Here is a 57,671-nt window from a genome sequence, read left to right on the forward strand (position 1 = left end):
CAAAATGATGACATGTTTTACATCTTTAATCGTGCCTGTTTCGACTTTGGCGTCAATGGCTAAAGCTTTTTGGATGCTGGCTGGAAAGCTGGCTAAAGCGGCTGTACCAAATATTGTTTTTGTTGAATTGGCTAAAAAATCACGACGGTTCATCTCTATTTCCTTATTTTTTATTATGGTGCGCAATGTACTTTACACGCAGCGGGTGGCTGTGGATTCGTCGTTGAGCTTTCATTATCATCATTACAAGCACTGAGTAAGACACTCAGACTGGTCACTAAAATCAGCAAAAAATTTCGCATTGTCCTATCCATGAAATAAAGGTAGGGATAGTCAATACAACTGGTATGACGCTAGAGTGAAGTTTTTATGGCAGTTTGATGAATATTTCTTAAAATATTATAAATATCAAATATTTGTTTTAATTTATAAATAAGCAACTTAGGTTACAACAATTTTATGCAATAAAAAACGCATCCGAAGATGCGTTTTGTTTATAAAAATATATCAATATTTTCGAATTACCAACCAAGCGCTTCTTGTTGTTTTTTTACCAATTCCTGAATACCTTTTTCAGCCATTTCAAGCATTGCATTGGATTGAGCGCGGGTAAATGGTTTTTCTTCCGCAGTCCCTTGAATTTCAATAAACTCACCTGCTTGAGTCATCACCACATTCAAGTCAGTTTGACAGTTAGAATCTTCTTCATAACAAAGATCAAGCAATACTTCATCTTGATACATGCCGACAGAAATTGCAGCAACAAGGCCTTTTAATGGATCGTGCTTAATTTTCTTTTTCTCAAGAAGTACATTCATGGCATCAATTAATGCAACCGCAGCACCCGTAATTGCAGCAGTACGTGTACCACCATCTGCCTGAATCACATCACAATCGATGGTAATGGTGTTTTCACCCAATTTTTTCAAATCCACCATTGCACGTAAGCTACGACCAATCAAACGTTGAATTTCTTGAGTACGACCAGATTGCTTACCGCGAGCAGCTTCACGGTCGCTACGTGTATGAGTAGAACGTGGCAACATACCGTATTCCGCAGTCACCCAACCTTGGCCCTGACCTTTTAGGAAACGTGGCACTGAATTGTCAATACTTGCAGTACACAGCACTTTTGTATGACCAAATTCAACCAATACTGAACCTTCCGCATAACGGGTGTAGTTACGGGTAATTTTAACTTCACGTAATTGATCTAATGCACGTTGGTCGATACGCATAGCTTGTCCTTATGGGATTCAAAAAATATTGCGACTTATTATAACAGATCACAGAGCGATGGTTTTGTTACAAGATGGTGGTTTTTGAAATTGCTCGCTAAATCTATATGTGGCGACTTAAATAAACGCCTATACAAACAGATATACAAACTACGTTTTAAAATTTTCTAAATTTAGCTAAACATTTAAAAATCACTGAATCTAAAAGATAATTTTAAAGACAATAAAAGAACCTTATTTAACTCAATAAGGTTCTTCTAACAACAATTGAGGATCTATTTTAACCAGCTATTGCGCAATTTTATGAAGTAAGATAAATACCTTAGCAACCCCAATGCTTACACATCGCAAAAACTTTGTTTAAGCAAAAATACCCTTCAACTTTTGTAAAGACTGAGTAATGGTGGTTGTTAAACTATTTGGCAAAGAGCATTTGGCTAAACGTACCCATACACTGCCAAACTGTTTCAGGAAATCTGCTTCATTATAGTGGATGCCATATTCTGCACATAAAGCTCTAATTTTTGGAGCAGCTTCTGAATAACGATTAGCTGGCATATCAGGGAACAAATGATGTTCAATCTGATGACTTAAATTCCCACTCAAAATATGCAAACAGTCTGTTCCAGTAAAGTTACTTGAACCACGAATCTGACGTAAATACCATTCAGCACGAGTTTCATTTTCCACATTATCGGCTTCAAAAGTCTCTGCATCTTCAGTGAAATGACCATTAAAAATCACCGCTGAAGACCACACACTGCGGATCACATTGGCAATGGCATTCCCAGCTAAAACAGGTAAAGCATTTGGTCCTGCAATCACAGGAAAAAACACATAATCTTTTAGAATTTGACGACGGGCTTTTTTACGAAATTTTGCCGCATCTGCCCAGACCTGCTTCCAGGTTTTTGTTTTATAGATCAGTGCATCTTCCAAATGTAGATTTTGTAAGCCAACATACCATTCAAAAAACACCATCAATTGAATCGCTAAAGGGATATTAAACAAAAAGCGCGGTTCCCATTTTTGTGATTCACTAACACGGAGTAAACCATAACCCACATCATGATCTTTACCGACAATATTGGTATAGGTGTGATGCACATAATTATGTGTGTATTTCCAATCATCACCTGTTGCCATGGTATCCCAGTCGTAATTTGCACCATTCAAACTTGGATCATTTAACCAATCGAATTGACCATGCATAACATTATGACCCAGCTCCATATTTTCTACGATTTTGGAAATTCCCAGCAATCCCGTACCCACCACCCAAACAGGTGGAATCCATCCGCCAAACATCAACATAGCACGTGAAGCAATTTCACTATAACGGACAAAATTACGGATTTTATAAATATACTTGGCATCTTGTTCACCTAAACTGTCCATGATTTCACGACGGATTTCATCAACACGGCGACCAAACTCTGCGGTTTGTTCTGGGTTTAAATGTTTCGATTTACTGTTTGGAAAAGTAACTGACATATTCATTGTCTTGCTCCTCAGCACTTCATTTTTAGAAGCCTTAGCTGAATTTTGGGTACAACTTCCTACGCCTAGGTTCAACAGACCGAGAAGTTGTTTAAATTTATTGAAATGATTGTTTTAATTTACAGATTAATGACCACTGGGCTTATCGCTTGGCTGATACACAATTTGATCTGTGTATTTGAAGCATGGTCAATTTCACCTGTCAGCATATTTTTGGTCGAACCACTCACTTTGGTACAAGTACAGGTATTACAAATCCCCATACGACAACCATGAGTTGGCTTTAATCCCGCTTGTTCAGCACTTTCAAGTAGGTTTGATTTCGCAGCAAACTCTTGTTGTGAGCGTAAAAAAACAATCGGTTGTGCTTCTAGGCTTTCATCTACCGCAATCTGGAAATACTCTTGTTTCAAACGATCTGTGATATTCAAATCTTGAAAAATTTGATTGATGCTTTGCATCATTGCACGTGCACCACACGCATAGCTTTGACGCTGCTTGAAATCAGGAACCAAACTTTCCAATAACTCGACAGTTAAATGCTGCTTTTGCTGAGCTGTGTGAATATAGTGATAATTCAACAATGCATATTGCTGATAAAGCTGTTCTAGATCTGTATGAAAAGCCTCATCACGACTAAAATAAATTAAATCAATTGGACGATTTGAATCTTTAAGTGCTTCAAGCAATAAAGAATGGATTGCGGTAATTCCACTGCCTGACGCAATCAATAACAATGGCGATGCATCTTGAGCTAAAACAAAATCACCTTGAGCTTGTGACAACTCAACAATGCTACCAAAAGCCATTTGGCTCAGTGCATTGGAGACTTTACCCTGCTGTTTTACAGCAATGATCAGATCGCCATTATTCAAAAATTTAACCACAGAGTAACTACGTTGTTGACGCACACCCGCAATTTCAACAGTGACAAGAACAGATTGTCCTGCTTTAAACTGTTGATGCTTAAAATTACGATTTGGACGTAATTGAATTTGATAAAAATCAGGGCTTAATGCACGAGTTTTAATAATCGTGGCTTTTACCTTTTTCCAAGCCCAAACAGGATTGATTTTTTCAGCGATAAAATCGACAAAATCCTCACGAACCCATTCTGGCTGATAATGCATATAGCTACTCATGTGACGTTCCTCTTTGTGCTTGCTATTTATTGAGTGAACAAACGTTCTTTTAGTGAACATATGTACACTATAATCATTTTTTAAATTCAGTCAACACCTGTACACTGACATTCGTCGTTTAATTTGTTTTTATTTTTGATAGACTCATCACAACAAAAATCTTTGGATACCAGAATGTCGATACGCGATGAACGAAAACAACAAAGCCGTCAGGCTTTACTTGATGCTGCTTTAACTTTAAGCACATCGGGTCGTTCATTTTCGAGTATCAGTTTGCGAGAAGTTGCCCGTGAAGTCGGTTTGGTTCCGACAGCGTTTTATCGCCATTTCCAAGATATGGATGAATTGGGTAAAGAGCTGGTGGATCAAGTTGCGCTGTATTTAAAGAATGTCTTGCATCAATTAGGCAAAGGCCTAGCGCATCCTGAAGCGAAAACCAAAACCAGCATGGCGCTGTTTTTTGAGGCTGTAGACAGCAGTCCGCAACAATGGATTTTTATGATCGCAGAACGTTGGGGTGGTTCAGAGGTAGTACGTAAAGCCATCGCCCGCGAAATTGACTTCCTAAATGATGATCTTGCCAACGCGTTAAAAAAGTTTGAAGTTATCGCAAATTTTCATGATGAAAATGATTTAAAAGTGATCACCAATATTTTGATTAATTTATCTTTTACTTGGGCAATGTCATGGATCAACTTATCTCGACAATACTCAGGCATCGAACTTGAGTTACAAAAAATGGTGCTTAAAAAACAATCGGTGACGCAAATCCGCTTAATTTTTAAAGGCATCGAAAATTGGGATCGAGATAAAGCTTAATTTATCTCCCAAACTCGCCTCTATATCATCAGCAATAAAAAACCCGCAATTCAATTGCGGGTTTTAAAAACAGCAAAGCTTATTTGGCTTTACGTTCTTTATTGATCAGATAGTCAACAACTTGCGTCACTTTACCATCTTCACCTTGAACCACATATTTACCATTTACCACAACAGCAGGCACCCCTGAAAGCTGGTACTGTTGTGCCAATTGATTTGATTCAGCAATTTTTGCAGTGATCGCAAAAGAACTATACATACTGTTAAATTTCGCCTCAGGCACACCGTACTGAGTAAAGAATTTAGCAAAAGCATCTTTTTGTAGAACTTGCTGATTACCTGCATGATTGGTATGGAATAAAGGCAAATGCGTACGTTTACGTACACCCAATGCTTCACTCACATAATATGCACGAGCACCTTGTTCCCATAATGGATTCATTGCTGCAGGTGTACGGATAAAGTTAACATCTTTAGGGATCTTCTTTAACCACGCTTGCATATGCGGTTCTAATGTAAAGCAGTGAGGGCATCCATACCAAAAAAACTCACGTACTTCAATTTTACCCGGAACTGAAACTTTTCCTGGGTTTTGCACCACGGTATAATCTTTACCTGCAACAAAATCGGCAGCCATGGCATTTACAGAAAACGCCATCACCATGGCAGTCATGCCACCTAAAATAAATTTTTTCATTGACTTTATTGTCCTCGTAGTCATCTCGTATAGCTTATGCATTCACTATAAAACAAATATGGGAAAATCGTTTTCCTTCTGTGAAGTTTTTTACACGATTCATCGCTTTTTCTGGATTTATGGTTACACTAGAGTCTGTTGATATTTCATAAATAGACGAAGTGTTAACAAACACTAGCATAACTGAACTTAATTTTTGATTAAAACAATTTACTTAGAGGTGCCCGGCATGTCGCAACTTAATGTTGATCCACAGGAAATTGCTAAATTTGAAGCACTTGCTGCCTTATGGTGGGATCAACACTCTGAGTTCAGACCTTTACATCAAATCAATCCACTGCGTTTAAACTGGGTTGATGAACATGCCAACGGTCTTACAGGCAAAAAAATTCTTGATGTGGGCTGTGGTGGCGGCATTTTGGCTGAAAGTATGGCACGTCGTGGTGCCAATGTTTTAGGTATCGACATGGGTGCAGCGCCATTGAATGTGGCTCGCTTACACGCTGAACAGGAAAATGTTCAAAATATCGAATATCGCCAAGTTCCTGTGGAACAACTCGCAGAAGAACAAGCAGGACAATACGATATTGTTACATGCATGGAAATGTTGGAACACGTTCCTGACCCAGCGTCTATCATCCAAGCGTGTCAAAAGTTAGTTAAACCAAATGGTCATGTGTTTTTCTCAACAATTAACCGTAATCCTAAGTCTTATTTATTCGCAATTATTGGTGCGGAATATGTATTACGTTTATTGAAAAAAGGTACCCATGATTATCATAAATTTATTAAACCGTCTGAACTTGCAGATGACATTCGGAACTCAGGCTTAAAACTTAAAGATATGACAGGCTTACACTATAACCCACTCACAAAGCATTACTGGCTTGCGCCCAATGTTGATGTGAATTACATGGTTTATACTGTGAATGAAGGTGTTTGATGCAAGCTGTTCTTTTTGATTTAGATGGGACACTGATTGATACGGCTGCAGACTTTATCCGTATTATTCAAAATATGTGTCGAGAAGAAGGGCGCGCTGTGGTTGATGCGGATTTGATCCGCACTCAGGTGTCTGAAGGCGCTCGTGCAATGGTAAAACTGGTTTATCCAGAACTTGAAGTGGATGATCCAGTCTTTTTAGCGCATCGCCAACGCTTTTTAGATCAGTATGGTGATGACATTGCTGTAGACACAGATCTGTTTGCTGGTATGTATCCACTTTTGGCAGAGTTAGAAAGCCAACAGATCCCTTGGGGTATTGTGACCAATAAACCACGTTGGTTAAGTGAATCACTATTGAACGCATTGAACCTCACACAACGTTGCGCTGTTCTGGTCTGCCCTGAAGATGTCGCTCAGACAAAACCTGATCCTGAGCCGATGTATTTGGCAGCAAAGCAAATTGATATTGCACCTGAACAATGTATCTATGTGGGTGATCATCCGCGAGATATTGATGCAGGACGTAATGCGCAAATGTATACAATCCTCGCAGCATATGGTTATTTACCATTACAGTACAAAGATGATTTAAATGCTTGGCAAGCTGACTGTATCGTAGAGAATGTCGATGAATTACATCAAGTTATTCGAAAACTTGTGAATAGTTAAAGTCCAAGAAAATCATTCAATTTACCCAACAACATGATAAATAACACTGAAACATCTTGAATATGATGTTTCAATGTTTTTATATAGAAGATAGCGCTGTTGGCACTTCGACTTGTTTTACGAGAAGCAGTTCTTTTCCAACAGTGCAAAGTAAGACATATAAAATTTAATCATTCTAAATGATGAGAAACATTGTTTAATCGGGTAACGACATTGCGTTCAAAGCCTAAATGACATCATAACAACTATAGGAGGTCTCCCATGAAGTATTCAGAATATCAACCTCGCCCAGATTTATTGAAGGATAAAATTATCCTCATTACGGGTGCGGGAGACGGTATTGGACGTGCAGCTGCGCTCAGCTACGCCTTACACGGCGCAACAGTCGTGTTACATGGTCGCACGCTCAATAAACTTGAAGTCATTTATGATGAAATTGAATCACTTGGTGCCCCGCAACCTGCCATTCTTCCTTTGCAGCTTTCTACTGCCTCTTCACGTGACTATGAACTGCTCGTCGATACTCTAGAGCAACAATTTGGCCGCTTAGATGGTATTTTGCATAATGCCGGAATCTTAGGCGAGCGTGTTGAGTTAGCACATTATCCAGAAGAAGTCTGGGATGATGTCATGGCGGTGAATTTACGTGCACCCTTTGTGCTCACCCAAGAATTACTGCCTTTACTGGAAAAATCTGAAAATGCATCAGTCGTTTTTGCCAGCTCTGGTGTAGGACGCGAAGCACGTGCGCAATGGGGCGCTTACTCGGTTTCAAAAATTGCGATTGAAGCGGTTAGTAAAATATTTGCCAAAGAAAATACTTATCCAAATATCCGTTATAACTGTATCAACCCAGGTGGGACCCGTACCGCTATGCGTGCCAAAGCTTATCCTGATGAGGATCCAAAGGTTTTACCATCACCTGAAGCCATCATGCCTGCTTATCTCTACCTCATGGGAGATGATAGCCTTGCATTGAATGGTGAGAGTATCGACGCACAAGATTAGGGTCTGTTGACATCTCTCTTTCTCCACGCTTTTCGAAGTGTGGAGAAAATCATAAGAGATCCTCTCATTTACAATATTGATCATAGAGTCAAAATAAAAATTTAATAAAAGCCCATATCAAAATCGTTTTATCCAATAAAAATTATAATTTTATTCAGTTTCTTAAATAAAAACGATTCCTCTATAGTGTTACTCAAGTTAAGCAGATCAATCTGAGGCGTTTTTAATGAAAGATTTAAAACATAAAGTAGAGATGATTCGTTCTATCGAACAATTACAACTTCCAAATCAGTTTATTGAGGCCTTAGATGATGCCCATCAAGCTAAAGAGATGATTAAAGCAATCAATTGTTTAAAGCAGATGAATCAGCAGTGGTATTAATCATTCAGGCTCAATTTATAGCGGGGTCATCTCTCTAAGCCTGCATGCAAGTTTATTTTCATAAATATTTACATTTTTTAGTCACCTATTCCGCTTAAAAAAATTTGCTGCGATGCATTACAGCTCAAAGCTTTGCAATAACCCTTTTCACTTTTACATAAATATGTTTTTATTATGTCTGTCATTTTAAATGAAAAACTGAACTTTCTTCACAGTTTCTCTGCAATTTAGCAGTACAGTAGTAAGGTCAAAATAAACATATCGAATAAGCGAGGACGATTATGAAAAAGATTTTAGCGATCATCGCCATCTCTTTATCAACGCTGTTGACGGCTCAGATCAGCAGTGCAGGTCCTCATTTTGACAATGACAATGGTTTTGATCGTGGCAAAAGTGATCGTGGAGATCGTGGACGCAATCATCGTGATCGTGGTAATGACGATGACAACATTCAAGAACAACGTCGTGAACGTGAAGAACGTGGTGTAAAACGTTTGCAACAGCACAAATGGCAAATGGGTTATGTAATGCCACAGCATTATCGTGGTAATAGTTATAAAGTTGATTATAAAGACGAAAATCTTCCAAAACCTTCACGTAATCAACAGTGGTATAAGATTAACAATGACTATATCTTGGTCGACTCAGACAATAATAATATTGTGAATATCCGAGGAATGTAGTTTTTTTAATATTTTGGTTTCATAGGCTCAAACACCTTTTTGTTTGAGCTTTTTTTTGTCTAAATTTCAGCTTTCACAATCTGTTTTTAAAAAACGCTAGAAACCTCCATAAAATTGACAATTAGATGATATTTCTCCATTTTTTATCTTAACTTAAATTGTAATTTGAATGATCGGATAAAGCATCCGTCTGAAAAGGTCGATTCAAATGAGAAAAGTTCTAAGCGCAATCACACTATCACTCAGTGCCTTAGTTGCTACTTCAGCAATGGCTGACTGGGATCATGGTCAAAATCATCGCCCTGTTGCATCACATGAAAAATTTGAATGGCGAGAAGGTGTCATTTTACCTGATCGTTATCATGACAATCGCTATTACGTAAATGATTATCGTGCATACAAAAACCTGCATCAACCAGCTAAATTTGAACGCTGGTATAAAGTAGATGGTCGTTATGTACTGGTTAATGAGCGCAATCACCATATTATCCGTGTGATTCGATAATATCCAAACTACAATATTTACAGCCCAAATTCTTTTTTGGGCTTTTTTATTTATGAAAAGAAAAAAACCAATGGGCCTCTTCATCAAGTCTTCATACATTTCACAATTCACCTAAATCTTGCTCACCGTTTATCTCAAATTATTGAGTAATTTGATTAGATCAAAGGACAAAAGTTCAATTCAGGTGAATCAAATGAAAAATATCTTAACGACACTGGCTTTATCAATGAGTGCGCTGATTGCAACGTCTGCGATGGCTGCACCGCATGATTATCATCGAAATGATCACAATCGTTATCAACAAAGCCATTGGGATCATAAATATGACAATCGTTGGAATAACAACAACCGTTATGACAACCGAGTAAATTCGAGTCAGCGCTGGCGCTCAGGGCAATACTTCCCGGCTCAATTCAATTCATCGCGTTATCATGTCAATTATAAAAACTACCGTCAGTTACCTAAACCTGGAAGATATCAGCAATGGTATAAAGTAAATGGTGATTATGTGCTGGTAAATGAGCGAAATAATCGTATTATTCGTGTGATTGGTTAATGTCTATATTTTAACTTTTAAACCCAACTCAGCTTGGGTTTTTTCACATTTTGAGAATATGATTAAAATCTAATTGATTGGGCAAATAAATAAACTACATACTTTCATTTATATCTCCATAGTTTCTCTATATTTTACGATTAGATTTAATCTGAACTGGTTAATTATTGAATTAGCTAAAAAGGCAAATATCTTCTGTAAATTGTTCAAAATGAAAAGACTAGATTATGTCATTTCAATAAACAGTAATCCTTAAAATATTTGGTTTTTAACTCAATAATCCAATCTGAATCGCAACACTCATATGACCCTTTTGCACTCGTCCTCCCACGTTCGAGTGCTTTTTTTATTGATTAGGGTCTGTTGACATTTCATAAATGGCTTGCGTTGTAGAATAAAATTGAGCATGAGACGTATACGTCGTAAAGCATGAATGAGAATAGCGAGACTATTTTCGAGTTTCATAACGCAGACTGAGATAATTTTAGCTACAACCTTTCAGGACTAGCGTGTTTTTTGCCGCTACTTCGTTACCTTGCGAAACGATGTTTCTCATCATTTAGAATGACTAAATTTCGTATTTCGTGCCTCGTATCACCTAAAAAACCGCGTAGTCGCAAACATAGACGAATTGTCAGCAGACCCTATTATTCTTACACTATTTTTGTTTAGAATCGCTGTATCGCAATCATCAATACTGAGATAGGCATGCAAACCGACAGTTTAGAAACAATACAAAGCACAACGCAAGAATACGTGCATTGGTTTCGTCACTCTGCACCCTATATCAATGCCCATCGTGGTAAAACTTTTGTATTGATGTTTGGTGGTGAAGCCGTTGAACATGAAAATTTTCAGCATATTATTCATGATATTGCGCTACTGCATTCATTAGGCATACGACTCATTTTAGTCCACGGCGCTCGCCCGCAAATTACTGCCAACTTACTTCACAATAAAATTCAAAGCCCGATCCATATCAACCGTCGTGTCACCACACGTGAATCGCTGCCTTGTGTTATGAGTGCCGTTGGTTCGATTCGTCTACAAATCGAAGCTTTATTGTCTATGGGGCTAGCCAATTCACCTATGTTTGGCGCACGCATTGATGTGGTCTCAGGTAATTTTGTCACAGCAAAGCCCTATGGCATTCGTGATGGTGTCGATTTCCAACTCACTGGCGAAGTTCGCACGATTGATACTGAAGCCATTCAAGGCCATTTAGGCAATCAAAATATTGTGTTACTTGGCTCTACAGGGTATTCCACCACGGGTGAAGTATTTAACTTACTTGCAGAAGAAGTTGCGACAAAAACGGCCATTCATATCAAAGCCGATAAATTGATTTTTTTAGGCAATCAACAAGGCTTAATGGATGAATATGGGCAATTGAGACGTGAAATTACCCCGCAGCAACTCGATAAGCATATTGAAAAATACCAAGATTCAAATTTTGAAATCGCTTTGCATTTGCACAATGCAAAAGAAGCCTCACTAAAAGGCGTAAATCGCGTTCATCTGCTTTCCTATAGCGATGATGGTGCATTGATTAAAGAGCTCTTCACCCGTGATGGACATGGCACCATGATCACCGATGCCCATTATGAAGAAGTTCGTATGGCAAATATTGGTGATGTTGGCGGTTTGATTAATCTATTACGCCCTTTGGAAGATGAAGGTATTTTAGTCTATCGCTCACGCGAACGTTTAGAAAATGAAATCGAAAAGTTTGCCGTCATTGAACGAGATGGAACAATTCTCGCCTGTGCTGCACTCTACCCGATTCTATCAACAGACAATGAAGTGCAATCGGCCGAAATTGCTTGTGTAGCCGTACACCCAAGCTATCGCAAATCTAATCGTGGTAGCCAAATTTTGCATTTCCTAGAAGAAAATGCACGTCAATTGGGTATTCAACAACTGTTTGTATTAACCACGCGAACCGCACACTGGTTCTTAGAGCATGGATTTGAACTGGCCAATGTTGATGATTTACCCGAAGCGCGACAAGCGCTGTATAACTATCAACGTAATTCGATGGTGTTTAAAAAATCAATTGCTTAAAATTGATGAATTTTTTTATTCTCAATCAATTATCACATTTGCTGCTAAGCTTATCGCTACAGATTCCATCAAGCAGAATATTTTCTTATTCTTGAGGGTGGAATCTATATATGGCGATTGAATAATACAAATAACATCATAATTTTCAAATTCTTATAACATTATATTTTTATAGAATATCCACTTTATATTTCTCATTTATAGCTAAGCTTAGCAATTAATTATTTATCTGTTTTTTTCATTAGCAATCACTAAAAACTTATTTTTTTGAAAATACAAAGCCTTTTAAGCTGATGCTCATGCCTTTTTCTGACTTTATAGGAGCATCGTGACTCATGGCGAGCTTATTTCAACCTTCGTGGAAAAAAATCACCCTTATGAGTGCTAGCCTTGCCACCATCATGATGCTTACTGGATGCTCAAAACCGCAAGAAACCACAACCTTAAATATCGGTTTTCAAAAATATGGGGTCTTGCCCATTATCAAAGCACGTGGCGACTTAGATAAAGCCTTAAAGGAAAAAGGGGTAAATGTGAAATGGGTTGAATTCCCTGCTGGTCCTCAACTGCTAGAAGGTTTAAATGTCGGTAGTGTCGCCTTTGGTGAATCTGGGGAAGCACCGCCTATTTTCGCCCAAGCTGCAAACTCAAATCTGGTCTATGTTGCCAATCAACCTGCTGCACCTTTAGCTGAAGCCTTAATTGTGCCAAAAGATTCAGCCATTCAATCAGTCCAAGATTTAAAAGGTAAGCGTGTAGTTTTGAATAAAGGTTCAAATGTACATTATCTTTTACTCAAAGTTTTAGAAGCAAATCATTTAAAACTTGATGATATTCAAGTGGTCTACCTACCACCAGCTGATGCACGTGCTGCCTTTGAAAAAGGTGCTGTAGATGCTTGGGTCATTTGGGATCCGTTCTTTGCTGCTGCTGAAAAACAACTCAATGCCAAAGTCATTGCGACAGGTCAAAACTTGGTCAATAACCACCAATTCTATTTGGCTGATCGTAAGTTTGCTGAACAACATCCCGATGTTTTAAAAATTGTGGTCAATGAACTGAATACGACAACGCAGTGGGTGTCTCAACATCAAACCGATGCGGCAAAACTCTTAGAAAAACCGACAGGCTTACCGCTTGATATTTTGAATACCTCAATTTCTCGTATGGGTTTTGGTGTGACTCCAATTTCTAACGATGTGGTAAAGAAACAGCAAGCTGTCGCAGATGCTTTTTATCAACAAAAACTCATTCCCAATAAAATCAACATTCAAGCAGCTGTTTTAGCGAATTAATTTCGCCAACAACGCCGTTAAAGAGGACATCAATATGACCCAGCAAATCGCACAACAAAACACAGCCTCATGGTTCAATGCAACGACTCATGCCATGACCACGATGTTGATCTGTAGCGCAATGCTGGGTTCAGCCTCTGTGTGGGCAATCGATCCAACGGTAAAAGAATTACGTATTGGCTTTCAAAAAAGTTCTATTAATTTTGCAATCGCCAAACAACAGAAATTGTATGAGAAAGAATTCCCAAATGCCAAAATCACTTGGAATGAATTCCCTGCAGGCCCTCAAATTTTAGAAGCCCTTGCTGTAGGTTCGTTGGATGTTGGTGTCACTGGCGATACTCCACCAGTATATGCTCAAGCCGCGAATAAACCGCTGTACTACATTGCCTATGAAGCAGCCAAGCCGTTGGCTTCGGCAATTTTAGTGCCTAAAGATTCAAAAATCACCAAACTGAATGAGTTGAAAGGTAAACGTATTGCGTTGCAAAAAGGCTCAAGTGCGCATTATTTATTGGTACAAGCTGTCCGTAAAGCTGGTTTGCAATGGTCAGACATTCAACCAATTTGGTTAACCCCTGCGGATGCTCGCGCTGCATTTCAAAAAGGTGCTGTCGACGCTTGGGCGATTTGGGACCCATTCTTTGCTTCTGCTCAAGTCGAAGATCAAGCGCGTATCCTCGCCTCTGGGCAGGGTTTAAGTCCAAATTATACCTTCTATTTGGCATCGCCAGATTTTGTAAAAAAATATCCTCAAGCAGTTAAAGGCATTATCCAGCAAATTAATACTGCTGATAAATGGGTACAAGCCAATCGTGTTGCAACAGCGCAAGCCATCGGGCAAAGCACTGGTTTAAAACCGAAAGTTAGTCAAACTTTTATTGAACGACGCCCAAGACCTTCGGGTGCAGCACCGCTTTCAGCAAAAGTGATTGCAGATCAACAACAGCTGGCCAATCGTTTTAGCGAACTCAAAATTATTCCAAACAGCATTGATATCAAACAAGCCGTTTGGACGGCGAAATAATATTTTTCTAAGGATGAATGAAATGAAAATCTTCTGGTTTATTCCTACTCACGGTGACAGTCGTTATTTAGGTACAAGCAAAGGTGCTCGCCAAGTGGACCATGCTTATATGAAACAAATTGCTGTAGCTGTGGATAATTTGGGCTATGAAGGTGTACTCATTCCCACGGGACGTTCATGTGAAGATCCATGGATTACTGCTGCGAGCCTGATTGATGCGACTAAAAATTTAAAATTCTTGGTTGCGTTACGTCCAGGCGTAACAACACCAGCGCTTGCAGCACGTATGGCTGCAACTTTTGATCGTCTATCCAATGGGCGGGTTTTACTCAACCTCGTTACAGGTGGTGATGAGCAAGAATTGAAAGGTGATGGCGTATACGAAGACCACGCTTCACGTTATAAAACAGCAGCTGAATACACCACGATTTGGCGTGAAATTTTAAAACGTTCACATACCGGTGAATCATTTACCTTCCATGGCGAACGTTTAAGTGTAGATGATGCCAAGTTGCTTTATCCACCGATTCAAGCACCTTACCCACCACTCTGGTTTGGGGGCTCTTCTGAAGATGCGATTGAATTGGCTGCTGAGCAAGTTGATACTTATTTGACTTGGGGCGAGCCACCTGCTGCGGTCAAAGAAAAAATTGCAGTAGTAAAAGCAAAAGCCGATGCCAAAGGTCGTCAACTTAATTATGGTATTCGTTTACATGTCATTGTTCGTGAGACCAATGAACAAGCATGGCAAGCTGCCAATGAACTGATCCAATATGTAGATGATGCGACGATCGCAGCTGCACAGAAAAAATTTAAACAAATGGATTCCGTTGGTCAGCGCCGTATGGCTGAACTACATAATGGTGATCGTAGTAAGCTTGAAGTATCGCCAAATCTTTGGGCAGGAGTTGGACTCGTTCGTGGTGGTGCAGGTACGGCTTTGGTCGGTGATCCACAAACTGTTGCAGATCGTATCCAAGAATATGCTGATTTAGGTATCAATACCTTTATTTTCTCAGGTTACCCGCATTTAGAAGAATCCATTCGCTTTGCTGAACTGGTATTCCCATTACTGCCGTTGGAAACACGCAAGAAACTCACGCAACCTAATTTGACGGGACCATTTGGCGAAATCGTTGCCAATAACTATACCCCTGAAGAAAATAAAAAACCATTACAGGAGCCTGCATGAATGCCTTAATTAACAATGCTACTCCAGCCAAAAGCACTGCCGTTTCACGTGGAACGAAACAAATTGGGCAGCGTTTGCTGCCTTGGATTGTGCCGATTTTACTGATTGTCATTTGGCAAATTGCGTCTAAAACAGGATTGCTTGAAAGCCGTGTTTTACCTGCACCGACAGCGGTAGTCTCTGCGTTTTGGACACTTTTAGTCAGCGGTGAGCTTTGGCAGCACGTCAAAGTCAGTGCTGGACGTGCGCTACTTGGCCTCTTAGTTGGTGGTGGGCTCGGTCTATTTTTGGGACTGCTCAATGGTTCATCAAAAGTTGCATCCAACTTATTGGATACCACCTTACAAATGATCCGAAATATTCCAGCGTTGGCGCTGATTCCATTGGTTATTTTATGGTTTGGAATTGATGAATCTGCAAAACTCTTTTTAGTGGCTGTTGGTGTGTTTTTCCCGATCTATATCAATACCTATCATGGGATTCGTTCAGTTGATCCTCAATTGATTGAAATGGGAAAAAGCTATGGGTTAAGCAGATGGCAATTGTATAAAGACATTATTTTACCGGGCGCAATGCCTTCAATTTTAGTGGGTTTACGCTTTTCACTGGGGTTGGTCTGGGTACTGCTGATTGTGGCAGAAACAATTTCCGCACAATCTGGAATTGGTTATATGACCATGAATGCGCGTGAGTTTTTACAAACAGATATCGTGCTAGTGGGTATCTTGCTGTATGCCCTTTTAGGCAAACTTGCCGATGTTTTTGCACAATTTTTAGAAAAATACCTATTGCGTTGGCACGCAGGTTATCAAAAATAGGAGTCTGATATGACCGATTTAAGCATTAGCCAATATGCCAATGACTTGGTGGCACCAGCCGAGATTATTGAAGAACAACAAGCAAAAATTGGTGCCGAAATTTCGATCGAACAACTGCATAAATATTATGGCGAAGTTAAAGTTCTTGAGGACTTAGATTTAAACATTGAAGCAGGTGAATTCGTTGCAATTGTGGGACGTAGTGGTTGTGGTAAAAGTACCCTACTGCGTTTAATTGCCGATTTAGAACAACCCAGTTATGGTGAAATCAAATTTAAATCTTTATTAAATTTCCGTGAAGGGATCATTGCAGATGATATTCGGGTGATGTTCCAAGATCCACGCTTATTGCCATGGAAAAGTATTCTAAAAAATGTGCAATTGGGTCTAGCCAAAAACCAATTTTCTAAAGCTGAGCAATTATTAGAAAAGGTCGGATTAAAGGAGAAATCTGGACTTTGGCCATCACAGCTTTCTGGTGGACAACGTCAACGAACGGCACTTGCTCGTGCTTTGTCACATACACCACGAGTCTTATTACTGGATGAACCTTTAGGTGCTTTAGATGCATTGACGCGACTAGAGATGCAGAATTTAATTGAAAAGTTATGGTTAGAACAAGGCTTTACCACCATCCTTGTTACCCATGATGTCAGTGAAGCGGTTCAACTCGCAGATCGTATTATTCTTTTGGATAAAGGGCATATTGCACAACAGTTTCAAGTCGATTTACCACGTCCACGTCAAAAAGGTGTGGCATTTGCAGAACTTGAACAACAGGTACTTAGCGCTGTGCTTGCGACATGAACAGCAACAAAATACCCTTTTGTTCGTAACGCAAGGTATTGTCGAGCAGAATATTTTTGTCTTTACATATTAGGGTTTGCTGACAATTCGTCTATGTTTGCGACTACGTGTATTTTTTAGTCGATACTAGGTGCGAAATACGAAATTTAGTCATTCTAAATGATGAGAAACATCGTTTCGCAAGGTAACGAAGTAGCGGCAAAAAACACACAAGTCCCCCGCTGCGCCTTGCGCTGCAAACAAAGCAGTGCTTTGTTCTTGCTCAGGGTTGTGGCTAAAATTATCTCAGTCTTCGTTATGAAACTCGAAAATAGTCTCGCTATTCTCATTCATGCTTTACGACGTATACGTCTCATGCTCAATTTTAACCTACAACGCAAACCATTTATGAAATGCCAACAAACCCCAACCTTGCGGAACCATGTTGCTGATCTTGAATAATTAAATCGAATATTTTGTCGTTTTGATCGGATAGAAAATGTTCGCTGTCACAAATATGTTTAAGTTTTCAACTGTTTCTATTGATTAAAAATGAGCTGGGTATTTTAAAGAAAGTCAGTTTTCTTAAATGAAAATTAAATCATGCTATTTAAGATTATCTAATTTTTAAATTAACTCAAAAATTAACCTTATACTAAAAAATGTCACAAAATTTAAATATTAAGTCATAACTGACAGAATTTTAAAATAAGATTTGCTCCAGTTTAGTGCAAAATTAGATAATAGGGATCTACGATCGACTTAATAATAAAACTTCATCATTATTTATCAGAAATATACCAAAATAATGCTGCTTTCTGTGCACAAATCAAACATTTTACCGTACAATTTAATAATCAGTTTTTCGATTAAAGATGCGATGGAACAAAAAAAGAGTGCTCAAAAACGCCAGCAGCTGCTCAATGCTGCACTTGACGTATTTTCTGTCTATGGTTTCAACGGCGCAAGTCTAGATGAAATCGCTCAATTAGCAGATATGCATAAATCCAATATTTTCTACTACTATGAAAATAAAGAAGCCTTATATGTTGAAGTGCTAACGACAGTTATGCAGAAATGGTTAGCACCGTTGCAGTCGCTTGAGTCAGAATTGGAACCGACAGAAGCTTTGTCACATTACATCATGACCAAAATTGAAATCTCTAGAACTCAGCCTAAAGCTTCAAAACTTTTTGCATTAGAAGTGATTCAAGGCGCACCACATATTTTACCGATCCTCAAAGGCCCGCTTAAAAAGCTCTTTAAACGTAAAGCCAAAGTGATTTTAAACTGGCAGGCGCAAGGTAAAATATCAGATCAAATCGATGCTGAGTTGCTGATTATTAATATTTGGGCATTGACTCAAAATTATGCAGACTTTAGTACTCAAATCGAAATGGTGACTGGTAAAACTTTGCGTAATAAAAGTATGTGTCAACGCGCAATTGAACATACAATCCATATGACTTTATATGGTGTGTTACCGCGCAATTAATCATCCAATATACTTATTGGTTATTTTGGCAAACGGCCATAGAGTTCTATGGTCGCCAAGACTCAATTTTAAACTTTATATAATACTCAAACAAACTAAGTCTTTAATAAATAGACTGATATAGTTTTAACAACTTTTGCGCACCCAATAATAAATTATCTTCCCAATCTAAATGTGCGGTGTCATTTGCACCATCTGTAATGTATTTAATCGAAATGAAACGCACAGCTAATTTTTTACAGACTTTAGCCAGTGCATAGCCTTCCATATCGACCAAGTTACAGCTCACTTTGGGTTGTCCTGTTTCAAAACTATCCCCAGTACCACAAACACCCTGCGCTAAATGTGGAAAATATGATTCTAAATGAATTTCGCGTGGAAAATGCTCATCCATTGGCGTAACGCCCACATCAAAACCGAGTGGGGAAACATCCATATCACGTTGCACAAAGGTTTTTACCTCAATCAACTCATGGGCATCAAAGAAAGAACTTCCTGCACTACCTAAATTCAGTATGGTTTTACAGCCGGTTTTTTGAATAACATCGAATGCCTTATAGGCTGCATTAATCTTGCCAATCCCGCTATAGTGGACAGTGATACCTGCTTGTTCAAATAACCCTTTAGATTCATTGGGTAAAGCCATAATCAGTGCAATGTCGTCTTTCATATCGATTCAGAATTAAAATTTTACTTATTAGAATGGAAATTCAAATCCTGATCAATCTTATTGTTAACTCAAAATTTTAAAATCATATACAAATCACTACTGTACCTATGACCTTGATTGCGCATAATGTTTTAATAGAAAAAATAGAGATGAAAATAAATGAATATCCAAATCATCGTGGGCAGTATTCGAGAAGGTCGTGTTGCCATTAAAGTCGCAGAATGGTTGCTTAAAGAAATCCAAAAACTCGACTTTAGTACCCTCAATGTTGAAATTGTAGATTTAAAAGAATGGGATTTACCTTTCTTTGCCGGGAAAAATTCACCCGCCTCAGGAATCTATGATCAGCCCAAACAGCAAGAATGGGCGAAAAAAGTTGCTTCTGGAGATGCGTTTATTTTCATTACCCCAGAATACAATCACGGCTATAGTCCCGTACTGAAAAATGCCATCGACTTCGTTTATAAAGAATGGCAAAGCAAACCTTCGGCTTTTGTCAGTTATGGCGGTACCAACGGTTCACGTTCAATTGATCAAATCAAACAAGTCTGTGCTTTTATTGGCATGATTGACTCTAATGCAGTCATTGAACTGCGAGATATTGGGCAACGTGGTAAGAGTGAAACCTTTGAGGGAAATGAGTTTGATAATAAAGCAGTCAAGTCTGTGGTAAACAAACTCATCCAATATGCCAATGTCTAAAATCACATTGTACGCTTTAGCTTACATCACTTGCATGCATTGACGGCTAGGGAAGTTGAAGCAAATCCCCTATTCTATAGTCATAGGGAACAGGAAGTTTCCCAGACATAAAACAATAATAATCGGTCTGTACATCAGGAAGTGAGGTAGAACAGGAGTTTACCTAGCGAACCAATACGAAAAAGCCCCGTCAGGATGATGGGGCTTTTTTTATACGCTGAACTATTTAATTTTGCCCAACTGTTAATGACTGATCACCAATACATTTGCATCCGCAAGATAAAGGTGAATTATGCTGAGCAGCAGGCTTTCCCATCACCAACATATGATTATCACCTGCAACAATGCTGGCGACACATTTATGCTTGGGACAAGTCGCCTTATCGCCTACACACGCAATCGCTTTACCATCAATCAGAAAAGAAGACTGTGCAGAAATAATTTTTCCACCACCTGTCGTGGGTGACCCTAACGTGATATATGGAAGTGCCATAGTGCCTACCTTTTATTGTTTTGTTATGGAATAAAAAATTTATAAAACATCGAACTCAATACGGCGGTTCTTTTTACGCCCATCTTCAGTTGCATTATCAGCAACCGGTTTGGTTGAACCTAGACCAGCTGTGCTTAAACGAGTCGGTGCAATGCCTTTCGTCGTTAAATACTGCTTCACCGCTTCAGCACGTTGCAAACTCAAATCCTGATTCTTTTGTGGATTACCTTGGCTGTCAGTATGCCCCACAATTTTAACATTTTTACCTTGGACTTTATTTAATGCAACCACCATCTCGTCTAAGATTTGTGTACCTGTTGGGGTAAGTACAGCTTTGCCAGATTCAAACTCAATAATTCGATTTTTTAGGGCATTATCAATCACAGATTGCTCAGCAGCATTCACTGAAATTTGAGAATTAAATCGATAAGGTGGCTGAACTAAGGATTGGAATAAACTGGTGGTTGGCTGAATATCAGTTTGCACACCCATTTTCCCAACCAACTCAACTTGCGTACCTCGTACAGAAAGCTTACCTTGGCTAATCTTCTTTAAATCTGGGGTAATCACACGTGTAACCGAATCACTCCAGCCATTTGGTGCGGATACGGCTCGAATTTGGATTTTATCAACAACTTGATCATCACCATAAACCGCTTTTAATTTCGCCAAGATTGCTTGTTTGGTCATGTCATTCGGCACAGCACCTTCAACCACAATCGGTGCAGCAAACACATTGAATGAACAAAATAAGCTAGAAATAAGCGCAAATTTTTTCAATATTTTGACTTGTTTATTTTTCATATCATTATTCATCTATAAATGTTTGTCTAAAAATTTTCATGCCTTGAACCAGACTCAATTGACGTTCGCATAAAGACTGTTCAAGTGCTGCTAGACCTGCATTCTGTTCCAAATAGGCATCAATCCATAATGGTTTGACCAAAGATACCCAATGATCATTTTGCATATTTTGAGTGAAAATATTACTTAAAGCCGTGATATCTGCCCCTTGGAATCCAAATAATAAAATTGGAGACTCTTGGTGAAGAATACCAATCAAGATCTCTGTATTACTTTTTTCTAAAAAGCGTCCGATTAAGTTGACCCAGAATGCGGCAATTTCATAGCAATAATTATGATTATTAATCGGTAAAATAAGCACCTTAGATAACTTACTGGTACCGTGTTTAAGCACAGGCTGTAACAATAAGCCCAAACCCAGCATACTCTGCGCCAATTCATAAGGTGTGATCTTCATCATTTGTGCAAATGAATGCATGGTATGATTTTCAAAAAAATCCTGCGTTTTTAATTCAGGCAAGACCTGTATTTCATGATCAATTTCACCCAGCTTATTGATCAATACTTCAGGATCACGAATGGTTCGGATGTTTCTATTTTTTTGAAATAAATCAATCAATACAGGTTTATATTTAAACGGCGCATAGAGTAAGTTTTGAAAAGGGTGGTCAACTTCTAATAACTGGCTTAAAACCATTGGAAATTGACGACCAGAACTGTCTTCACTGGTCACCATATTTGCCGCAAGAAACATTCTTTCCTTAGGGTTTGCGATAAAGAAGTCTAAAGGTGCTAATGATTCATAAGCTTGATTAAAATTTTCTTCTCGCATTGCAAGCTCTAAAGCTTCCGTAATCCATTGATCAATCACTTGAATCAATGAATATTGCCCTTTTGTTTTCAGAAAATCACCACGTGCGGGACATTTTCCATAATACAACGGTGTAGACTTTATCGTTTGCATACTTTAATCCCTCGCGTCAAATCGTTCCCTTGAATCATTGAGCCACTCCTTTTCCAGCAGCATTTGCCGCATTGCCAGCAGGTGCCGCTGTTGGGCTTACTGGTGCGGTTGTCTGAGGCTTAGGTGCAGCTGCTGTTGGTGCAGTCGTACCGCCAAATGGTGAAGCCGCTGGTGAGTTTGCACTTACGGTAACAGGTGCTGCCTGTGCTGCAACAACCAATGGTGCTTTAGGACTTGTAACTCGATCAACCAGTTTTAATCCAACATAGCCACGATTAGAACCAATTGGATTTGAAGCATTACCACTAATTAAACGGAATTGAAGTTTCACAAACAAATCACTGTTTTGTTTGCTTGCCCATGTCATTTCAAAGCTTCCATTTAATGACTTGCGTTGTGCACTATCAATTAATTTATTGATCCCATATTCACCCGGCTCATCAAATATAGTATGGGTTTGACCATCTAAATCGATTGCCGTAATGCGTGCTCCCGGTATTGCACCAGGATTTGGCCACATGAAGTTAACCCATTGTTGGATGCCATTTTCATAAACCAAACGCTGCCCATCAATATCAATGGTATAGGACAATAATTTATTGTTCGGGATTGGATAGAATTGGAAATTTGACTGATTGGCTGCAACTGGAGCACCACCTGTTGCTCCCGCAGAAGCACCATTAATTGGGGTAGTATACTGCTCAAAATTCATCACGAATTCAGGATTTAAACCTATACCCATGTTTTTCCATGTCTTCGATGACAACGTATAACCACGACGAATAACAAATGGATCAAGGGTTTCTTTTACAAATTTAGAAATGCTGCCGTTATCACCAAAAATTTGGCCAATTTCACTACTGGTCGCTTGAATCGTTCCAGAAGAGTTAAATGGAACTTTTTGCGAAAGTGTTTGGCTAAATGGTTGGAAAGCCTGCAAGGTCCAAAGTTTATTAATTTCGTCCTGTGCTGGGGTCAACAAACTGTCGAAAGATTGCGTTAATGGACTCACCAACAATTTTTGAACCATTTGCTGATCTAACTCACCCAAACCAACTGTCAATTTTTCATCGACGACTTTTTGAGTGGTGTTGAAAACTGAACTTTGATCATTAATGGTCAGTTTCGCTAAGGCCAAAGCACTTGGACCAAAGTCACCTGCACTGCGTAGATCATTCAGCTTACTTCTGACTTGCGCCATATTCTGTAAATAATCATCCAGCAGTGATTTGTCCTGTAAATCATCACGTTTACGGACCAATTGGTAGAATACTTGGAATTGTTGAGAAATCTGCCCTTGTGCTTGATTAGATGCACGTTGGATATCATCCGTTTTACCTTGACCTAAAACTTTACGCTTAAACCAAGCAATAAAGCCAGTTTGTGGTGCAGCAAGTTCAGCTTGAACGACTGGATTATCCCAACTGGTTTCTTTTGCAACACGGTCAATATAGGTACGGATTGGAGAGTTTTGTGGCTCACCCAACACATCCATGACCTTGGCTTGCTGAACAAAATCAGCGCCTTTTGCATAGTGGGTAGCATTAATAAACTTCTTCCATTCAGCAATATATTCTTGCTTATACAACTGGGTCAACTGTTTACGAATTTGGTCAGGACTACCACTAAAAGTTAAATCATCTGACTGGGTACTATTCAGCACCCAATCTTTGGTATCTGTTGGCTTATTCGCAGCTTCTTCAATCGCTTTATCGACATATTCATCCCATGCTTTTTGGGTAAATATACCAGGCAATGCATAACCACCGAGCATAACATTACGATTGGTTTCACCGACAATTTGCGCTACCGTCACCGCAGGGAATCGAACAGCCGCACGCATTTTAATTTCATTATAAACGCGATCTCGAGCAGGCATTCCACGTACAACAGAGAGCAACACTTGACGGGTTTGATCGACCAATTGCGCATCAGACTCTAACACTGGAAACTTTTTATCATTGGCTAAAGTCATTGAGTAGCTCAATATTTTTTCAGCTTTTTGAATCATTTCGCCACGTGGCATTTGTCCACGATTGGTGTCTAACCATGAACGCCAGAAACGAGTGACTTGGTCACTTAAATGACTCGCATCCATATATTGTGGATTGCTCATCATCAAATAGGCTTTTAACGCATTGTAGGCATCTTGTGGATTGGTATCAGAAGGTTCTGATGCAATCTGTGTCGAAGATGCTTGTTTAATTTCTACATTGACATGATTTTGTTTAAGCGTCTGCTCATTGCCTTTTACACGCTGTAAATATTGCGCAATGTTTTGCTGACTCGGCGCTAAAACAATTTGTTTCACACCTTTTAAATATTCAGCTTTTAATTTTTCTTTTAAGTCATTGCCTTGATATAGACCAAACGAAAACTTCAATGGGCGATGCTGATCAAAATCATCCAATTGCTCTAAACGTTGTTGCAAAATCAGTAAAGCATCGATTTGGGTAGAGAGCTCTTGACCCGAAGTTTGCTCCATTTGCACAACTTTATTTAAATCGGCCTGAACATCTGCAATCAATTGTTGGTTATTACGATAAGACCATACCCATAGACCTAAAATGATGGAAACACCCAATAATGATGCAATAAACGCCAAATAACGTTTACGCTTTGTGGTCGGGTTAATATGTTGTTTAACTAAGTTTTTATCTTTGAGAATGACTTCTGAGAATAGCCCTTTTAAGAAATAGCCATGATTCTGAGAAATTGAATTTTGTGGAATACCATGTTCGCTATTGGGGATTTTAGTCAGCTGAAAATCATCAACAATCTGTTCGGTCATCGGGCTTTCTATCACGCCCTCTTGTAAAGCGCTGGTAAAGTAAAAGCCACGGAAGACAGGTTTAAACTGATACGGATTTTCTTCAAATAAAGTACCAATAAACGTTTTTAATACAGGTTTTAAAGTCTTAAATTCAAGAGGGAAAGTCATCACACTTGGCGAAATATTTTGCGCATGACGACGACTTAAATGGGTAGTACTGACCCCTTTTAATCCATCATATAAAATATTGTAGTGCTTCTCGAAATGTTCTACAGCATTCTGTGATGATTCAGAGTCATACGGTAAGGTCGCGCCCCACACTTGATCAAACTCAGCAGATTCATAACATTCAAAAAATTCAGTGAATCCTGCAATCAAATCCATTTTAGAAAAGACCAAATAAACTGGTGCAAAAATTTCTAAACGTTCAGTTAAATCTTGAATACGTGCTCTTAAACTTTTCGCCAATTTGATTGATTTTTCAGGGCTTTGACTAACCAACTCAGCCACACTAACAATCACAATTAAGCCATTGATCGGTGCTTTAGAACGGTTCTTTTTCAGAATATTTAAAAAGCCTAACCATTCTGAATGGTCTTCAGAATATACAGAGTATCGACCAGCTGTATCCAGCAAGACCCCTTCTGTTGAGAAAAACCAATCGCAGTTTCGGGTACCACTAAGTCCTGAAGACACCACTTTTTGATGGGTCTCTTCAAAGGGAAATTTTAGTCCAGAATGGTAAATTGCCGAGCTTTTTCCCGCAGCAGGGTTACCAATCACCATATACCAAGGCAATTCATAGAGTGCTGCGTTACCACTTTTATCACCCAATTTAGACTTACGAATCAATTGGATCGAATCTTTCATCTGCTGATTGATCAGATTTAATTCTTCTTTATCTTTTTGTTTTCCATATTCAGCAGTGGTGTCTTGTTGAATCGCTTCAGCCAATGCTTCACCTTGTTCTGCATGTTTACGGCGCTGGATCAACCAGTAGATGCCGTAAATCACCAATCCAAGAATGTAAGCTGCAACCATCATAAAGAAGTACTGACGCGGCACTACACTATATGAAGAAACGAGCGCAACCAGAATCGAAAGCGCAATCACCAGTTTCGGATTTGTGATGTACTGCCATGCATAGCTTAAAATTGTTTGTATCATTTTCTCTATTTCTTTCTAAATTTATCTGTAAGTTCTATGCAAACTCAGTCCCAACAAGCACTTGGGTTTGCTGATGTTCAGCACTATAAACATAACCGTACAACTCATCTTTAAAGTGCAAACTCAACATAAAACCAAAAACTTTGGCTAAGGGTTGGGTATGGCCTAGGCTATTTTTACTGTAAAGATAATGATGCGCTTCAATCGCTGTTTCGGCAAAGTTTTGTTCAAGTTTCTTTAACAGCTTGATCTCTGCTGGGTCGTCTAAGACCAAGACAAAGGGCTGTTCTTGATCAAACTGTTCTGCTTGGTCTAAATTCAACTCTTTTAATGTTTTAGATGCCTGATCAGAATTTAAAGCAATTCGAATATACTTTATTGCTTGTAAATTTTGCAATTCGACCTGGGTATTTGTCATACAACAGGTACTGATATACTCAGATGGAATATATTTTTCAGTCATCCACGTCCGATCATCTATGGTTTCTTGATCAATTTCTGAATCTACTGCAATAAACAGTGATGCCTCAGAATCTAAGAGTTGGGTTCTTTTCAGCAACTTAATCCAATCTTTATATGCGGTTGTCTCACCCCAATAATGATATTCAGTGCCAAATTGCTGATCGAGAATGCCCAGCTCAGTAAGATAGTGGTGAACCAACTCTGAAGCTGAACTTTCATCCCAGCTATGGAATAAGTTTTCTGGCAAAATAATATGGATATTCAAACGATTAAGTCGCGGTACTGCTTCTGCGACCTGTTGTTCTATCGGCTCATCCTCATAGTCACGATGAGGGTCAATCCAAGCAGGATGCATACGATATTCATGTGCAAGTTTGGCATCATAAAAGAGTGCTGAGTTTTTTAGGTGCTCTGCAATTTGATATAACGTTTCAGTATTCTGTTCTAATTGCTGCTGAATTAATGCGCTTATACGTTTTTGACGAGTGGAAAGACTAGATGCCTCATCCTCTAACGGTTCTTCAATCTCTTGAACACGGAATGAAAGAATCGGTAAGCCATAACCATTGACCAATTGCGAATCAAGTTCAGGACTTGCCACATCTTGAAGCTGATCAAGCTGTGCTTCATTTTCGCCTAAGGCACTTAAACTTGTCGCTGAATAAACTTTCAAGTCTACCCATTCAATTTTTTCTTCAACTTTAGCTTCAGTGGTTTGTTGTTGTTCTGAACGTTGTTCTGCCTCAATTCTTTGTTGTTCTTTCTTCTCTTGGTGGCTTTGATAAATCTTTTTGATCAACATTGGGCTTAGGATTAACAAAGTAATCGCCGCTGGAATCACCCCAAAGAAAATCAGAAAATCTTGCCCATTTGGGTCATATTTAATATCACGCCAATAAAACACCACGATTACCGAAACCAGTAATATTGTGCTGACTAAAGTTCCTAAAATTATTTTGATCACTTATGACACTCCAATCAGTGCATAACAGGTTTCATCATTGTCACTTTGAGTTTTTGGCATCACAAAAGCACCTTGTGCCAAACCGATTTGTGTTGTTGAGCTCAGTTGTAAAGGCTGGACTTCCTCTTTTGCCAAGACTAAACGTAGATCGACAAGTAAGGTGGGACTACACCAACTTTGCAGAATTTTCTTTAACTTCTTACTCAATTTTTTCTTGGGTAAAAATTCTAAATACTGTGCATGGCTCAATGGTCCAATTTGAATCTCAATTTTCCCATCAATTTGTCGGATCGTTTCTCCACAAAAAGTATTTACACCTAACAAAAAAGGCTGCTTGCCTCCCAAAGTAGTTTTCTGATCATCGCCGAGTTTAAACTTTTCGGTAATATATTCTTTGACTTCAACGTGTTGATTGAACACACAGGTCAGCATTGTCTTGAGTGCATGGGCGGTATTGTTTTGCCCCTGCATCAGCCCAGAAAACTCAGCAAAATAATCGTCTAGATCACTCTGTTGATGCTGTGTCCGAATATAACCATTTAATGCATGCAGGATTTCTAAGTAATTATTTTCTTTTTCAACTTCATAACGTACAGGCAGGTTATAACTTAAACTTGCTTCAACAAATTGAGCTGTAAGCTTATGATTAAATAAGCCTAAAAACTTTTGAACTTCAACACGCTGTTTACGCGGTGCTTGTTTCACTTTATTGGTATAGGTATACGGCATTGCGCCTTGCATACCGGTTAAACCGACAATCAAATTGGTAAGATGAATTTTTTCATCTTGTTGTTCGAGTAATTCAATTTCATGTTTTGGGAAGTTCAAATTTAATGAACTTTCAAAAAGAAAATCGTCAGACCAATTTTTTAAAACAGCAGTATTGGGCGCATGTCTAAATAATCGTGTGGTTTGGATAAATTCAAAAGCTGTAGGGGTTTTAAAAAGCTCATCAATTACAGAAGCTTCTTGCCACCAACGTTCTGTACGCATTGGTATAACTCCTGTTTTGTATTTAAATCTCGAACAAAAACGTCAACAAAACTGTTCATCTGTACTTTTAAGTTAAAGATATGACTGATCAATTCGCTGAAAATATATAAGCTATGCCCTCTAAAGACTTGGACATCCACATCCATTAAAACCTTGACCCCACGGACAAACATTGGAAAGGGTTTGGCTTCAACCAGTTTATTGGTGATTTCAAACTCAATTTTTTTTATTGCATCAATAATTAAATGATTTTCTTTAGATTTTGGTAAGTTATAAAGCTCTAATAATTCTTTAATATGGCTGACAGCATCACCCTTCATTAACGCTAAAGTATTTAATGAAAGATGCGAAATAATACGCCATTGTTCATTCTTATTTTTTTCAAATTGGAACGGTGCAGTAGGTCTTTTTAACACCAATGCACGACGGGCAACGGTACTGTCATTCAAATTCAAGACATTGTTTGACTGACCCAAAGCTTCGTGCGGTAATTCACGATTGGAACATAACAATTTACAACTGACAAAATCAGACTTAATACTGTGTGGTTCTAATTGTTTAGAAATAATCGAATAGCCCGTTTCGACATATTGATTTTGTAAAACGGTTGGATTTAATGCATAAAAAAACTGAATATCGTCACCGTGATAATGACTCATGGCAAAGAAAGGTAAAATTGGATAGACCACTTGATCTTGGTTGCTTTTTTCACGGATCAAATTCATTTCAACGATTGAATACACTTGATAGAACTCAGGATGATGTGCATCCGTCATCAAAGGATATTCTAAGTTTTTATGATTGATTTTTTGTGGCTCAGCTTGTTTTTCAAACAAATTGACAACAGGACTGGTAAATAACTTAAAATTTGCCACATTCAATTCTGAATAATTGCGAATAATGGCTTGGTCATTTAAATTCAGTTTTAAATGGATCTGCACTTCAAAACTTAGATTTTCTTCTTTTAATAATTTTAAAAAATCTAAATTCAAATTTAAATAACTAAATTTTTCAGGAAAACAGAAATATTCGATTAATAATCGATAGGCATGATGGGTATGTTGATCAACTGGCAATAAACTTTCATTTTCATCAAAGCCCATCACTTCAAACGGATTTTTTATCGCCACAACTTTATGATTGATGCGCAGACTAAAACTGGTCTCTTTATGAAAAATATGATCCAAGACTTGCAAAGGAAAGTTTGAAATCGCATCCAAATAAATGGGCAGCTTTTCATTTTTCAACCAATTTTTAGCAGGGTTTAATAACTCAAATTTTAAATTTAATGTCGCATTTTGGTTTAAATGAATATGTGCACTAGGATTGGTTTGGAAACTCAGGCTTTCCAGTTGGATCGGCAGCAATTTAACTTCAGCACTGGTATTAAACTCACATTGGACACCTTTGAAACTTCTCGATTTTAAAGTGGTCCCTTTGGGAATAATGTGAACATCTGTCAACTGTTTTTGCTTGTTTAAATCTTCAAAACTCACAACTGAACACGCCGGAAAATGGCGTAAATATTGAGGAAACATTACCTCAAATAAAGAACGTGTAAAGATGTCGTAACTATCCGCTAACTTTTTATCAATACGTGCGGCAATTAAAGAAAATGCCTGTATCAGGCGTTCAATATGCGGATCATCAATTTGTTCTTGATTTAAAGATAATCGTTGTGCAATTTTTGGGTATTTATCTGCAAAGGCACGCGACTGCTGTCCAAATTCTTGTAATTGCTTTTCATAATACGGTAAAAGTTCTTCTATCACGACATACCTACTTTATTTTAAGATCTGGCAGAAATCACATATTGCTGTGTTGTTGGCTTAAGTAAGGCATCAAAAATTACAGGTTCATAAAGTGGGTGGATATTTAAATAAGCTTGAATGCTTAGGCATAACGAACCAACATTTTGGTCATCTAACTGCATTTCTACTTTAATTTGTTTTAAACGTGGTTCATGTGCAGCAATCGATTGTTCTATGGACTGGCAGATGGTATCTCGATCGGTTGGATTCGCTGTTGAAAGCCCAACAAAATCAATAATGCCAAATTGTACGATAGACTTTTTTACTAAAGGGAAATCATCGATTTCCAAATCTAGCTTGGCAATGCGTGTATTTAATAAGTCTTCTAAATCATGAGCAACAGACTCTCTTAACTCATGAATCGAAAGCCCTTTGATATAATCATCTTCAACAATTAAACGATCAAATAGTGTAGATCGAAATCCATATGGGTATAGTTGATCTAAATTCATAATGTATATTCTAATAATATGAAACAGATAGGGACCCGAGTCCCTATCTGTTCCAACAAACAATTAAGCAGCGTAAGATGCAGTATTGTTAGAAAGAGACCATTTCTTAGTAACGGCACCTTTAGCAGAACCGTTAATATCTTGTTGATTATAAGTCCACTCAACCGCAGCATATTTAAGACCAAATGCTTCAGTTGGAACACCTTCTTCATTTACTGTAGGCGTTACACTTGAAACAAGTACATGCTTAAGTTTGATTTGAAGGTACTTAATACGTTTGTCACCATTTGCACGGTAGAAGTCAATTTGAACTTCATCAAATGTATAACCCGCAGAACAAGCTTCCCAAAGTTTTGGACTAGTTGCATCCAAATCTTTAACAAAAAGCATATCTGAGTGTTCTACACGTTCAGCGGTATGACCACCAACGCTTGAAGAAGTCGCAGATTTCGGCTGACGAATATTATGAGACCAAGAATTAACTTCTAGCCAATTTTTGTGCTCAGAATCACGTGACTCGCCATCAACCTTGTACTTGCCTTGAAATTGAACGTATATATCTTTCATTGGATTACCCTTATTTTTTAAAGTTATTATTTAGCCACGCTCTATTTTAATTCGAGGACTGAGGTAACTCAGTGACAAGTCGCAAAGAAACCGACAACTCATCTAGCTGGAAATGCGGTCTTAAGAAGACCACAGACTTGTAGTGCCCTGGCTCTGCAGGATTCTCTACAACTTTTACAGAAGCTTCACGCAATGGATACTGCGCTTTTGCTTCTTGTGAAGCACCATCATCAAGCAATACATATTGTGATAGCCATTCATTTAAAAATGCTTCTACATTACCCGCTGAAGCAAAGCTTCCGACTTTATCTCGCATCATTGCTTTTAAATAATGTGCAATTCGAGAAACTGCCATGATGTATTGGATTTGGCTCGATAATGACGAGTTCGCATTTGCGGTATCACTGTCATACTTCTTCGGTTTTTGCGTAGACTGTGCACCAAAAAATGCTGCGTAATCTGTATTTTTACAATGAACAAGTGGAATAAAACCTAAGTCACTCAACTCTTTCTCACGACGGTCAGTGATCGCAATTTCAGTTGGGCACTTAAATACAACTTCACCATCATTGGTTTTGAAAGTATGTACTGGTAAGCCTTCGACCATACCACCACCTTCAACACCGCGAATCGCAGCACACCAACCATGGAGGTCAAATGCATTGGTCAAGCGAGTACCAAACGCATAAGCTGCATTCATCCACAAATATTCATCATGGTTTTGCCCTGAAACTTCTTCCACAAAGTTAAAGCCTTCAGTCGCCCAACCTTCTTTTGGATCATAAGGCAAACGGCCTAAAACGCGTGGCATTGTCAACGCAACATAACGAGCGTCATCGCTTTCACGGAAAGAACGCCACTGTACATATTCTGCTGTTTCAAATACTTTTGAAACGTCACGAGGACGATCAATATCTGTAAATGATTCAAGGCCTAACATATTACTGCTTGCTGCCGAAATAAACGGAGCATGTGCCGCTGCTGCAACATGTGAAATCTGTTCTAACAGATACATGTCTGAAGGAGTACGGTCAAACTCAAAGTCACCGATCAATGTTGCATAAGGTGCACCACCGAATGAACCGTATTCTTCTTCATAAACTTTTTTAAACAAAGTACTTTGATCGAAATCTGTCGCACCTTGGAAATCTTTGACCAATTCTTTTTTCGTTGTGTTTAACATACGAATTTTGATCAATGGATTTGAAGGTGACTCCTGACAGAAGTAATACAAACCACGCCAAGTCGATTCAATTTTCTGAAACTGCTCATTGTGCATGATTTTACTGAGCTGCTTTGAAATCAACGCATCTATTTCAGCAATACGCTTATCAATCGATAAAGACATATTTTCTGAAACAGTGATTGTTCCTGCCATCACTTCTTTGGCCAATTCACCAATCAAGCTTTTCGCACGGTCATGCTCTTCATCATTACGTGCAATTCGGCTACGCTCCACGATAGAATCAAGTAAACTTACTTCTTCTACGGCTGCATCTTGCACAGTATTGGTTTGTAAATTACTCATTTTCAGGACCCGCCTCAGCGCTTAATTTACGAATCTGATCAGTATTTTGTAAGACTTCATCAAGTAAATCTTCCAAACGCTCACTATTTGAAATCTTGTTTCTCAAATCCGTTAAGCGTTCACGAGCTTCAACTAATTTTCTCAATGGTTCTACTTGTTGTACCACTTGTTCTGGTCTGAAATCTTCCATCGATTTAAAGGTTAAGTCGACCGACATACGCCCACCCTCTTCAGTCAGCGTATTTTCAACTTGATATGCGGCACGAGGAGACAACGACTCCATCACTTCATCAATGTTTTCTAAGTCAACATTAATAAATTTTTTATCTTTTAATTTGGTTTTTTCTAACTCAGAAGCAGCAGAAAAGTCACCTAAAACACCTACAACAAAAGGTAACTCTTTAATTTCTTTACCATCACCGACTTCAACATCATAAGTCAGTTGAACACGTGGTGGTCGGATTCGCTGTAATTTCTTCTGTACACTTTCACGTTTTGACATTTTTGTTATCCATTAATTTGGGCAATAAATTATGTTGGGAAGTTCGGTCTTGGTGCTGATGACGTAGACTTCGGTTTCGCTGGCGTCGCAGTAGGCTTTGTAGCTGGTTTTGCAGCAGGCGTTGAGCGTGTTGGTGTAGCACGGTTCTTCTGAGGGCGACTTAGCTTCTGAGGACGAGCACGCTCTACAACTGGGGCACTTTCCTGATTTTTTTCAACCAAAACTGCTGCTGGCATTGCTTGTCTAACTGCGTCAGTAAAACTTTTCGCAACAGGATAGGTTTTATCCTCAGTCAAATATCTCATTTCACGTGTGCGCATTTTATTCAATGCGTCAGAAGCTAAGCCAATTCCTGCAAGGAATTTGACATCCGTTAATTCATTGCTTTGGATGTTTTGCGTTTCTAAATAATTGACAATTTGGATGGCTTTATCATTTTTTCCAATTTGCTGAAACTTCTCTGCCGCCGAGACCAACAGTTTGTTTTTATTGTCTTTATTTTTCTTATCACACAATTGTGAATAGACCGCCAACAACTCAGGATTGGTTTCTCCCTCGACCATTGGATAATCTTTTATACAGGATCTTTTTAGTTTGATTTCATCATCCGCGTAGACAAATGTAGTCGCCAATGATGCGCCAAGAACTAAAATATATGGAATAAAATTCTTCAAAATCCAACCTCAATATTTACTTGATTCAGTTATTCAATAGATTTACTTTTGATGTTTTATAAATATGTATAATTAAGCAATTTCGTTAAAGACTTAAAAATAAGACTAAAAAAACGCGCCCTCGTCAAGTTAAATTTCGTATCAATATTTTAACCGTTTGATAAAAATGACTTTTTTAATTGGTTGTATAATATACATAATATCCTGTCTTCACAAAAGTTTTTTTTTATGTAAAATATTTCCAGTGATTTTTAAAAAATTATTAAATATTTGATTTCAATATACTAATTTTAATGCCAAATTTATAGGCTAGAAAATTTAGAATTTAATTGCCTAGAAATAAAGTTTTTTGAGAGAGACAGAAAATGACAGATCTAAAAGTTTTGATTAAAAAGTTATCAGCATCTTCACGTACATCTTTAGAACAATCCGCCAACTTATGTGTAAACCATCAAAATTTTGAAATCGAAATCGAACATTTTTTTGTCAAATTATTAGAACAACAATCCAATGATCTTGAACTTCTACTTAATAAATACAAAATTTCAAAAGATGCACTTTTAACGGATTTATTAGAGTGTATTTCTCAACTTCCTAAAGGAAATACCCGTACACCTATTTTTTCCAAATCAATTGTTAGACTTCTTGAACAAGCCTGGTTACTTGCTTCGGCTGAACCAGACCCAGTGATCCGAAGCGGCCATTTATTGATTGCACTTTTAACAGCATCTGATCTTTACCAAATTGCTATTCGAGCATCGAGTTTATTTGATCTGTTTCCAATCGATACGATGAAGCATAAATTTTTGGAAATTTGTGTAAACAGCGCCGAAAATATTCCAACAAATTCTCAAGAACAAGAAGCTGAACTTAAGAATCAGCCAACAGACAATTCCGCTTCGAGCAAAAAGACACCTGCATTAGATCAGTTCACCATTAATTTGACTGAAAAAGCCCAAAAAGGTGGGATTGATCCAGTCATTGGTCGTGAATATGAAATCCGTTTAATGCTTGATATCTTAATGCGTCGTCGTCAAAACAACCCTATTTTAACGGGTGAGCCTGGTGTGGGTAAAACCGCAGTAGTGGAAGGCCTAGCATTAAAAATTTCACAGAACCAAGTGCCCGATGCGTTAAAAAATGTCCAATTACACTCTTTGGATATGGGCCTGTTACAAGCAGGTGCAAGTGTTAAAGGTGAGTTTGAAAACCGCTTAAAACAAGTGATTCAAGAAGTACAGCAATCTTCACATCCGATTATTCTGTTTATTGATGAAGCCCACACCATGATTGGTGCGGGCGGTCAAGCTGGGCAAAATGATGCCGCGAACTTATTAAAACCTGCACTTGCACGCGGTGAATTACGCACAATTGCAGCAACAACTTGGGCTGAATACAAACAATATTTTGAAAAAGATGCTGCTTTAAGTCGTCGTTTCCAAGTGGTCAAAGTAGAAGAACCGACTGAAGAAGTCGCGATCGATATGCTACGTGCCATGATTCCAGTGATGGCCAATCACTTTAATTTACGCATTGATGATGAAGCGATTATCACCGCTGTTCATTCTTCACATCGTTATATTAGTGGCCGCCAACTCCCAGATAAAGCCATTAGTGTGCTTGACACCGCTGCGGCTCGTGTTGCGCTAACCCAAAATGCTCAACCAGTCAAACTCGATCAACTTAAAGCACAACAACATAATTTAAATCTCGAATTCAATATTATTGAAAATGAACACCGCCACCAGCCAATTCATGAAGAACGTTTAGCTCAGTTAACATCATCATTGGAATTGCTTGATCAAGAAATTCAGCAAACAGAACAACAATGGCAAGCTGAATTGGCACTGATTCAAAAAATCCAAGCATTAGAAACTGCTGAACAGGCTGATTCAAACAAAGAGGAGATTCTCAGTACACGTACGCAGCTCTCTGAGCTACAAGGTCAGCAACCATTGGTCTTTGAACGTGTAAATGCCCAAATTATTAATGAAATTATTTCAGACTGGACGGGTATTCCTGTTGGTAAAATGGTCAATGATGAAATTAAGCAAATTCTCAGTCTGGAAGAAAAACTTGAAAAACGTGTGATGGGACAAGATTATGCCCTACATCAGTTGGTTCAAGGTATTAAAACATCAAAAGCACGTTTAGAAGACCCAAATAAACCACAGGGTGTTTTCATGCTTGTTGGTCCAAGTGGTGTAGGTAAAACAGAAACTGCCTTAGCACTTGCCAATGAACTTTATGGTGGCGAGTCACATTTAATCACCATCAATATGTCTGAATACCAAGAGGCGCATACGGTTTCTTCTCTTAAAGGCGCGCCTCCAGGATATGTCGGGTATGGTCAAGGCGGCGTTTTGACTGAAGCCGTTCGACGCAATCCGTATAGCGTTGTGTTATTAGACGAAATTGAAAAAGCACACAGCGATGTCCAAGAACTGTTCTATCAAGTTTTTGACAAAGGTACACTCGAAGATGGTGAAGGTCGTGTGATTGATTTTAAAAACACCACGATATTACTGACTTCAAATACGGGGTCAAATGCCATCATGCAGGCATGCCTAAATCAACCTGTCGAAGAATGGCCAAGTGCTGAAGAGCTGACTGAGCAACTCAAACCAAGCTTATACAAACAATTTAAACCGGCATTCTTAGGTCGTATGCGAATTGTCCCTTACTTCCCATTACATGATGATCTATTAGTCAGAATTATTGAGCATAAACTAGGAAAAATTACAGCACGGCTCGAAAAACAGTATGAAACCAAAGTGACATATAGCGATGATTTAATCGAATTAATTCTAAGTCGTTGTACTGAAGTTGATAGTGGCGCTCGTAATGTTGATAACATTTTAAATGCCTCAGTGTTACCTGCTTTGGCCACTGAAATATTGGTGGCTTTGGCTGAACAAAAAATACCAAAAGTCATTCATATTGATACGAAAGATGATGAAATCATTTACCTATTAGATCCACAAGCGAAGCCAGCAAAGAAAAAGTCGAGCAAAAAGTCAAAAGTTGTGGAAGCTTAAATATATACGAGTATAGAAAATGGATATAAATTTAGACGTCTTATTAGAGCCTATTTCTGATGCTCATCCGTGTGGAGAAGATTTATCTTTTTCCAATGAGTTTCACGAAATTAAAAAAGCACGTACCCATGATGATCCTTTATTAGACCAAGGTGATTGGATTTCTGAGCCAAAGCAAGCCGACTGGTCATTTGTTGCAGAAAAATCAATCCAATTACTCACGCAAAAAACCAAAGATATTCGTTTATTAACCTGGCTTACTGAAGCTTGGACAAACCTCTATGGCTTTGAAGGGCTAATCAAAGGACTGGAACTAAGTCACCGTGTTTTAGAACAGTTCTGGTTAAAGATTCATCCTGAAATTGAAGATGACGACTTAGATCAACGCCTAGGCTTACTACAAGGTTTTACCACCCAATTACCGAGCTTGGTAAAGAATGTTCCGCTTATCAACATTCAACCGTTTTATTCACTTGCCCAATACGAAAAATTCTTACATTTACAGAATAATCGTCGTAAGCAAGCTGAAGATTCTGACAGCGTAGAAGCGTCCTTAGAATTAGATCAATTCAATCAGGCGCTATTCAACACCTCACGGACTTTTCAATATCAAAATTATCAGCAATTTCAAGAAATTTTGCAGCATTGGAATATTATCAAACAAACATTAGATGCGCTGATGGAGCTGGAAGCACCGAGCTTTGCGAGTATCGATTCACAGTTTGAAAATATTCAAATGAATCTGAAAAAAATCTATAAAGCAGACTCATTTGGAAACAACACCAATACAGCTGCAGTTGAAGATACCCCAGCTCAAATGACAATGCCAGTAACAGAAACAACGCATTCAGCGCCAATTCCACAAGCGCAAACATTTCAACCGCAACCACAAAGCCATTTACAAAACCGTGAACAGGCAATGCGGGTTTTACAAGAGATTGCCGATTACTTTCAAACCAATGAGCCGCATAGTCCTGTGAGTTATATGCTGCAAAAAACAATTAAATGGAGCCAAATGCCTTTACATGAATGGTTAACTCAAGTCATTAAAAATGATAATCCCCTTGATTCTATTCAAGAATTATTGGGCGTAAACCAAAATAATGAATCTTCTGAATGGTAATCATCTATGTTTAAAGCAGAAAAAGTTCTTTGGGGTGAAGGTTTATTTTTAAGACCACAACACTTCCAATTACAAGATACGTATCAAGAACAACGACTTAACCACACCATTCGTTCAACGATTCCTTATCCTTATGGAATTAAAAATCTTCGATTTGACGAAACACAGCTGGGCACACATGTGCTTGCTTTAGAGCAAATTGATATGATTTGGCAGGATGGTGAAATTTACCAAGCGCCGGCCAAAGATCTGTTACCACAACCGATTTTATTGGATGAACTGAACTTGCGTGGGGAAATGCTAATTTACTTAGCATTGCCTATTTTACAGCCGAATAAGAAGAACATCTCTGATGAACAGGATAAACAACCTGCTCGCTACCATTCATATCTGAATGAAACTCACGATCTTTTTACAGACGCATCCCCTGCTGAAATTACATTTCTTCGACGCCGAACTGAATTTAAACTTTTTGATGTTCAAGCAGATCCAAATCAAGATTTAGATGGTTTTTTATATCTTGCTATCGGAAAAATTCGACGTCATAGTTCAGGGAATTTTGAGATTGATTCAAAATATATCCCACCAATTTTACATATTCAGTCAAATGAAACCTTATTGGCAAATTTGAAGCGAACGTTGAACGTTGTTCGTGCCAAAATTAAAATGATTCAAACCAATAACCGTGAAAATGAACAAAAGCTCATTGAGTTTAGATCGGGTGATATTGTTTCATTCTGGTTGGTCAATGCACTAAATACTGCTCATGCGACCTTGAATCATCTGTTACAAAATCCGCAGATTCACCCTGAAAAACTATTTTTTGAACTTCTGCGTTTAACGGGTTCATTGCTGACATTCTCGACCGCATATGAAGTTGAACATTTGCCACAATATCAACATCATAACTTACAAGATAGCTTTAGCCAGCTTGATAAAATTTTACGTGAATTGCTCGATACGATTATTTCAAGTCGTTATATCAGTATTGCGCTAAAAGAAATTCGCCCATCTTATTGGGTCGGAAGCTTAGAAACAGACAAAATCACTAAAGAATCAAGACTTTATATTGCTGTTTCAAGTAGCATGATGCAAACCCATGAACTGATTCAAATTGTCCCACTGCGTTTCAAAGTTGGGAATACTGTCGATGTTGAACAACGTGTTGTTGCGGCACTTCCTGCAATCCCAATTCATCATTTAGTCCAAATTCCAACTGCTATCCCGGTACGTTCTGGTGTGAATTATTTTGAAATTGAACCACATCATGAAATGTATCAACGTATGCTTGATTCTGAAACCATCTGTATTTATGTCCCTGCAGGTTTCCAAGATATCAGTATTGAATTAATTGCAGTGATGAATGGTTAAGCGAGGAGTATGTCATGAGCCAGAATAATATTGCCCCCTCACTGTTTGATGATGGACAAATTGGTGGAGGTTCTTTACCTCAACAATCCAAAATCACACAAGCAACCAATTTAGTCGACCTTCTACATGACGGATTTTATATTGTTTTCTTATTGAAGAATCAGTATGTTCCAGAAAATGCAAACGGCTTTAAAGACAAAATTTTAGACTTGTTGAATCGTTTTGAACACCAAGCAAAAAAACTGCAGTTTTCTCCTGAAGATATTCATGATGCAAAATATGCATATTGTGCCTTAATTGATGAAACCATTGTTACTCAACAAGATCCATCATTCTTTAACCTACAAAATCATTGGTTAATCAGTCCACTCCAATTAACTTTATTTGGTTCACAGCTTGCAGGTTATCGTTTCTTTGAGTTTCTCGAACTGATTCGTGCTCGTGGTAAAGAACGATTGGCTTCTCTCGAAGTTTTTCATTATTGCTTATTGCTTGGTTTCCAAGGTAAATATCGTATTGAATCAATTGAAAGTTTAAATCATCTTGTGGCACGAGTCGGTGATGAAATCGATTATTTAAAAGGCAAAAAGACGGCCTTTTCTCCTTTTGCGGCTTTACCAGATCAAATCAAAAATATTATTCATAAAGAATTACCCTTTGTTTGGATTTTAATTTTTCTGTTGTTATTTGCTGTACTGGCTTTCGCTGGTCTAAAATTCATGTTGAATAAGACGGAAAATGCTTCTATTGCGAAATTTAATAATGTGATTTCTGCACCTGCTGAACAAGCACATATCACTATTCAATTGCCTTGACAGGTTGAATTATGACACAAGAAAAACAAACATCTATTCGTATATTACAAAGTAAACCCGCTAAAAAAACATTGGGGAAATCATCTGTTTTTCTACTTGGTTTAATTGCTGGGATGGTTATCTCTGCTATTTTCTTTTTTGTTTTTATCAATATCAACCCAACAGAAAATAACAGTACCAATACGGATTCGGTTGCAACACAAGAACCTGAACTACGCGATGTGCATGCTGAAGAAACAGCAACCAATCATCACGATGAAAATGCTGGTGCATATAAGCAGCATATCAATGAAAAAGATTTCAATCAGATTTTTAAACATGAAAATAAGGTTGCTGCTCAGAAAAATCCAAATCCGAATGCCTCTCCGTTTGAACAAATGCTAAAACCAGAGGCGAAACCAGCAGTGTCACCGCCAGCTGCAACCAGACCACAAGCTGCAATAACCGCAAAACCAGTACCAAAAGCGAAAGTAGAAGCAAAAGCAGAAACTGCGGCTAAATCTACTGAAAAAGAAGCCGCACCTAAAAAAGAGGAAGCGCAAGAAGCTTCCCCTGAAGGTACAGTGAAAGTGACGATAGACCGTAAAGTCATAGAAAACAAACCATGATTTTGTTTGTTGTCATTTGTTTTATCTTTTTGGTGCTTGGTCTAACTTTTCTGATGTCCTATGAAATTAGACATAAAACTTTAGACTACCTTAAAGCACTTTTACCGCAAGGTAAGAGAAAGCTGGCTTCTGCAAAGCACTTTGCAGAACAAATGAACCAAGCAGCCTCAGCCAATCAAACCCAAACCCATTGGCATTTACAGCAATGGTGGATTTTGATTGCGGGTTTCTTTTTACTTTCCAGCATTCTTGTTTTTGCATTTACACGACCAATTGATCCGACAAAGGTTGAAGCAGAATATCTAAGAAAAACTGACCCTCAAATTTATGCACTATTAAATGGTGAGGTTTTAACTCCTCCTCCAGCAGTGGATGAAAGCTTAATTGATGCTGCGATTGTTCAAGCACAGATATTGGAAAGAGAAAATCCTGTTCCAAATCATCAATTTCCGAGTGTAAATCCATCAGCTATAGATAATGAAGGGATTGGAGATCAACGTAGCAGCTTCGATACAGCAATGGTTGACCGTAAATGGGACAAAATGCATCCAAGTTATAAGCAACGTTTACTCATGGTCTTTAAAATCATGAAAGAGCGCCATGGTTATGAAATGGTGCTTTTAGAAGGTTATCGTAGTCCAGAACGTCAAACTCGTTTATCTGGCAATACAGCCACGACTTTAGCCAAAGCCTATCAAAGTTATCATCAATTTGGTTTAGCAGCCGATGTTGCCTTTAAACGAGATGGTAAAGTTGTTATTTCTGAACGAGATCCTTGGGCATGGAAAGGTTATCAATTGTATGGGGTTGTTGCTGAATCTGTAGGTTTAACATGGGGTGGACGTTGGACACGCATTCACGACTATGGTCATACTGAGTTCCGTATGCCAGGACTGCGTAAAAACCGTGAATCTGCTGAACGCTTGATTGCTGAAGCACAAGGCAAAGGACTTATGGCAAATAATATTGATGTAAATTAATTGCCATGTTGTCTTTGTAAGAAAATGCTTACAGTAATCACAGCGATTGTCATCTATACGATCAAAGCCTAGTCTTATATTCTATAGTTATAGGGAACAGGAAGTTTCCCAGACATAAAACAACAATAAAGCGTCTGAGCATCAGGAACGTGAGATTCGACAGGAGTCAGATCTAACACACCAATACGAAGAAAACCCCATCAGGATGATGGGGTTTTCTTTTATATCTATAGGATATCTGATTCACATCACATTGTTTGAGAACCTATAAGCTATTTAAATACGTAATAATCAGTTGATTTTCAGCCATTTCTGCAAGCTCTAATGCGGTAAATTGGCTTTTATAGTCTTTGTTTGCACCTTTAGAAATCAATAATTTAACAATATCTAAATGATCATTCTCCGCCGCAGCTTGTAGCGCACTATAGCCCTCATCATCAGTTTGATTGACATCAACACCTTGTGATAATAGTTGTTCGACCTGTTCAAACTCTCCTAAAGATGCAGCATACACTAGTTCAGGAAGATGTAATTCTTCATCATTATTAGGAAGCGGTGAGAATGAGTTAAGTTTCATAAGAAATACCAATTTTTTGTTCAATTATTATTTAGCTAAAAATTTTAAAGGTCAACAGTTCATTATTCAATGAATTCAGTCATCAATTAGCTTACTATAACAAGATCTCTTTCATTCCGCTAATAAACACCGTGCATAAAAAAACACCCCGCTCTCGCTAGAGATCGGGGTGTTTTAGATTTAAAAGCTGGCGATGACTTACTCTCACATGGGTAACCCCACACTACCATCAGCGCTAAGAGGTTTCACTTCTGAGTTCGGGAAGGGATCAGGTCTCCAATCTCATCTTAAAATCTCAATTCGAAATCTTAACAACTTAATCAAGTGCCTGATTTATCAGAAGTTTTATTTAACATCACCGCCGATGGATGTGCATTCTACAGCATTCACTAACCAACACAACCCCTTTTTTTAAACTTTTTTATCGGATGTGCGTTTTTTCCTCAAAATCAGTGTTTTTTTATGCTTTTTATCTATTTTTTAAGCATTTTTCATTATTTTTTTCATATTAAAGTTATTTTTATGCTTTGTTTTCCACTCTCGAATCACAAAATCTAAGCATTATTCAACTGAATTAGGATTCAAAAAGAAAAACCGCATCAATTTGATGCGGTAAATCCTATACTTTGTGCACTTTTATATTTTGCAGTCATTTCATCTGTTAAATGCTGCAGAATAGAATCCACATTTTCAAAAGGATGAAAACAGGACTGTCGTACAATCACCGCAAAGTCTCCAGCACTTAAACGATCTAAAGATTGCAGTTTTACTTTTATATCAGCTTCATGAACATCAAGTTTGAGTTGTGTACAGACATTTTCCAGTAAAGCCAAACGCTGTGCATAATTTAGAAAATCAAAATGCATTTTAAAATCGAAACGGCGTAATGCAGCTTGATCAAGTTCATCAAAGCGATTGGTTGTCGCCACCACGATGCCATTAAAGCTTTCCAGTTGAACCAAAAACTCATTTACCTGCGAAACTTCCCAAGAGCGGGTTGCTTGGCGGCGATCTTGTAATAAACCATCTACTTCATCCAGCAATAAAATTGCCTGTAAGTCTTCGGCTTCATGAAACGCTTTAGCAAGGTTCTGTTCTGTTTCACCAACCCAAGCAGAAATTAAGTCTGAACCACGCTTAATCAGTAATGGTCGATTGATGGTTTCAGCTAACCATCGTGCAAATGCAGTTTTACCTGTTCCAGATGCTCCGTATAAACATAAACGGCCAAAACCATGTTGCTGGATACCTGATGCGATCTCCGCAAGATTCGCCTTACAGTTGATATAGTTCAGATCATAGAACTTGGGCAAAGCATTACTATCTTGCAATTTAATGCCTTGATGACCCTGTGCTTTTAAAGTATTGGACACCAATTTGGTCATGCTTTCCTGTACCACTAAATGCGCATTGTGCATTTGAGCCGCTTTGGCAACACGATAACTACGGCGTAAAATTGCTGGAGATAATTGCTCAACATTGGCCAAGGCTTCCTGATACAAAGGATTAAGTTCTTGACCACAATGTTGTTCGATAAAGCTTCTGCGTTGCTTTTTAGGTGGCACTTTAATTTCAAGCACCATATCAAAACGGCGTATAAACGCAGGATCGAGCTGATCAGAATTAGACACCCAAATCGTTGGTGTACGATTTTGCTCTAAAATACGATTGACCCAAGCCTTACGACTTTGCGCAGTGCTTTTCATCCCCACACCATTTTCGGTGTCATTAAACACATCCTCAACTTCATCAAACATCAATAAAGCAGATTGACTGTCGAAAATGCACTGCGCTGCACGATACGCACATAAACGCCCTGTGGCTGAAATTGCATCACCATCTTCATCTTCACAGGAGATTTCAAAAAGTTGCACCGCCATTTCATCTGCAAGGGTCTTACACAGTTGTGTCTTTCCTGTGCCTGAACTGCCATAAAGGAAGATATTTACCCCCTGTTGCTTACTCATTTTGACTTGCTTTAAGTAAGCTAGGAGTAAATTCAATTCAGTGTGTAAATGAGGATAATCCTGTAAGGTTAATTCAGCAGGCTGACTTTTATTAATGGTTCCAACAAACAGATCCATCACATCATTGGTTTTCACCAATAACTTATCGGCCAATTGGTTTGACACCAGATTCAATTTCCCACGTAAATAATTACGATAGTGTTGTTGAACACTGATTAAGCCACTGCGATGTAAACGCCCTTGTACAGACAAAGCCTGCCGAATTGCTTCATAAGGCAAATCTAAAACCACAGCCAAAGCACGTATGGTTTTAGACGCAGTCAATTCACCGATGGTATCCGCAATATCATCTAGAAGTTGTTCACTGTTTAACATCACGATAAAACCTAAAATCGTACTTTCAACAGCATTTAAATCCAGTAATTGCTGTATTAACTTTAGGTTATATTGCAACTCAGCATTGAACTGAAAATTATCTAATAAATTTTGCTGTTGGCTATTTTTATGCAAATGGTTGAGTTCCAGATAAGCAGCTTGCTCATCGAACTTATCTGCAAGTAATGCTTCAGAAAAACCTAACTTTTTTGCAATCCATTGATGACTAAAGCAATGATCAGAAATAAATTCTTTTGCACCACCTAACTCGACCAAAAATCGAAAAGCCCAAAGTTTTACAATCGGAGAAATTTCAGCAAAATCCGCTACGTCAACCTGATGCATATTTTGTGCAAAAGGTTGATTAATATATTCGTTCATATATTCACTTTTTTCTTTTCATGACTAAGGCTGAACTTTTTTCAATTTGCATTTTCTGCAAGCAAAGTCATCCCTCAGAACATGTATATTCTTTAAAATAAGGTTTATTTTCGTTTAATTTAAACGATTAAAAATGTATAGGGTCTATTTAAAGCCCAAAATGAGAAATACGTTAAACAACATGATTTTTCTCCCGAATATTGAATTTAACAGCTGATTCAAATCACATTTTAAGCACCCTGCTTAAAACGATGGGTTCAATCAAGATATTATGGTTATCCTGCAACCAGTCAGTGGTTGTAAACAATCTTGTCAAAAGGCAACGTTACAAGATCAAATTGAGGCAAATGAAAAGAAAATTGGGTTTGTCATTGTGATTATTTAAGCCATCGTGGCTAAATTTTGGCTCATTTTAAAGTTAAGCATAGATTTTTGCAATTATTTATTCATCACCAATATAGGATTTTGTCAGTTTTCATCAACGACCCAACGAAAAAATCCCGCCGAAGCGGGATTTTGATTGTCTGTTTCAGTTTATTTTGCTTTATCGATAAATAGCTGGGTACTGTATTCAGCCGTTGCTAATTTATTAATTTTCTTTTGACCTGTCTGACCAGCCAAACCTTGGGCATATTTGAGGAAAGCCTCAGCATAGTCTAAGCCAACATTCACACGGCGCTCACCAGTAATGGTTTTCAAGGTGGTGTAGTAGTCACCACCATTGGCAAGAAAATCAATCGTGATCGCTTTGTAAGTCTTATTGAGATCAAGATTTTCATATTGCCCAGATGCATTACGTACTTGTATTTGTTTAAGACGCTGGCCTTTGTCTTTGGTAAAGTCAACATTCCAACGCATACCACCGGTATATGGGTAACTACCCGTACTATTCTGGGTAATCACACCATCTATTGCATCCTCTAAGGTGGCTTTAACTTCAGCACCCGTCAGATCTAAACGCAACAATGTATTCTTGAACGGTAAGACATTATAAATTTTACCAACTGTCACATCCCCTAAAGCAACATCTTCACGGACACCACCACCATTTTGGAATGAGATATCAGCGCCAAAGAAGGTCTTTCCTTGTTGTAAAAACGCTTCAGCAATGATTTGTTGAATATCTCCACCATGTTGATCGACATGGGTATTCTTATTACAGATATCGCCAAGTGTTGAACGATTTATATCACGTTGTGTACCAGGGACTCGACGTGAACAGAGATTATCTGTGGCTTGACCTACGATTTCCTGAGCAAATTTTTTCTTTTGTTCCTGATACGGTTTTAAAACATCCAAGGTCTTTTGTAGTGGCGTTACAACAGTAAATGGAACTTGATCGGTTTTAAATTGCGTCAGTATTGCTTGTTTTTCAGTTTCGGTGACTGCTTTTGCGTCTTTGGCGGTACGGGTAAAGTTATTGCCAATAAGTACATGTGGTGTCCCACTACAGCTTTCGACATTCCCGTTTTTGTCAAACTTCACATTTAAATCACCCACGATATAACTGTACTGCCAAGCTTGTGCAACGCAGACCAATTGACCATCTTTGTTTCTCAGCTGTGTTGGATAAGCACCTTCTGGTGTCATGCCATATTTTTTAAGACTGTCAGGGCCCAATAATGTATGTGAATCACCCCCAATAATCACATCAACATCGGTAAGTGATTTTGCCAACTGTTGGTCTAAGTCATATCCCACATGGGTTTGAAGAATAATATTTTTAATGCCTTGCGCTTTATATTGATTTATTTCTTTTTGCGCTGTTTCAATTTCATCTGCAAACAATGTATCAGCATTCGGTTGCGAAGAGTTTTTGGTTTTCTTGGCAACCGTTAAACCAATGATTGCAAATTTCACCCCATCTTTTTCAAACACTTGTGACTTCAAAATGCGATTGGTTTTATACAACGGCGAAGATGCCCCAAAACTGACATTGGCCGTTAGAATTTGGGTTTTGTCTTTACAAGAACTTTGATCTAAGAAACCAATAAATTTCTTTAATCCATCATCTTTAGAATCAAACTCATGGTTACCCGGCGTAAATGTATCAAAACAAACGGTGTTCATTGCATCTGCGTCTGCTTTCCCATCCGTTAAGTTATAGTACAAATCGCCAGTGATCGCGTCACCTGCATGTATTTTTAAAGCATTTTTCTTTTCTACTGCAAGTTGGTTAATTAAGCTGGCAACACGTGCAAATCCACCGCTTGCAACACTAAACTCTTCATCCCCTGTCCCCACATTGCTTTTAAATTTAATGCTTTCTTCATCTAAATGTGAATGATGGTCATTAATATGCAAGATATTCAGTTCTAAAGCTTTTGCCTCAACTGGTTTTTCAGTATTTGAATGATCATTATCATCATTACAAGCAACCAACAGCGTAGACAGCACACTTAGCAAAATGATTTGCTTTTTATTATTAATCAACATGATATTTCCAACAAGCAATAAATATTTGTTGCCTAGTATGTTGATCATTTGTTTAATTTTGATGAATAATTAAACATTATTGCTCAGCAATAATGTTTCATCAGAGCTTGAATCTTCAAATTGTTTTGTGAACACCGACAAACACAGCATACCGATACTTTGAACAACAGCTCATTTTATGATTTTTTCTTTAATGTATTTTTTAAATATTGAAGTTTCAAAAAGTTGTATTCAAATTCAGTTGTTTCAAAAATAAAAAACCAATCAAATTTGATTGGTTTTTATAACAAGTTAAACCTTAATCTGCTTGATAAAAAGGTTTATCACCCATCAAAGTGGCTCGATTCATAACACGGTGCTGAGGACGGTAATCATCAACAGCATAGTGGAAGGTACAACGATTATCCCAAAATGCCACATCATTGGCCTGCCACGACCAACGCACTACAAACTCTGGTTTCTGAATATGTTCAAACAACATTTTCAAGACAGCATCGCTTTCTTTGGCTTCGAGTTCATTAATTCGTGTGGTAAAACCCTCACTCACAAATAAAGCTTTACGACCTGTGACAGGATGAGTGCGAATCACAGGGTGGCTAATCGGAGGATGTTTTTTCTTAGCCTGTTCTAGCTTTTCTAATTCGGCAGGATCACCACCAAAGCGATCTACTGGAAATGAACGTGCAATATCATGTGTTGCAGTTAAACCAGACAACATCGCTTGCATCGGTTTGGATAATGCTTCAAACGCCGCTGTTCCACTTGACCAAAGTGTATCTCCACCCCATGCAGGGACTTTTTTTGCACTTAAAATTGCACCCATTGCTGGTGCTTCAAGAAAAGTCACATCGGTATGCCACAGTGCATTATCCCGTAAATCATTTAATTCCGTATCTAAAACCATGATTTCGGGTTGTTCTGGAATATTGGGGTAAATTGGGTGGATGTGTAACTGACCAAATTGACGTGCCAAAGCCGCATGTTGCTGCGCAGTCATCGGCTGATTTCTAAAAAAGATCACCTGATGTTTCAATAAAGCTGCTTCAATCAAAGCCTTTTGTTCAGGTGTTAAAGGCTGATTGAAATTCACACCTTCAATCAGCGCACCAATCGTTGGATTTAATGGGGTAACTTTAAAAATATTTGAAACAACAGTGTTCATTTCTTCCTCGATCATCTCACGATGTATTAAAATGCATCGTTAAAACTAAATATAGCGTCACGCTATCGAACAGTGTAGCGAAAATAACTTACTGAGATTGCTTATCCCAAGGGACTAATTTTCTTTGCAAACGACGCAAACCAATTTCCAGAATAAAGGCAATCACAGCGATAATTAAAATCCCGACAATCACCACATCTGTGGCCAAAAGCTGTGAAGATGATTGCACCATAAAACCCAAACCTTCAGAAGCACCAACCAACTCTGCTGCCACCAAAGTCGACCATCCCACCCCAAGACCAATACGGATACCAGTTAAAATGCTCGGTAAAGAACTTGGTAAAACCACATGTTTAATAATTTGCATTGGGCTTGCACCCAAAGACTGTGCAGCACGAATTTTGGCTTGGTCGACTGAACGGACACCAGTTGCTGTTGCGATAACAATCGGTGCAAAAATTGCCAGATAAATCAGTAGCACCTTGGACAATTCACCAATACCACACCAAATTACAATCAAGGGTAAATACGCCAACGGCGGAATCGGACGATAAAACTCAATGATGGGATCTAAAATACCCCGCACAATTTTATTGCGACCAATCGCAATCCCCACTGGAATCGCAGTGATAACCGCAGCAATCAACGCCGTGCCGATACGACCCAAACTTGCGCCAATATGACTCCACAAGCTAATACTCATATAGCCATTGCTGAACAAATCATTGAAACGCTGCAACACGGCGGTTGGTGATGGTAAGAATAAAGCATCAATCCAGCCTAAAGTGGTGACCAGCCACCAAATTGCAATCAAAGTAATGATCGTGATACTACTGATCAAAGTAATATTGACTTCACGTGGAACCTTCACCGCCACAGTCTGAAATTCAACTGTACGAGGGATCAATTTAGGGTCTAATTGTGCTGTCATTACTCCACCTTTTCCACTTGAGCTTGGTCGCTCTGAGCAACATGGTATTGATCCTGATTATTTTGAATGAATACACAACTCAACACATGCTCTCGCATTTCAATAAACTTGGGATCTGATTTAATACTTCGTGCTGGCTCGCCATTGGCATAGCGTTTAGCAAAATCCAACTCCAGCTTTTCCACAATTCGCCCAGGATTTGGTGCAAGAATAATCAGATCTGTAGCCAGAAAAACAGCTTCTTCAATGTCATGGGTAATTAAGAAAGTAGGTTTGGACGTACTCTTCCAAACATCTAATAATAAGCACTGCATTTGTTCACGAATAAACGCATCTAAAGCACCAAAAGGCTCATCCATCAATAATATTTTAGGGTCAGAAGCCAAAGCACGCGCTAAACCAACCCGTTGACGTTGCCCGCCTGAAAGTTCCCAGATATGGCGTTGCCCAAAGCCTTCTAAATTCACCAATTTAAGTAATGCTTGTGCACGGTTTTGACGTGTTTTTTTATCAACCCCTGCAAGCTCTAAACCAAAAGCAATATTGTCTTCTACATTTTGCCAAGGCAATAAAACATCATCTTGGAACACTACACCACGGTCTCGGCTAGGTGCAATGATTGCTTCACCATCCAGTTTTAAATTGCCTGCTTGTGGCTGAGTAAATCCAGCAATCAGATTTAATAAGGTTGTTTTACCACTGCCTGAAGCACCTAATGCAACCATCAGTTGCTCAGAGCCCAGCTGAAATGACACATCTTTCAGTACCGGTTGTTCAGCACCCGGATACTGTGCTTGTACATGTTCTACAGTCAATACAGCCATGATGAATACTTCCGATCTCTATTTCGATGTTTGAATAAAACGCGTGTTAATAAACTGTTGATAATTTGGAGAAACCTTTCTCACCAGACCTTGTGCTTTTAAAAAGTTCACTGAGTTGACAATATTTTGTGTGGTCCGCCCACCAAGGTATTGAGTGCTTAATTGCGCCTGACGATCTGGATAGGCGGCACCAGCAAGAAGCGCTGGCACATCTTGAGCATCTACGCCGGTAATTTTGGCAATTTTTTGCACTTCAGCTGAGTTGGCCGTCCAACGACTTTTATTCTGGTTATAAGATTGGTAATAGTTCAGTGTCACGGTAGAAAACTTTGTTAAGACCTCAGGATGCTTCTGCGCAAAATCTTTACGTGCCACCCAAACTTCAAATGTAGGTGAACCCCACTGCCCAACCTGCCCTGCATCCGTCATAACCTTGCCAGTTTTCTTAATATTGGCAAGTGCGGGTGACCAGACAAAAGCTGCATCTATATCCCCTCTGCGCCATGCTGCATTAATTTCAGCTGGTTTTAGGTTCAACAACCGTATTTGATTGGTTTTAATATTCCAATGCTGCAAAGCCCCCAATAAACTGTAATGGGAAGTCGAAGCAAATGGGGTTGCCACCTTTTTCCCAATCAAGTCCTGAGGACTATTAATTCCTGAGCCATTTCTCACCACCAAGGCTTCCGCACTTTTCAGATCAGTAGAAATTAAAAACACCTCTATGGGTAAATTATTGGCAACAGCTGCCCCTAACGGACTTGAACCAATCAGTGCAATATCTACAGAACCAGAAGCCAATGCAGTTAAAACCTCTGCACCACTATTAAATAAGCGCCAATCCAGTTTTTCCCCAATCACTTTGTCATACACACCATCAGCCTGTGCAACTTTGGCAGGTTCTATGTTGGTTTGATAACCAATGACGATAGGGCGAGCATTTGCCAAACCACTATAGCTATATAAGCTTATAGCTGAGCAAAGCAAAATCAGTTGCTGAAATTTCATGATCAATGTATGGACTAGAATAAATAAAAAGAGATGGGAATCAGGTTCATGGTACGGTTTTTTTGTATATTATTAAAAATACGTTTTTTAGATTTACTTATACGTTTTATTGATTAACAAAACTTGAAATCTATTTTATTTTTCTAGATCGATCAAAATTAACAAGATTTTAATTAAACCACTAAACCCACAGCAATAAACAAAACAATATCACAATAATAATTTATTAAGATAAACAAATCACATTAACTAAGTTATTCAATGGTTTATTCATCGGAAATAGAGTAAAAACTCTATTTTTATTCAAATAAAATTACTATATTTAGTATAAATAAAACGCGTTTTAAGTATAAGGATATAACATGAAAAAGGAATTTCTTGCCCTTACTACAATCGTATTATTAGGAATATCAAGCACCTCTCAAGCTAAACAAGAAATCTGTGTTTTTGATTTATTAGGGAAAGCTGGTGAATCCTATAAAATGATGGAAGAGTGGGCACTCGCTGCAAAAACATGGAATACCGATGTCCAGCTGATTGCTTACCAAAATGAAGAGCTTGCTGATAAAGATTTTAAAAATGGTAAATGTGATGCTGCCTATATCACCACAATGCGTGCACGCCAATACAATAAATTCGCAGGATCGATTGATGCGTTGGGTGGTGTTCCCACCAATGCCATTGCGCTCAAAGCGATTACCTTTGTCTTGGATAAGCGTAATGTAAAACGCTTAAAAACCACGATAGACAATGAAGAAATAGAAATTGGTGGGATCGGTCAAATCGGCCCTGCCTATATCTTTGTAAATGATCGAGCCATCAATACCATTGAAAAAGGTAAAGGCAAGAAATTCGCAGTATTGGCGTATGACAAAGCGCAAATTGCAATGGTTGAACGTGTCGGGGCAATTCCTGTTCCGTCCGATATTTCCAATTTTATTAAGAAGTTTAATACCGGTGAAGTACCGATGGTGGGTGCACCAGCCTATGCCTTTAAACCCTTAGAAATGGAAAAAGGGCTTGGCTCTAAAGGTGCATTAATCAATTTCCCAGTGCTCAATGTCACTGCTGATCTGGTGTTTAGATCTCAGAAATTCCCAGCTACTTTTGGCAATGACTCTAGAACCTGGTTTATTAAGCAGCTTCCGCGTCAATTCAGTATGGTCAAACGTTTAGAAGAAGGCATCCCAGCCAAATATCGTTTGAATTTAAGTAAAGCAGATACTGAAAAATATCAAAAACTGTTAAGAGATGGGCGTATGGATTTAACCCGTCAAGGTATTTACGATCCAACCATGATGTCAGTGCTTAAACGAGCGCGTTGTACTGTAGATCGAACCAACTTTGAATGTTCATTGGCGGGTGAATAAGGTCTCATCAAAAGTTATTGATAAAAAATCAGGCAATGGAGGCATCCATAAATTGCCTGATTTTTTATTTTAAAATTTACTGAGCTGAAGGTTGTTCAACTAAACTTGGGTCATTGGTTGCTTGAGCAGGTTGTGATTGCTGAATCGTCGCATCGCCCTCAACAGCAGTACCTTGTTGAGTCGGATCTACCGTCGAAGTTTGTGCTGATTGCTGTTGATCTGCAGAACCCATTGGTGCTGATTGGGTTGTTTCAGGTGCTTGGGTTGTTTCACTTGATGTACATGCCGTACTCATGACCGCAACACCAGCCAATAGCATAAAAATAAGACCTGATTTTTTCATCATAAATTCCTTTATCACTCTATCAAAAAACGGCAACACAGGACTGCGTTGTCGTGCTGACTATGATTGCTATTTTTTCTGCAAACTTCGTTGAAGCTTGGTTAGACTTTTAAGGTGTTGCCGTATAAGTTATGCAAAGTTTATTAAATCAATGATTTATATTGACCGATTTTATTTTTCATTATACTTGTTTAATTTCGCTGGGTTTTTTGATGGGATTCAATGTGGTTAGGCAAAAGTCAGCCTGATAAAAGATATACTTTTACCATAAAAGTTTCGCATTACTTACATTGTTAATGACTTTTTACAAGACAAAAAAAAGCTTACCCAAGAAGATTGGATAAGCGATGAAAACGTTGTTCAAACTAAAAAAAGAAACTACAGCCATAGAATCTATGAAGCATGATAATTAAATTATTGCTTTTTCGCAAAGCCTTATTTTCAATAAGTTTAATCGGTTTTACATGTGAGTTAAGCATTTTAATCTGTTCATTCAATTTTAATTTTTGAATTTACTCATCATTTTTGGGCAATAACCGCATCAATTCGCCATAAATTTAAATTTTTAATCTAAAAAAATAATCATTGATTTGATGATTATTCCAACAAAAATATCTTTAAATTTTGGGATTTCTCTCTTAGATCAGCTTTTTTCACTGAATTTCATTAAATAATGTCTAAAACTGCTTGAATTTTAGCGGCTCGCCCACATTTCTTATTCATTAATGAATTAAACGATCATGGCAGTTCAAAAATGAACACAGTGCAAAACTGCTGCCGATAAGGACTGTACATGTTTAAGAACCCATTTAAACGGAGTAAATCAATGGCAACTGAGCAGAATCAAGAAGCCCAAGATATTCAAAACGAGCAAGCCGAACAGCAAACTCAGGCTGAAAATGAACAGGTTGAAGTTACCGTTGAAGCTTTACAGGCTCAAATCAGTCATCTTGAAGAGAGCTTAAAACTCGAAAAAGCACGTACTGCAAATGCAGTTTATGAAGCACAAAAAAGTGTAGAACGTATTCAACGTGATGCTGAAAAGCATAAAGACATCGTGTTAGAAAAGTTTGCGAAAGAATTATTAAATTCTGTCGACAACCTTGAGCGTGCGATTCTCGCAGGTGGTGATGAAGAAACACCTGTACTCGAAGGCGTAAAACTCACCTTGAAATCACTTCTCACCACTTTAGAAAAATTTGGTGTTGTTGAAGCAGATACAACCAATGGTTTTAACGCGGACTTACATCAAGCTGTCGGGATCGACCCAAATGCACAAGCCAACCAAATTGGCACAGTTTTGCAAAAAGGCTACACCTTAAATGGTCGACTACTTCGCCCTGCAATGGTGATGGTTGGTCAATAAGCGTAATAAATAGGAGCTTTTTAAAAATATTTTCATGAATTTTCACAAATCATGACTTGAAAATTTTTGAATGGCTCTCATATCGGATAACAAGAAAATCCCTTTTAACTCCCCTTTGCAAAAAGAGGAAACCAGGGATTCAAAAGAATTTAGAGGAATTTGATTTATGGCTAAAATTATTGGTATTGACTTAGGTACGACGAATTCATGTGTTGCTGTACTTGAAGGCGATAAAGTTAAAGTAATTGAAAATGCTGAAGGTACACGTACAACACCTTCTATCGTTGCATATAAAGATGGCGAAATTCTTGTGGGTCAATCTGCTAAACGTCAAGCAGTGACTAACCCTAAGAATACATTATTCGCAATCAAGCGTTTAATTGGTCGTAAGTATCAAGACCAAGCAGTACAAAAAGATATCGGTATTGCACCATTCAAAATCATCAAAGCTGATAATGGTGATGCTTGGGTTGAAGTAAACGACAAAAAACTTGCACCGCAACAGATCTCTGCAGAAATTTTGAAAAAAATGAAAAAAACTGCGGAAGATTATTTAGGTGAAACAGTAACAGAAGCTGTTATTACAGTTCCTGCTTACTTCAATGATGCGCAACGTCAAGCAACAAAAGATGCTGGTCGTATTGCTGGTCTAGAAGTTAAACGTATCATTAACGAACCAACTGCTGCTGCACTTGCGTTCGGTATGGACAAAAAAGAAGGCGACCGTAAAGTTGCTGTATATGACTTAGGTGGTGGTACATTTGACGTATCAATCATTGAAATCGCTGACTTAGATGGCGACCAACAAATCGAAGTATTGTCAACCAATGGTGATACATTCCTTGGTGGTGAAGACTTTGATAATGCATTGATCGACTATTTGGTTGAAGAGTTCAAGAAAGAGCAAAACTTCAACTTGAAACAAGATCCACTTGCATTACAACGTTTAAAAGAAGCAGCTGAAAAAGCTAAAATTGAGCTTTCTTCATCTAATTCGACTGAAATTAACTTGCCATACATCACTGCGGATGCAACTGGTCCTAAACACTTAGTGATGAATGTAACACGTGCCAAACTAGAAGGTTTAGTTGCTGATTTAGTTGCGCGTACAATTGAGCCTTGCCGTATCGCACTTAAAGATGCAGGTCTTTCGACTTCTGACATCTCTGACGTGATCTTGGTTGGTGGTCAATCACGTATGCCAATGGTTCAACAGAAAGTACAAGAGTTCTTCGGTAAAGAACCTCGTAAAGATGTGAACCCGGATGAAGCTGTTGCGATTGGTGCGGCAATTCAAGGTGCGGTATTGTCTGGTGACAAAACTGACGTACTTTTACTTGACGTAACACCATTAACACTTGGTATCGAAACCATGGGTGGCGTATTAACTGCAATTATTGAGAAAAACACCACGATTCCTGCGAAGAAATCTCAAGTGTTCTCTACAGCAGCAGATAACCAACCAGCGGTAGATATTTCAGTTTACCAAGGTGAACGTAAAATGGCTCAACAAAACAAATTGTTGGGTAACTTCCAATTAGGCGACATTCCACCTGCGCCACGTGGTGTGCCACAAATTGAAGTATCGTTCGACATCAATGCTGATGGTATCTTAAAAGTATCAGCAAAAGACAAGAGCACTGGTAAAGAACAATCGATCCAGATCAAAGCAAACTCTGGTTTGTCTGATGCTGAAATCGAAGCAATGATCAAAGATGCTGAAGCAAATGCTGAAGAAGATCGTAAGTTTGAAGAGCTTGCAAAAGCACGTAACGAAGCTGATGCTTTAGTTGCTTCTGCAAACAAAGCTGTGAAAGATCTTGGCGAACAAGTCACTGCTGATGAAAAAACTGCAATTGAAGCTGCAGTTTCTGAGTTAGAAGTGACTGCAAAAGAAAATGATGTTGATGCGATTAAAGCAAAAACTGAAGCTTTACAAAACATCATTATGCCGATCACTCAACGTGCTTATGAAGCAGCTCAAGGTCAAGGCGGCGCTGAAGGCTTCGATCCTAACCAATTCGGTGGTGATGCAGGTCAACAACAGCAAAAAGCTGATGATGGCGTTGTAGATGCTGAATTCACTGAAGTTAAAGATGACAAAAAATAATTTGTCACTTTAATCTTAGAAAACCGCTCAAGAGATTGAGCGGTTTTTTTATATGATCTATTTTTATCCGTAAAACTATGGAGTCACTTTTGTTTATCTCTGATATCTCTAAAAAAACTGGACTCTCTATCCATACCCTTCGTTATTATGAACAAATAGGCTTACTGAAAAATATCCATCGAAATCAATCCGGACGACGTGTATATACCAAACTTGATCTGGAATGGCTTGAATGGGTAAAACGCTTAAAATCAACAGGCATGCCTTTAGAAAAAATGCAAGATTTTGCCCAATTTCGACTACAAGGAGAGCAAACCTTAAAACAAAGACAAGATCTTCTTATTGCGCATTCCGTTCAATTAAAACAAGAAATTCAAAGACTCAAGCAAGAACAAAGTATTGTTGACTATAAAATTGAAATATATGCACAAAAAATGCTTGAGCTAGAGTGAACTCGAGCAGTTAATATTTTTGACTCACGATTTGAGTTAGGAGTAGACAATGTTAAGTTCAGGTTTTTACATCACCGCAGAATTAAA

General features: G+C 38.4%; 53 protein-coding genes, 1 rRNA gene and 2 pseudogenes (2 of these 56 only partly in view). 27 read left to right on the top strand and 29 right to left on the bottom strand.

Annotated elements, in window-relative coordinates:
- The 5 genes from M2R48_RS20710 to M2R48_RS20730 form a co-directional block, all read right to left on the bottom strand.
- Positions 1 to 153, bottom strand: the beginning of a protein-coding gene (locus M2R48_RS20710; protein WP_262087375.1) for a phosphocholine-specific phospholipase C. Its footprint begins 2,028 nt before the window's first position; only the first 153 of its 2,181 coding nucleotides appear in the window; its start codon is at positions 151 to 153; the stop codon falls past the left edge of the window.
- Positions 154 to 173: 20 nt separating this feature from the next.
- Positions 174 to 302, bottom strand: coding sequence for a hypothetical protein (locus tag M2R48_RS20715; protein WP_262087376.1), 129 nt, complete (start codon positions 300 to 302; stop codon positions 174 to 176).
- 219 nt (positions 303 to 521) lie between these two features.
- On the bottom strand, positions 522 to 1,238 hold the full coding sequence (rph, locus tag M2R48_RS20720) for a ribonuclease PH (protein ID WP_004723527.1): 717 nt from the start codon (positions 1,236 to 1,238) through the stop codon (positions 522 to 524).
- A gap of 360 nt (positions 1,239 to 1,598) precedes the next feature.
- Positions 1,599 to 2,738 carry a fatty acid desaturase family protein gene (locus M2R48_RS20725; RefSeq protein ID WP_410004171.1) on the bottom strand — a complete coding sequence of 380 codons (1,140 nt, stop codon included), beginning with the start codon at positions 2,736 to 2,738 and terminating at the stop codon, positions 1,599 to 1,601.
- Between the two features lie 119 nt (positions 2,739 to 2,857).
- On the bottom strand, positions 2,858 to 3,880 hold the full coding sequence (locus tag M2R48_RS20730; protein WP_262087377.1) for a ferredoxin reductase: 1,023 nt from the start codon (positions 3,878 to 3,880) through the stop codon (positions 2,858 to 2,860).
- Between the two features lie 174 nt (positions 3,881 to 4,054).
- Here M2R48_RS20730 and M2R48_RS20735 point away from each other — a divergent pair, with 174 nt between their 5' ends.
- The gene (locus M2R48_RS20735) at positions 4,055 to 4,699 is read left to right on the top strand and encodes a TetR family transcriptional regulator (protein WP_209828850.1); all 645 of its coding nucleotides are present in this window, start codon (positions 4,055 to 4,057) and stop codon (positions 4,697 to 4,699) included.
- 79 nt (positions 4,700 to 4,778) lie between these two features.
- Here M2R48_RS20735 and M2R48_RS20740 read toward each other — a convergent pair whose 3' ends face one another.
- A complete protein-coding gene (locus M2R48_RS20740; RefSeq protein WP_004723532.1) occupies positions 4,779 to 5,396 on the bottom strand; it encodes a thiol:disulfide interchange protein DsbA/DsbL in 618 nt (205 codons plus the stop codon).
- Between the two features lie 229 nt (positions 5,397 to 5,625).
- On the opposite strand from M2R48_RS20740, the gene ubiG reads away from it, so the two are divergent.
- The 14 genes from ubiG to M2R48_RS20810 all read left to right on the top strand — a co-directional run bounded on the left by ubiG (position 5,626) and on the right by M2R48_RS20810 (position 18,821).
- A complete protein-coding gene (ubiG, locus tag M2R48_RS20745) occupies positions 5,626 to 6,339 on the top strand; it encodes a bifunctional 2-polyprenyl-6-hydroxyphenol methylase/3-demethylubiquinol 3-O-methyltransferase UbiG (protein ID WP_262087378.1) in 714 nt (237 codons plus the stop codon).
- On the top strand, positions 6,336 to 7,010 hold the full coding sequence (locus M2R48_RS20750) for an HAD family hydrolase (protein WP_262087379.1): 675 nt from the start codon (positions 6,336 to 6,338) through the stop codon (positions 7,008 to 7,010). The genes ubiG and M2R48_RS20750 overlap by 4 nt, the downstream gene beginning before the upstream one ends.
- 261 nt (positions 7,011 to 7,271) lie before the next feature.
- Positions 7,272 to 8,018, top strand: coding sequence for a YciK family oxidoreductase (locus M2R48_RS20755; protein WP_004723535.1), 747 nt, complete (start codon positions 7,272 to 7,274; stop codon positions 8,016 to 8,018).
- 226 nt (positions 8,019 to 8,244) lie between these two features.
- Entirely contained in the window at positions 8,245 to 8,400 is a 156-nt protein-coding gene (locus M2R48_RS20760; RefSeq protein WP_262087380.1) for a hypothetical protein, read from the top strand.
- Between the two features lie 281 nt (positions 8,401 to 8,681).
- Positions 8,682 to 9,083, top strand: a complete 402-nt coding sequence (locus M2R48_RS20765; protein ID WP_262087382.1) for an RcnB family protein — start codon at positions 8,682 to 8,684, stop codon at positions 9,081 to 9,083.
- 208 nt (positions 9,084 to 9,291) lie between these two features.
- Positions 9,292 to 9,588, top strand: coding sequence for an RcnB family protein (locus tag M2R48_RS20770; RefSeq protein ID WP_004723538.1), 297 nt, complete (start codon positions 9,292 to 9,294; stop codon positions 9,586 to 9,588).
- A gap of 193 nt (positions 9,589 to 9,781) precedes the next feature.
- Positions 9,782 to 10,144: an RcnB family protein gene (locus tag M2R48_RS20775; RefSeq protein WP_262087384.1), complete on the top strand. Its 363-nt coding sequence runs from the start codon at positions 9,782 to 9,784 to the stop codon at positions 10,142 to 10,144.
- 708 nt (positions 10,145 to 10,852) lie between these two features.
- Positions 10,853 to 12,208 (top strand): amino-acid N-acetyltransferase, encoded by a 1,356-nt coding sequence (gene argA / locus M2R48_RS20780; protein ID WP_262087386.1) that lies wholly within the window; start codon positions 10,853 to 10,855, stop codon positions 12,206 to 12,208.
- A gap of 335 nt (positions 12,209 to 12,543) precedes the next feature.
- Complete coding sequence (locus M2R48_RS20785) at positions 12,544 to 13,503, top strand: sulfonate ABC transporter substrate-binding protein (protein WP_004823603.1); 960 nt, start codon at positions 12,544 to 12,546, stop codon at positions 13,501 to 13,503.
- Positions 13,504 to 13,597: 94 nt separating this feature from the next.
- The gene (locus tag M2R48_RS20790) at positions 13,598 to 14,530 is read left to right on the top strand and encodes a sulfonate ABC transporter substrate-binding protein (RefSeq protein WP_085942780.1); all 933 of its coding nucleotides are present in this window, start codon (positions 13,598 to 13,600) and stop codon (positions 14,528 to 14,530) included.
- Positions 14,531 to 14,552: 22 nt separating this feature from the next.
- Positions 14,553 to 15,722, top strand: coding sequence for an FMNH2-dependent alkanesulfonate monooxygenase (ssuD, locus tag M2R48_RS20795; RefSeq protein ID WP_004723543.1), 1,170 nt, complete (start codon positions 14,553 to 14,555; stop codon positions 15,720 to 15,722).
- Entirely contained in the window at positions 15,719 to 16,540 is an 822-nt protein-coding gene (gene ssuC / locus M2R48_RS20800) for an aliphatic sulfonate ABC transporter permease SsuC (RefSeq protein WP_239044664.1), read from the top strand. Before ssuD ends, ssuC begins: the two co-directional genes overlap by 4 nt.
- Before the next feature lie 9 nt (positions 16,541 to 16,549).
- On the top strand, positions 16,550 to 17,347 hold the full coding sequence (locus tag M2R48_RS20805) for an ATP-binding cassette domain-containing protein (RefSeq protein WP_262087387.1): 798 nt from the start codon (positions 16,550 to 16,552) through the stop codon (positions 17,345 to 17,347).
- Positions 17,348 to 18,206: 859 nt separating this feature from the next.
- Positions 18,207 to 18,821, top strand: coding sequence for a TetR/AcrR family transcriptional regulator (locus M2R48_RS20810; protein ID WP_016539535.1), 615 nt, complete (start codon positions 18,207 to 18,209; stop codon positions 18,819 to 18,821).
- Positions 18,822 to 18,924: 103 nt separating this feature from the next.
- Here M2R48_RS20810 and M2R48_RS20815 read toward each other — a convergent pair whose 3' ends face one another.
- The gene (locus tag M2R48_RS20815) at positions 18,925 to 19,491 is read right to left on the bottom strand and encodes a 5'-nucleosidase (RefSeq protein ID WP_262087388.1); all 567 of its coding nucleotides are present in this window, start codon (positions 19,489 to 19,491) and stop codon (positions 18,925 to 18,927) included.
- 159 nt (positions 19,492 to 19,650) lie between these two features.
- Between M2R48_RS20815 and M2R48_RS20820 the strand changes: the two genes are divergently transcribed.
- Positions 19,651 to 20,193, top strand: coding sequence for an NADPH-dependent FMN reductase (locus tag M2R48_RS20820; protein WP_004723548.1), 543 nt, complete (start codon positions 19,651 to 19,653; stop codon positions 20,191 to 20,193).
- Positions 20,194 to 20,419: 226 nt separating this feature from the next.
- Here M2R48_RS20820 and M2R48_RS20825 read toward each other — a convergent pair whose 3' ends face one another.
- The 13 genes and pseudogenes from M2R48_RS20825 to M2R48_RS20880 form a co-directional block, all read right to left on the bottom strand.
- On the bottom strand, positions 20,420 to 20,686 hold the full coding sequence (locus tag M2R48_RS20825) for a PAAR domain-containing protein (protein WP_004723549.1): 267 nt from the start codon (positions 20,684 to 20,686) through the stop codon (positions 20,420 to 20,422).
- Between the two features lie 39 nt (positions 20,687 to 20,725).
- Positions 20,726 to 21,490, bottom strand: coding sequence for an OmpA family protein (locus M2R48_RS20830; protein WP_392389720.1), 765 nt, complete (start codon positions 21,488 to 21,490; stop codon positions 20,726 to 20,728).
- Positions 21,491 to 21,494: 4 nt separating this feature from the next.
- Positions 21,495 to 21,986 (bottom strand): annotated as a pseudogene (locus M2R48_RS21625) (type VI secretion system-associated protein TagF); the annotation flags it as partial.
- Positions 21,987 to 22,057: 71 nt separating this feature from the next.
- Positions 22,058 to 22,454, bottom strand: a pseudogene (gene tagF / locus M2R48_RS21630) (type VI secretion system-associated protein TagF); the annotation flags it as partial.
- A gap of 34 nt (positions 22,455 to 22,488) precedes the next feature.
- Positions 22,489 to 26,391 carry a type VI secretion system membrane subunit TssM gene (tssM, locus tag M2R48_RS20840; protein ID WP_262087548.1) on the bottom strand — a complete coding sequence of 1,301 codons (3,903 nt, stop codon included), beginning with the start codon at positions 26,389 to 26,391 and terminating at the stop codon, positions 22,489 to 22,491.
- 37 nt (positions 26,392 to 26,428) lie between these two features.
- Positions 26,429 to 27,820, bottom strand: a complete 1,392-nt coding sequence (locus M2R48_RS20845) for a hypothetical protein (protein WP_262087390.1) — start codon at positions 27,818 to 27,820, stop codon at positions 26,429 to 26,431.
- Complete coding sequence (gene tssG / locus M2R48_RS20850; protein WP_034617199.1) at positions 27,821 to 28,813, bottom strand: type VI secretion system baseplate subunit TssG; 993 nt, start codon at positions 28,811 to 28,813, stop codon at positions 27,821 to 27,823.
- Positions 28,777 to 30,585, bottom strand: coding sequence for a type VI secretion system baseplate subunit TssF (tssF, locus tag M2R48_RS20855; protein WP_004823592.1), 1,809 nt, complete (start codon positions 30,583 to 30,585; stop codon positions 28,777 to 28,779). The genes tssG and tssF overlap by 37 nt, the downstream gene beginning before the upstream one ends.
- Positions 30,586 to 30,602: 17 nt before the next feature.
- Positions 30,603 to 31,076, bottom strand: a complete 474-nt coding sequence (tssE, locus tag M2R48_RS20860; protein ID WP_004723556.1) for a type VI secretion system baseplate subunit TssE — start codon at positions 31,074 to 31,076, stop codon at positions 30,603 to 30,605.
- A gap of 63 nt (positions 31,077 to 31,139) precedes the next feature.
- Complete coding sequence (locus M2R48_RS20865; RefSeq protein WP_004723558.1) at positions 31,140 to 31,643, bottom strand: Hcp family type VI secretion system effector; 504 nt, start codon at positions 31,641 to 31,643, stop codon at positions 31,140 to 31,142.
- Positions 31,644 to 31,689: 46 nt separating this feature from the next.
- On the bottom strand, positions 31,690 to 33,171 hold the full coding sequence (gene tssC, locus M2R48_RS20870) for a type VI secretion system contractile sheath large subunit (protein ID WP_004823591.1): 1,482 nt from the start codon (positions 33,169 to 33,171) through the stop codon (positions 31,690 to 31,692).
- Complete coding sequence (gene tssB / locus M2R48_RS20875) at positions 33,164 to 33,673, bottom strand: type VI secretion system contractile sheath small subunit (RefSeq protein ID WP_004723560.1); 510 nt, start codon at positions 33,671 to 33,673, stop codon at positions 33,164 to 33,166. Before tssB ends, tssC begins: the two co-directional genes overlap by 8 nt.
- Before the next feature lie 29 nt (positions 33,674 to 33,702).
- On the bottom strand, positions 33,703 to 34,347 hold the full coding sequence (locus M2R48_RS20880) for a hypothetical protein (protein ID WP_262087392.1): 645 nt from the start codon (positions 34,345 to 34,347) through the stop codon (positions 33,703 to 33,705).
- A 365-nt stretch (positions 34,348 to 34,712) separates the two neighbouring features.
- Between M2R48_RS20880 and tssH the strand changes: the two genes are divergently transcribed.
- Genes tssH through M2R48_RS20910 form a run of 6 tightly spaced genes read left to right on the top strand, consistent with a single transcriptional unit; the run spans position 34,713 to position 42,282 of the window.
- Positions 34,713 to 37,385: a type VI secretion system ATPase TssH gene (gene tssH / locus M2R48_RS20885; protein ID WP_262087394.1), complete on the top strand. Its 2,673-nt coding sequence runs from the start codon at positions 34,713 to 34,715 to the stop codon at positions 37,383 to 37,385.
- Between the two features lie 19 nt (positions 37,386 to 37,404).
- Positions 37,405 to 38,508: a type VI secretion system protein TssA gene (gene tssA, locus M2R48_RS20890; protein ID WP_004723563.1), complete on the top strand. Its 1,104-nt coding sequence runs from the start codon at positions 37,405 to 37,407 to the stop codon at positions 38,506 to 38,508.
- Between the two features lie 6 nt (positions 38,509 to 38,514).
- Positions 38,515 to 39,879, top strand: coding sequence for a type VI secretion system baseplate subunit TssK (gene tssK, locus M2R48_RS20895; protein WP_004823587.1), 1,365 nt, complete (start codon positions 38,515 to 38,517; stop codon positions 39,877 to 39,879).
- A 14-nt stretch (positions 39,880 to 39,893) separates the two neighbouring features.
- Positions 39,894 to 40,694, top strand: coding sequence for a type IVB secretion system protein IcmH/DotU (gene icmH / locus M2R48_RS20900; RefSeq protein WP_004723567.1), 801 nt, complete (start codon positions 39,894 to 39,896; stop codon positions 40,692 to 40,694).
- An 11-nt stretch (positions 40,695 to 40,705) separates the two neighbouring features.
- Positions 40,706 to 41,302: a hypothetical protein gene (locus tag M2R48_RS20905; RefSeq protein WP_262087395.1), complete on the top strand. Its 597-nt coding sequence runs from the start codon at positions 40,706 to 40,708 to the stop codon at positions 41,300 to 41,302.
- Complete coding sequence (locus M2R48_RS20910; RefSeq protein ID WP_004823585.1) at positions 41,299 to 42,282, top strand: M15 family metallopeptidase; 984 nt, start codon at positions 41,299 to 41,301, stop codon at positions 42,280 to 42,282. Before M2R48_RS20905 ends, M2R48_RS20910 begins: the two co-directional genes overlap by 4 nt.
- Positions 42,283 to 42,547: 265 nt before the next feature.
- Here M2R48_RS20910 and M2R48_RS20915 read toward each other — a convergent pair whose 3' ends face one another.
- From M2R48_RS20915 to tauA, 8 genes are all read right to left on the bottom strand, one after another.
- Positions 42,548 to 42,859: an ankyrin repeat domain-containing protein gene (locus M2R48_RS20915; protein WP_262087397.1), complete on the bottom strand. Its 312-nt coding sequence runs from the start codon at positions 42,857 to 42,859 to the stop codon at positions 42,548 to 42,550.
- Between the two features lie 185 nt (positions 42,860 to 43,044).
- Positions 43,045 to 43,160, bottom strand: a 5S ribosomal RNA gene (gene rrf / locus M2R48_RS20920).
- A 298-nt stretch (positions 43,161 to 43,458) separates the two neighbouring features.
- On the bottom strand, positions 43,459 to 45,582 hold the full coding sequence (locus M2R48_RS20925; RefSeq protein ID WP_262087398.1) for an AAA family ATPase: 2,124 nt from the start codon (positions 45,580 to 45,582) through the stop codon (positions 43,459 to 43,461).
- Between the two features lie 534 nt (positions 45,583 to 46,116).
- Complete coding sequence (locus tag M2R48_RS20930; RefSeq protein ID WP_262087399.1) at positions 46,117 to 48,018, bottom strand: 5'-nucleotidase C-terminal domain-containing protein; 1,902 nt, start codon at positions 48,016 to 48,018, stop codon at positions 46,117 to 46,119.
- A gap of 298 nt (positions 48,019 to 48,316) precedes the next feature.
- A complete protein-coding gene (gene tauD, locus M2R48_RS20935; RefSeq protein ID WP_244014492.1) occupies positions 48,317 to 49,180 on the bottom strand; it encodes a taurine dioxygenase in 864 nt (287 codons plus the stop codon).
- Between the two features lie 88 nt (positions 49,181 to 49,268).
- Positions 49,269 to 50,111, bottom strand: a complete 843-nt coding sequence (tauC, locus tag M2R48_RS20940; RefSeq protein ID WP_262087400.1) for a taurine ABC transporter permease TauC — start codon at positions 50,109 to 50,111, stop codon at positions 49,269 to 49,271.
- The gene (tauB, locus tag M2R48_RS20945; protein WP_262087402.1) at positions 50,111 to 50,935 is read right to left on the bottom strand and encodes a taurine ABC transporter ATP-binding subunit; all 825 of its coding nucleotides are present in this window, start codon (positions 50,933 to 50,935) and stop codon (positions 50,111 to 50,113) included. The genes tauC and tauB overlap by 1 nt, the downstream gene beginning before the upstream one ends.
- A gap of 18 nt (positions 50,936 to 50,953) precedes the next feature.
- Positions 50,954 to 51,943 carry a taurine ABC transporter substrate-binding protein gene (tauA, locus tag M2R48_RS20950; protein ID WP_004818131.1) on the bottom strand — a complete coding sequence of 330 codons (990 nt, stop codon included), beginning with the start codon at positions 51,941 to 51,943 and terminating at the stop codon, positions 50,954 to 50,956.
- 362 nt (positions 51,944 to 52,305) lie between these two features.
- Between tauA and M2R48_RS20955 the strand changes: the two genes are divergently transcribed.
- The gene (locus M2R48_RS20955) at positions 52,306 to 53,313 is read left to right on the top strand and encodes a putative solute-binding protein (protein ID WP_262087403.1); all 1,008 of its coding nucleotides are present in this window, start codon (positions 52,306 to 52,308) and stop codon (positions 53,311 to 53,313) included.
- A 76-nt stretch (positions 53,314 to 53,389) separates the two neighbouring features.
- Here M2R48_RS20955 and M2R48_RS20960 read toward each other — a convergent pair whose 3' ends face one another.
- Positions 53,390 to 53,659 (bottom strand): hypothetical protein, encoded by a 270-nt coding sequence (locus M2R48_RS20960; protein WP_262087405.1) that lies wholly within the window; start codon positions 53,657 to 53,659, stop codon positions 53,390 to 53,392.
- Positions 53,660 to 54,482: 823 nt separating this feature from the next.
- Between M2R48_RS20960 and grpE the strand changes: the two genes are divergently transcribed.
- From grpE to M2R48_RS20980, 4 genes are all read left to right on the top strand, one after another.
- The gene (gene grpE, locus M2R48_RS20965) at positions 54,483 to 55,022 is read left to right on the top strand and encodes a nucleotide exchange factor GrpE (protein ID WP_004719014.1); all 540 of its coding nucleotides are present in this window, start codon (positions 54,483 to 54,485) and stop codon (positions 55,020 to 55,022) included.
- A 166-nt stretch (positions 55,023 to 55,188) separates the two neighbouring features.
- Complete coding sequence (gene dnaK / locus M2R48_RS20970; protein WP_004719012.1) at positions 55,189 to 57,132, top strand: molecular chaperone DnaK; 1,944 nt, start codon at positions 55,189 to 55,191, stop codon at positions 57,130 to 57,132.
- Positions 57,133 to 57,221: 89 nt separating this feature from the next.
- Positions 57,222 to 57,584 carry a MerR family transcriptional regulator gene (locus M2R48_RS20975; RefSeq protein WP_262087407.1) on the top strand — a complete coding sequence of 121 codons (363 nt, stop codon included), beginning with the start codon at positions 57,222 to 57,224 and terminating at the stop codon, positions 57,582 to 57,584.
- Between the two features lie 49 nt (positions 57,585 to 57,633).
- On the top strand, positions 57,634 to 57,671 hold the 5' portion of the coding sequence (locus M2R48_RS20980; protein WP_262087408.1) for a putative quinol monooxygenase. It continues 259 nt past the right edge of the window; only the first 38 of its 297 coding nucleotides appear in the window; its start codon is at positions 57,634 to 57,636; the stop codon falls past the right edge of the window.

Origin of the sequence: Acinetobacter sp. I-MWF, from assembly GCF_025433935.1 — a bacterium.
Classification (GTDB): Bacteria; Pseudomonadota; Gammaproteobacteria; order Pseudomonadales; family Moraxellaceae; genus Acinetobacter; species Acinetobacter guillouiae.

Bases quoted from the DNA above. Each gene is read 5' to 3' on its own strand.
- M2R48_RS20715 (WP_262087376.1), bottom strand. From the start codon at position 302: ATGCGAAATTTTTTGCTGATTTTAGTGACCAGTCTGAGTGTCTTACTC.
- rph (WP_004723527.1), bottom strand. From the start codon at position 1,238: ATGCGTATCGACCAACGTGCATTAGATCAATTACGTGAAGTTAAAATT.
- M2R48_RS20725 (WP_410004171.1), bottom strand. From the start codon at position 2,738: ATGAATATGTCAGTTACTTTTCCAAACAGTAAATCGAAACATTTAAAC.
- M2R48_RS20730 (WP_262087377.1), bottom strand. From the start codon at position 3,880: ATGAGTAGCTATATGCATTATCAGCCAGAATGGGTTCGTGAGGATTTT.
- M2R48_RS20735 (WP_209828850.1), top strand. From the start codon at position 4,055: ATGTCGATACGCGATGAACGAAAACAACAAAGCCGTCAGGCTTTACTT.
- M2R48_RS20740 (WP_004723532.1), bottom strand. From the start codon at position 5,396: ATGAAAAAATTTATTTTAGGTGGCATGACTGCCATGGTGATGGCGTTT.
- ubiG (WP_262087378.1), top strand. From the start codon at position 5,626: ATGTCGCAACTTAATGTTGATCCACAGGAAATTGCTAAATTTGAAGCA.
- M2R48_RS20755 (WP_004723535.1), top strand. From the start codon at position 7,272: ATGAAGTATTCAGAATATCAACCTCGCCCAGATTTATTGAAGGATAAA.
- M2R48_RS20760 (WP_262087380.1), top strand. From the start codon at position 8,245: ATGAAAGATTTAAAACATAAAGTAGAGATGATTCGTTCTATCGAACAA.
- M2R48_RS20765 (WP_262087382.1), top strand. From the start codon at position 8,682: ATGAAAAAGATTTTAGCGATCATCGCCATCTCTTTATCAACGCTGTTG.
- M2R48_RS20770 (WP_004723538.1), top strand. From the start codon at position 9,292: ATGAGAAAAGTTCTAAGCGCAATCACACTATCACTCAGTGCCTTAGTT.
- M2R48_RS20775 (WP_262087384.1), top strand. From the start codon at position 9,782: ATGAAAAATATCTTAACGACACTGGCTTTATCAATGAGTGCGCTGATT.
- argA (WP_262087386.1), top strand. From the start codon at position 10,853: ATGCAAACCGACAGTTTAGAAACAATACAAAGCACAACGCAAGAATAC.
- M2R48_RS20785 (WP_004823603.1), top strand. From the start codon at position 12,544: ATGGCGAGCTTATTTCAACCTTCGTGGAAAAAAATCACCCTTATGAGT.
- M2R48_RS20790 (WP_085942780.1), top strand. From the start codon at position 13,598: ATGACCACGATGTTGATCTGTAGCGCAATGCTGGGTTCAGCCTCTGTG.
- ssuD (WP_004723543.1), top strand. From the start codon at position 14,553: ATGAAAATCTTCTGGTTTATTCCTACTCACGGTGACAGTCGTTATTTA.
- ssuC (WP_239044664.1), top strand. From the start codon at position 15,719: ATGAATGCCTTAATTAACAATGCTACTCCAGCCAAAAGCACTGCCGTT.
- M2R48_RS20805 (WP_262087387.1), top strand. From the start codon at position 16,550: ATGACCGATTTAAGCATTAGCCAATATGCCAATGACTTGGTGGCACCA.
- M2R48_RS20810 (WP_016539535.1), top strand. From the start codon at position 18,207: ATGGAACAAAAAAAGAGTGCTCAAAAACGCCAGCAGCTGCTCAATGCT.
- M2R48_RS20815 (WP_262087388.1), bottom strand. From the start codon at position 19,491: ATGAAAGACGACATTGCACTGATTATGGCTTTACCCAATGAATCTAAA.
- M2R48_RS20820 (WP_004723548.1), top strand. From the start codon at position 19,651: ATGAATATCCAAATCATCGTGGGCAGTATTCGAGAAGGTCGTGTTGCC.
- M2R48_RS20825 (WP_004723549.1), bottom strand. From the start codon at position 20,686: ATGGCACTTCCATATATCACGTTAGGGTCACCCACGACAGGTGGTGGA.
- M2R48_RS20830 (WP_392389720.1), bottom strand. From the start codon at position 21,490: ATGAAAAATAAACAAGTCAAAATATTGAAAAAATTTGCGCTTATTTCT.
- tssG (WP_034617199.1), bottom strand. From the start codon at position 28,813: ATGCGTACAGAACGTTGGTGGCAAGAAGCTTCTGTAATTGATGAGCTT.
- tssE (WP_004723556.1), bottom strand. From the start codon at position 31,076: ATGAATTTAGATCAACTATACCCATATGGATTTCGATCTACACTATTT.
- M2R48_RS20865 (WP_004723558.1), bottom strand. From the start codon at position 31,643: ATGAAAGATATATACGTTCAATTTCAAGGCAAGTACAAGGTTGATGGC.
- tssC (WP_004823591.1), bottom strand. From the start codon at position 33,171: ATGAGTAATTTACAAACCAATACTGTGCAAGATGCAGCCGTAGAAGAA.
- tssB (WP_004723560.1), bottom strand. From the start codon at position 33,673: ATGTCAAAACGTGAAAGTGTACAGAAGAAATTACAGCGAATCCGACCA.
- tssH (WP_262087394.1), top strand. From the start codon at position 34,713: ATGACAGATCTAAAAGTTTTGATTAAAAAGTTATCAGCATCTTCACGT.
- tssA (WP_004723563.1), top strand. From the start codon at position 37,405: ATGGATATAAATTTAGACGTCTTATTAGAGCCTATTTCTGATGCTCAT.
- tssK (WP_004823587.1), top strand. From the start codon at position 38,515: ATGTTTAAAGCAGAAAAAGTTCTTTGGGGTGAAGGTTTATTTTTAAGA.
- icmH (WP_004723567.1), top strand. From the start codon at position 39,894: ATGAGCCAGAATAATATTGCCCCCTCACTGTTTGATGATGGACAAATT.
- M2R48_RS20905 (WP_262087395.1), top strand. From the start codon at position 40,706: ATGACACAAGAAAAACAAACATCTATTCGTATATTACAAAGTAAACCC.
- M2R48_RS20910 (WP_004823585.1), top strand. From the start codon at position 41,299: ATGATTTTGTTTGTTGTCATTTGTTTTATCTTTTTGGTGCTTGGTCTA.
- M2R48_RS20915 (WP_262087397.1), bottom strand. From the start codon at position 42,859: ATGAAACTTAACTCATTCTCACCGCTTCCTAATAATGATGAAGAATTA.
- M2R48_RS20925 (WP_262087398.1), bottom strand. From the start codon at position 45,582: ATGAACGAATATATTAATCAACCTTTTGCACAAAATATGCATCAGGTT.
- M2R48_RS20930 (WP_262087399.1), bottom strand. From the start codon at position 48,018: ATGTTGATTAATAATAAAAAGCAAATCATTTTGCTAAGTGTGCTGTCT.
- tauD (WP_244014492.1), bottom strand. From the start codon at position 49,180: ATGAACACTGTTGTTTCAAATATTTTTAAAGTTACCCCATTAAATCCA.
- tauC (WP_262087400.1), bottom strand. From the start codon at position 50,111: ATGACAGCACAATTAGACCCTAAATTGATCCCTCGTACAGTTGAATTT.
- tauB (WP_262087402.1), bottom strand. From the start codon at position 50,935: ATGGCTGTATTGACTGTAGAACATGTACAAGCACAGTATCCGGGTGCT.
- tauA (WP_004818131.1), bottom strand. From the start codon at position 51,943: ATGAAATTTCAGCAACTGATTTTGCTTTGCTCAGCTATAAGCTTATAT.
- M2R48_RS20955 (WP_262087403.1), top strand. From the start codon at position 52,306: ATGAAAAAGGAATTTCTTGCCCTTACTACAATCGTATTATTAGGAATA.
- M2R48_RS20960 (WP_262087405.1), bottom strand. From the start codon at position 53,659: ATGATGAAAAAATCAGGTCTTATTTTTATGCTATTGGCTGGTGTTGCG.
- grpE (WP_004719014.1), top strand. From the start codon at position 54,483: ATGGCAACTGAGCAGAATCAAGAAGCCCAAGATATTCAAAACGAGCAA.
- dnaK (WP_004719012.1), top strand. From the start codon at position 55,189: ATGGCTAAAATTATTGGTATTGACTTAGGTACGACGAATTCATGTGTT.